This window comes from Dyella sp. (assembly GCF_035508675.1).
GTDB lineage: Bacteria > Pseudomonadota > Gammaproteobacteria > Xanthomonadales > Rhodanobacteraceae > Dyella_B.
In genome coordinates this window covers 1-41,952 of the sequence record NZ_DATJMN010000032.1, presented here as the reverse complement: position 1 = coordinate 41,952, position 41,952 = coordinate 1, and the positions used below count along the sequence as shown (strand labels likewise).

Genomic DNA, 41,952 nt, shown 5'->3' with positions numbered 1-41,952 from the left:
TAGCCCTTGAACTCACCGCCAAAACGATCCGCACCAACCTTCGTCAGCGCCGCCGTCAGCGTCGTCTTGCCGTGGTCCACGTGACCGATCGTGCCCACGTTCACGTGCGGCTTGGTGCGTTCGAATTTACCCTTTGCCATGAGCGCTACATCCCAATGGAGTCTGAGTGATAAGGAAATCTAACCGGGCTATCAGGCGATACCGCTTGCAGCCAGCAATGCGTGGTGCTCATGACTGGAATCGAACCAGCGACCTCTTCCTTACCAAGGAAGTGCTCTACCGACTGAGCTACATGAGCACAAAAAACTCAAGTGACGAGATCAATGGAGCGGGAGACGGGAATCGAACCCGCACCATCAGCTTGGAAGGCTGAGGTTCTACCATTGAACTACTCCCGCCCTGTGCGGAACTCGTCTGTCGAACCGCATCAGCACAGACAAGCGCTTTTGCGATCTACTTTCCAGTCCCGTTGCGGTTACCCACAAATCGACTGGTGGAGGGAGGTGGATTCGAACCACCGAAGGCGTAAGCCAGCAGATTTACAGTCTGCCCCCGTTGGCCGCTTGGGTATCCCTCCAACAAAGAACGGCTATTGTGTGGATCGGGGCCTGATGTGTCAACACCTTGGCGAGCGAAACAGCCGGTTTTACGCACCTTCCCGCGCGAACTCAAATCGTGTTTCAGTCGTTTCCTGCACCGCGCGTATCCACCAACTGCGCCATGTTCTTGGAAATCTCCAGCAAATGCCGCGCCTGCTCCTGCAAACGGCGTTCATTGTCGTCGCGTGGTGTCCACTGCGGCACCGGGGTAGGTTTGCCTTCTGGCTTGTCCAATGCCACGAATACCATCACGCAACTGGTAGCCAGGCGCTCATCGCCGCTGCGCAGATCGCGGGCCAGCACATCCACCGCCATCTGCATGCTGGACGTGCCGGTGTAGATCAACTTGGCCCGTACGCTGACCAGGTCGCCAATCAAGATCGGCTTGACGAACTGGATGCCGCTGACCGCCGCCGTCACGCAATACGCCCCGCTCCAGCCCACGGCGCAGGCGTAGCCTGCCTGGTCGATCCATTTCATCACCATGCCGCCATGCACCTTGCCGCCGAAGTTGACGTCGGTGGGCTGGGCGAGGAAACGGAAGGTCACTTCGTGTTGCTGGCCTGACATGCAGTCTCCGGCGGGTACGTCAAACGTGAAGGCGGCATTATGCCCGCTTGGCCACCTTCGCCGGCAGTCGCAGGGTCATCGGCGTACTGAGGACGCCGTTGGGCGAAGGCCGTTCCGGGCCATCCGCGCGAAAGCCCAGGCGAAGATAAACGGGCACCGCGCAACGCGTGGCGTTGAGGGTGAAGCGGCGGGTATCCGCGCGGCGAATGGCATCCCGGCAAGCGTGTTGCCAAAGACGGCGGGCGACGCCTCGCCCCTGATAGCGCGTGCCCACGAAAAAATGCACGAGATGACGGTCATCGCGCATGCTCGCGATCCCCACCAGCACCTCACCCAGAAAAGCCAGATGAAACCGCTGGCCTTCCATGATCTTCTGCCGGATTGCCCTGGCCGTGAGACGCATGAGCAATGCCTGCCCTGCTTTGCGCGGCTGATCCGGCAGTATCCATTGCCGCACTACGCGGCGACTCAGGGCGCCGATGGCTCGCGCGTCATCGGATTGCGCGAGCCGTATGAGCAAGCGACCGGGAGATCCTGCGGACATGGCTCAATTCTACCGAGCCGCGCGGACGGGCAGAACGAAGCCGCATGATTTCGCCCTTATTGCATGAATGACGAACCAGCTCAGACGTTGAACAAGAAGTGCAACACATCGCCATCCTTGACGATGTACTCCTTGCCTTCCTTGCGCAGCCTGCCGGCCGCGGCGGCGCCGGCTTCGCCCTTGTACTGGATGAAGTCGTCGTAGGACACCGTTTCGACGCGGATGAAACCGCGCTCGAAATCGGTGTGGATCACGCCCGCCGCCTGCGGTGCGGTGGCACCGCGCTTGACAGTCCACGCGCGCACTTCTTTGACGCCGGCGGTGAAGTAAGTCTGCAGGTTGAGCAGCTTGTAGCCGGCGCGAATGACACGATTGAGGCCAGGTTCTTCCAGGCCGAGGTCCTTGAGGAATTCATCGCGATCGGCGTCGTCGAGCTGGGCCAGCTCTTCTTCGATGGCGGCGCAAACCGGCACTACTTCGGCGCCCTCGCCCGCCGCACGCTGCCGCACGGCATCGAGGTGCGGATTGTTTTCGAAACCATCCTCGCGCACGTTGGCGATATACATCAGCGGCTTCAGGGTGAGCAGGAACAAATCGCGCACCAGCGCCTTTTCCTCCTCATCCAGGCCGATGCTGCGCGCCGACTTGCCTTCGTTGAGCGCGGCCGCGAGTTTTTGCAATACCGGCCTCTTGGCAAGCGCCTCCTTGTCGTTGGCCTTGGCGGCGCGCTCGGCGCGATTGAGCGCCTTTTCGACCGAATCCAGATCCGCCAGCGCCAGCTCGGTATCGATGGTTTCGATGTCCGCGATGGGGTCGACCTTGCCGGCCACGTGCACGATGTCCGTATGCTCGAAACAGCGCACTACATGTGCAATCGCGTCGACCTCGCGAATATGTGACAGGAACTTGTTCCCCAGGCCCTCACCCTTCGAAGCACCCGCCACTAGGCCCGCGATATCGACGAACTCCACTGCCGTGGGCACCACTTTCTGCGGCTTGACGATACCGGCCAGTTCGTTGAGGCGCAGATCAGGCACCGGCACCACGCCCACGTTCGGCTCGATCGTGCAGAACGGGAAGTTGGCTGCGGCAATGCCCGCCTTGGTCAGCGCGTTGAACAAGGTGGATTTGCCGACGTTAGGCAAGCCGACGATGCCGCATTTGATGCCCATGGTTTCTTGATCCGGGAATTAGGAAGTGAAAAACGAAATAGTAAACGGCGACGGGCCGTTCAAGGCTTCGCAGGCGTGTGCAGCTGCTGCATGGCCTTGTCGAACTGCCCCTCAACCGCCAGCGGCAGCACATTCAGTGCACGGGCGACGCCGTCGAGCATGGCGTCCTCGTCCTTGGCCGAAGGCCGACCCAGCACCCATGGCGTGACCTGATCCTTGTGCCCGGGATGACCGATGCCCAGACGCAGTCGATGGAACTTGCCATGCCCCAGATGGGCCATGATGTCACGCAAGCCATTCTGGCCGCCGTGGCCGCCATCAAACTTGAGGCGCACGGTGCCGGCGGGCAGATCCAGGTCGTCGTGCGCGACCAGGCATGCTTCCGGCTCGATCTTGTAGTAGCGCAACGCGGCGGCCACGGCGAGGCCGCTCTTGTTCATGAATGTGGCCGGCTTCAACACCCACACCGGTTCGCCGCCGATACGCAGCTTGCAGGTTTCGCCATGCAGCTTGCCGTCGAAACCGAAACGCTCGTTCTGGCCCGATGCCAGGGCGTCAACAAACCAGAACCCGGCGTTGTGCCGGGTTCTGAGGTATTCGGTACCGGGATTGCCCAGTCCGACGATGAGTCGTAGGCCTGCCATGGATCAGTGGGAATTGGCCGCAGGATTGGCCCCTCACCCGAGCCCTCTCCCCGGAGGGAGAGGGGGCGGAAGCCTGAAGCGGATTACTTCTTGGTTTCCTTGGGAGCCTCGGCGGCGGCCTGGCCTTCGGCACCTTCGGCAGCCGGTGCTTCGTCGACTTCCTCCTGCACGGTCACGGCGGTGACCACGGCCACGTCGTGATCGACGCCCAGGTGCAGCTCCGGAATCTCCACGTTCGTCGGCAGTTTGAGCTGCGACAAGTGGATGATGTCGCCGGGCTTCAGGTCGGCCAGGTCGAGTTCGATGAACTCCGGCAGATCCTTCGGCAAGCAGGAAATGGCCACTTCGTTGAGGTTGTGCGAGATAACCACGCCAGCGGTCTTGCCAGCCGGGGACTTTTCCTGGTTCAGGAAGTGCAGCGGCACGTTGACACGGATCGCCTCGTTCTCATTGATACGCTGGAAGTCCATGTGCAGCATCTGCTGCTTGAACGGATGCTTTTGCCAGTCGCGCACCAGCACCTTCTGCACCTTGCCATCGATGTTCAGATCCAGCACCGAGGAGAAGAACCACTCGTGCCTGGCGGCAAGCAGGATGGTGTTGTGTTCGATCTGGATGCTCTGTGCGGGCTGATTCGCACCGTAAACCACTGCGGGCACGAAGGACGCGCGACGCAGGCGGCGGCTCGCACCTTTCCCCTCGTCGTTGCGGGCCTGTGCCGCGATTTCATGAGTCTTGGCCATATGGGTATTGCCTTGGAGTTGAAAGCCGCCTCACGGCGACCGGACTGACTCCCCCGCGACCAGGAGAGCCGGAATACCCGCGGATGCGGGTGGAAAAGCGTGCAAGTATACAGAAAAAGCGCGGTAGCCGCCCATTTGGCCGGCTACCAGCACGAAACAGCGGGGATCTGCGGCCTTTCCGACGAAAGCCGCCAGCGCCGGCTCTCACCGGCGCCACGCAGATGGCTTAATCGATGTACAGCGAGCTGACCGACTCGCCGAACGCGATACGGCGAATGGTCTCAGCCAGCAGCTCCGCCACTGAAAGTTGGCGGATCTTGGCGCAATTCTTGGCATCGTCGCGCAACGGCAAGGTATTGGTGACTACCAGCTGGTCGAGCTGGGAGCCCTCCAGATTGCGGATCGCCGCGCCGGACAGCACCGGGTGCACGCAGTAAGCCACCACTTTGCGAGCCCCGCGTTCCTTCAGGGCGGCAGCGGCAGCGCATAGGGTGCCGGCAGTGTCGACGATATCGTCCACCATCACGCAGGTCTTGCCTTCCACGTCGCCGATGATGTTCATCACCGTGGCCACGTTGGCCTTGGGACGGCGCTTGTCGATGATGGCCAGATCCGCGTCGTCCAGGCGCTTGGCGATGGCGCGTGCACGCACCACGCCGCCCACGTCCGGGCTGACCACGATCAGGTCGTCCATGCTGTAGCTGCGCCAGATGTCCGCCAGCAGGATCGGCGAGGCATAGACGTTATCCACCGGCACATCGAAGAAGCCCTGGATCTGGTCCGCATGCAGGTCGACCGTAAGCACGCGATCCACGCCGGCGGTGCCGATCAGGCGCGCGACCAGCTTGGCGGTGATCGGCACGCGCGCCGAGCGCGGACGGCGATCCTGGCGGGCGTAGCCAAAGTAAGGAATCACCGCCGTGACACTGGCCGCCGAGGCGCGCTTGAGCGCGTCGACCAGGGTCAGCAATTCGAACAGGTTCTCCGCACTCGGCGCACCGGTGGGCTGCAGCACGAACACTTCCTGGCGGCGGACGTTCTCTTCGATCTCGATCTGCACTTCGCCATCGCTGAACTTGCCGACCAGGGCCTTGCCCAGCGGGATTCCCAGACGATGGGCGATATCTTCGGCCAGGGCACGGTGCGCATTGCCGGTAAACAGCATCGGGCTGGACGTATCCACGGTTGTTTCCTCAGAACCAGGCCATTGAGTCAGCGTACGGTTGAAGGCGCAATCCCGGCTCCCTCCAACCGCTCCTCCGGTACACATCCGAATGGAGCTTGAAAAACATCGAGCACACAAGTGCCCGAGGTGAGGCAATCCATCCTTATGACTGCACAAACAGGGGGTCGAACGACCCCCCGGTGAAAAATGGCTGGGGCGGCAGGATTCGAACCTGCGCATGCGGGAATCAAAATCCCGTGCCTTAACCAGCTTGGCGACGCCCCAGTATGTGTTGGCATTTTGCCCCTGGCTCAGCCTAGCGACCGGGGAACAAAGAAAGAAAATTGTGGCCGGTGAACGCCATGCGTGTCAATTCAAATTGCTGACGCACGTGTGCGCTCAGGCCGCTAGCGTGCGCGACATGAACACGCGCAGTTCGTCCGGAAACCCGTTTTCGTGGTCGCGTTCGCGTGCATAGGCGTAGGCGGGGTCGTTCTTGTCCGCCACCACAAAGCCATGCCTGGCGTAGAACGGCGCATTCCACGGCACGTCGGGCAGCGTGCCCAGGTCGATCCGGCGATAGCCTTTTTCCTGCGCCCACGCGCATGCATGCTCAAGCAGCGCCGAGCCGATACCGCGTCGATGGAATGCGGGCAGCACGTCGATCTCGGCGACGCCGACGACATCGCCATGCAGCGCCACGTCGAGCCAGACGAAACCCACCACGTCGCCGCTCGCTTCGTCTACCGCCACCCAGACGAAGCCACGTCGGATTTCTTCGGCCAGCAAATCTTTCGGAATGGACAGGCGGGCATAGAACCGCCAGGCCGGATGATCGCGGAACAACTGCACCGCCTCGCGCTCGATCTCGCAGATGACGTCAATATGCGCGGCGGTGGCGCGTTGAACATGAAATGACACCGGTGCACTCCCTGAATCTGCCTGTTGCGAAGCGTTCACTGCAAACTCCACGATTCGACCGCCAACCTCACCTTGTACGGCGCTTTTTCCGCAAACACCTTCGACGGCAACGGCGGCTGCCGGGTCGTGTCCCAGGCGGGATAGCTCACGGTCCAGCCATCCTGCACCAGTACCGAGGGCAGGCGATCATTGCCGAAACTCAGGTCAGCCTGAGCACCTTGCGCGCGCAAACCAAGCACCCAGGCACGCAGTTCGTCGAGCGGAACCTCCCAATGCAACGCTCGGCGCATCAGGCTCTCGGCATCCGGCCCGTATTGCGGGCCACCTTCGGCGCCATCCAGTTCCGCCCCGTCCGGGCCGCCGGTCAGTCGGTAGCTCTTGCCGGAAATAGGCAAGCGGAAAACGAACTCGTAGTGATTGCCGTCTTGCGTCCAGGTAAATGGGCCGCTGACGCCATCCTGAGCGTTGTAAATGCCCAGCTTGCCCTGAAGCACCCAATGATCGGCATTCGCCAAGGCCTTCTCGCGCGCCTCCTGCTGTGCGATGGCCGCCGCATCGCCCTTGTTGCGCACCAACGACGGCGTGGTTGCGCACGCCGCCAGCAGCAGCGGCGCGAGCGCTGCAAAAACACGAAGGGAAAATTTCATGGCTCCAGCCGCTTCAAGGTTTGTTGCAGGGTGACGTTATGCGGGTCCATCTGGCGCACCTGATCAAACACTCGCTGCGCCTGGTCGTGATGGCCCTGTTTCCACAACACCTCGCCGAGATGGACACCGACGTCGGCATCCTTGCCGGTCTGCCACGCGCTGCGCAGCACGCTTACGGCTTGATCCAGATGACCGAGCCGGTACTGCAGCCAACCCCACGAATCGGCAATCGACGGGTCATTCGGTTTGGCCGCGCGTGCCGCGGCGATCAGCTGCTCCGCTTCCGATAGATCACGATCCGCGTCGGCAAGCGTGAAGCCCAGCGCATTGCTGGCGTCGATGTCGCCAGGCTTTAGTTCCAGCAGCCTACGGAAGTCCGCCACGGCAGGGTCGATCTTGCCGATCTCCGCATACGCCAGACCGCGTCCGTACAACAGGTCAGGATCATCCGGCGCCACCTGCAACGCGTGGGTGAAGGAATCGATCGCTTCGCTGTAACGCTTTTCGCGCAGGTAAAGATCGGCATCCACTTCATACGCGCGACGCAACTGCGCAGGCTGGTCGAGGTAATCGGTCTGCATTTCGGCCAGTTGCTGATGCGCTTCGGCGCTTCGCCCCAGATCCTGCAGCAGGATGGCACTGCGCAAATCCGCATCAAAGGCATGCTCGTCATCATCCGGCACTTGGTCGTACCACTTCAGCGCTTCTTCCTTGCGCCCGAGCACTTCGGCGAGCTGGCCGAGCAGGTAGGCGCTGGCGTTGCGTACGTCGTCGGGCGCTTGTGACAGCTGCGTATAGACCTGCCCCAGTGCCTTGTTGTCCTTGGCGTTGGCGGCCAGGGCGGCACGCAACGCATAGGTCTGCGCGTTCTGCGGGCCTTTTTCGAGCAGGTGCGTAGCCTGGGCGTACTGGCCGCTCTGTCCAAGCAGAGATGCATAAGTAAGCCGCAGGCCGATATTGTTCGGATCCTTCACCTGCGCCTGGCGCAGCAGGTTGAGACCGCCGCTGCGATCGCCATTGTTAAGCTTCAGCTGCGCGGCCCACGCGTACGTCTCGGCGGTACCGAAGCGCTTCAGCGCGCCGTCGGCGATCTGCTGCGCGTACGCATGGCGGTTCAATTGTTCGCCCAGTTCACTCATCGCCAGCCAGGCCTTGGGATCGGCCGGCAGACGGTCGGGCGTGGCCAGGGACTCGAGCAGGGTCCCGGCCAGCGCGGGATCACGGCTACCGATCAGCACACGGCCGAACATGCGCCAGGCATCCTTGTCGCCGCTGGCGATCAGCAACGCCAGCTGGCGGCGCGCTTCCTCCGTCTGCCCCTGCTCCACCGCCAGCTGAGCCCGCGCCTGCGCCAGCTGCGCGGGCGTCGCGCCCAGCTTCTGCCAGCGATCGATGGCGCGTTGCGCTGCATCCGGGTCGTGGATGGCGATACCCAAGGCGGCAGCTTTGCTGGCTACCTCGGGATCGCTGGAAATCATCATCGCCTTGTCATAAGCCTGCGAGGCGGCCTTGAGATCGGCGCTCGACAACGCCAATTCACCAGCCAGCAGCTGCGCCAGCAAGTCGTGATCCATATCCGGCGTCGCCACCACCATCCGCGCCAGCGGCTGCGCAAACGCGTTCGAAGGGGCGCCCGACCGCTGAGGTACTGCCGCACATCCGGCCAGCCCAAGCACGACCAATCCTCCAGCTACAATCCGCCGCACTTGCTTGAACTCGACCGTTCCGCTCAGCACACTATTCCTCCAACCCTATCTATCCGGTCCGGCCGTTGCCGGGCATACACTAGTCTACGCTGGCCAACGCCCGTCGCCCCCAACTCGCATCACGTCATGAAGCTGATCGCCCTCGGGCTCAACCACCTCACCGCGCCGGTCAGCCTGCGCGAACAGGTGGCGTTTGACGAGGATGCGACCAGCGCCGCCTTGCGCGAACTTGCACGCGAGCCCGGCGTCGACGAAGCGCTGATCCTGTCCACCTGCAACCGTACCGAACTTTACGTCAGCGTCGCCGCAGGCGCAGAAAGCGTTCCGCAAGAGTGGCTTGGCCGCCATCACCGTCTGACTCCCGGCAAGCTTGACGAGTTCCTGTATCGCCATGATGACGAAGCGGCCGTGAGACATATGTTTCGAGTCGCCACCGGGCTGGATTCCATGGTGCTGGGCGAGCCGCAAATTCTTGGTCAGGTCAAGGATGCCTATCAGCAGGCGCGCGACGCCCGCGCGCTGAAGACTCCGATGGATCGCCTGCTGCAGCACACGTTCGCCGTAGCCAAGCGCGTACGCACCGATACACGCATCGGTGCACACACCGTGTCGGTGGCCTTCACGGCGGTGCGGCTGGCCGAACGTGTTTTTACGGATCTGCACCAGGCTTGCGTACTGTTGATCGGCGCAGGCGACACCATCGAGTTGGCCGTACGCCATCTGGCCGAAAAACAAGTCCGCCGCTTGATCGTGGCCAACCGTACGCTGGAGAACGCGCAGGAACTGGCCAGCCGCCACGGCGGTTACGCCATCGCTTTGCACGATCTGCCGCAACATCTGGCCGAAGCAGACATCGTGATCGCTTCCACCGCCGCACGACAGCCCGTGCTGACGCGCGCCATGGTTGAAAAGGCCATCGCCACACGCCGCCGCAAACCGATGTTCATGGTCGACATTGCCGTACCGCGCGATATCGAACCCGCGGTCGGTGAGCTGACGGACGTCTATCTTTACGGCATTGACGACCTGCGCCAGGTCATCGATGACAACCGCCGCTCGCGCGAAACCGCCGCTCGCGAAGCCGATGCGATCATCGATCTGCAAGTCGAACGCTACATGGCTTGGCGCCGTGCGCTGACCGTGCGCAATCCTGCCGTGGACCTGCGTGCGCATGCCGAAATCTATCGCGACCAGGTGCTGGAAAAAGCGCGCACGATGCTCGCGCGCGGCAAATCACCGGATGAAGCCTTGGCGTTCCTCGCCAACACCTTGACCAACAAATTGCTGCACCATCCCAGCGCGCGGCTGCGCGAAGCCACCCTGAGCGGCGACCACGATCTGCTGCATGCCGCCGGCCGGCTGTACGGCCTGGGCGAAGACGAAAAAGCAGACACGAGCGACGAGTAGCGAGAGCGGCTGGCTGCCGCGCTACGCAAGTTTTCGCACATTCCGCTCACCCTTCACGACGTCGCTTCGCTTAAACGCGTCATTCCCGCCAAACGGGAGTCCACCCTCGTTTTTCGCCAGGCGCAACGTGGACTTTCGCGTGCGCGGGCATGACGCCAAGGAAAACCATGACACCTTCCATTCGCAGCAAACTCGAAGCCACCGTCGAACGCCACGAGGAGCTAGCCCTGCTGCTCGGCCAGCCCGACGTGCTGGCCGACAACACGCGCTTTCGCGAACTGTCGCGCGAGTACGCGCAACTGCAGCCGGTCGCCGACGCCATGCGCGAACTGGCGAACACCGAGCGCGAACTCGCCGACGCGCGCGCCATGCTGGACGATCCCGAACTGCGCGACATGGCCGCTGAAGACATCGCGCGCCTGGAAGCGCGCCTCGTCCAGCTCGACGACGAACTGCAAAAGTTGCTGATCCCCAAGGATCCTCGCGACGAAGCCAACCTGTTCCTGGAAGTACGCGCGGGTACCGGCGGCGACGAAGCGGCCATCTTTGCCGGCGACCTGTTCCGCATGTACACCCGCTACGCCGAACGCCAGCGTTGGCAGGTGGACGTGCTCAGCGAAAATCCCGGTGAGCACGGTGGCTACAAGGAAATCATCGCGCGCATCGAAGGCAAGGGCGCCTATTCCCGGCTCAAGTTCGAATCAGGCGTGCACTGCGTCAAGCGTGTGCCGCTGACCGAATCGCAGGGCCGCGTGCACACCTCCACCGCTACCGTGGCCGTGCTGCCGGAACTGGATGAAATCGAAGACATCGCCATTGCGCCGGCCGACCTGAAGATCGACACCTTCCGTGCTTCCGGCGCGGGCGGCCAGCACGTCAACAAGACCGATTCGGCCATCCGCATCACCCACCTGCCCAGCGGCATCGTGGTGGAATGCCAGGACGAACGCAGCCAGCACAAAAACCGCGCGCGCGCGATGAGCCTGCTCAAGGCGCGCCTGCTCGACGAGGCGCAATCCAAGCAGACCGCCGAACAGGCACAGTCGCGGCGGTTGCAGGTCGGCACCGGCGATCGCAGCCAGCGCATCCGCACCTACCGCTACAAGGACAACCTGATCACCGACCACCGCATCGGACTGGACCTGCACAACCTGCCCGATGTGATGCAGGGCCACCTGGACGAGCTATTCGGCGCGCTGACCCGGGAGCATCAGGCCGACGAGCTGAAATCGCTCGCCGGACCGGCGGCATAACCCGGCACGTCAATCGATTTCCGGGAGCTTGGTTGGGTTACCCTGCGCTAACCCAATCTAGAATGGGTCAACAGGGGCCCTGTCGTACCAGCTCATCATGCCGGCGCTGATGGCAGCCTTCTTTACATCCTGCTTCACTGCTGCCAGCCAATGACCGACGCCCCGCTCTCCGATATCGCCTTGACCTTGCAGAAACTCGAGGAGTTGCTGCGGCGCGATGCCAACGAGGATGCGGCACACTTCGCGGCCATGGCGCGGCGGCACTTTCCGGTATCGGCCGAGCTGATTCGTTTGCATGGCGTCGCCCTGCTGCGCCTTGGCCGCCGCCGCGAGGCGCAGACGGCGCTGAATCGCGCGGCGGAACTCGCGCCGAACGATGTCGAATTGCAGTGCAACCTCGCCAGCCTCGCCATGGCCGACGGCCGTGTCGGCGCCGCCATCGAGCGCTTGCAGAAGGCGCTGGCGAAAACACCGGGGCATCCGGCCTTGCTGCAGACGCTGGGCACGGCGTACATGTCTACCGGCCAGCACGGCCAGGCGCGCGATGCGTTTGCGCAGGCCGTACAGCGCACGCCGCAGCATCCTGCCTTGCGTCTCAATCTTGCCGCGGCGGAAATGGAACTGGGGCGTTTTGCCGACGCCGAAGCGTTGACGCGCCAGGTGCTGCAGCAAGCGCCACAGGCGGAGGTTGCACACGCCATGCTCGGCCACTTGCTACACCTGCAACGCCGGCCCAAAGAAGGCGCCGCTTCGCTGCTGCAGGCCGGCAAGCTGGCGCCAACCCATGTGCAGCATGTGTTCCAGGCCGCCCTGATGCTGGACGAAGCCGGCGATCTCAGCGCCGCGCACGATGCTTTCACCGAAGCGCTGGCACGCGCGCCCGATTCGGTCCCGATCATGGGGCAATTGCTGTTCGTGCGCCGGCGCCTGTGCCGCTGGCAGGACATCGATGCGCTCAGTGAGCGCGTGATCCATGCCGTCTCCGAAGACAGGCCGGGCATCCACCCCTTCGCTTTTCTTTGCGAGGATGTCGATGCAGCGTTGCAGTTGCGCTGCGCGAAAACCTATGCAGCGGCGATCGAAAATCAGGCATCCGCGTTCCGCCAGCAATTGAATCTGCGCCACGCGCTGCCGATGCCGGACACGCCGATCCGCGTCGGCATGCTGATGGAAGGCCCCAACGAATCCGCTTTCAGCCAGCACCTTGTTGCCATCCTGGAAGCCTTGTCCGATAGCGATCTGGACATCCATCTGTTTGCCACCACGCCGGACGACGGCAGTACCGTACGCCGCCGTCTTTCCACCGTCGCGACGCTGCACGACGTTTCGGCATTGAACCGGGTCCAGGTCGCCCAACGCATTCACGGCACCGCGATTGAAGTGCTGTTCGACCTCAACGGTTATCGCAGCCGCGGCAACGCCGAGCTGATGGCCTTGTGTCCGGCACCCATCCAGGCGGCTTGGCTGGGCTACCCAGGCAGCTCCGGCGCGCCATGGGTGGATTACCTGCTTACCGACGCGATCACACTACCACGTGAACTGCGCGAACACGTCAGCGAAAAGGTGGTCCGCCTTCCGCGCTGCCACCAACCGAACGATCCGAATCGCACCGCGGCCGAGGTTCCCACGCGAGCAGCATGCGGCCTGCCGGAAAACGGCATCGTGTTCGCCTGCTTCAATGAGACGCATACGATCAATCCGGCCGTGTTTGCGCGCTGCATGCTGATCTTGCAGCACGTGCCCGGCAGCGTACTGTGGCTGATGAGCGGACCGGCGAATACGGACGACCATCTGCGCAAGGCCGCGCTCGCGCTCGACGTGGACCCCGAGCGCCTCATCTTCATGCCGCAACTGTCTTACCCCGAATATCTGGCACGCTACACGCACGTGGATCTGTACCTGGATACGCTGCCCGTCAACGCACGCGCGGCGGCTTCAGATGCGCTGTGGGCCGGCTGCCCGGTGCTCACCCGCACCGGCGAAACCATGGCATCCCGCACGGTGACCAGCCTGCTGCATTACCTGGGGCTGCCCGAACTGATCATGGGCGACAACACCTCGTTCATCGGCATGGCCACCGCCCTGGGCAACGATCCGCAAGCGTTGGCGACCTTGCGTCGGCACATTACGCAGCAGCGCGGCGCACATGCGCTGTTCGACGTGCAAGGCTTCGCCGCAGATTTTCGCCGTGCCGTGCTGGCGATCAGCGCGCGGTATCGCATCGGCCGTCCGCCCAGCGACATCGATCTTTAGGATGCTCTGATTTAATCCACCGCAGGCCGCTGCGGCCTACGCTGAATAATCAGAGCATCCTTAGGCGGGCGGGCATAAGCCGCTAGAAAACAAAAAAGCCCTGCTGCACCTCGCCCTCGTGCGCGGTGCGAACGACTTCTACCACTTGCGCAGCCGGTGGCCCCTGCCACAGCCACTGTTCCAGTTCACGCAGGGCCTCATCGCCGCCATGGGCGATCACCTCGACCCGGCCATCGGTGAGATTGCGTGCGTGTCCATGCAAGCCCAGACGCCGTGCCTCGTTGCGCGTGCTGGCGCGGAAAAATACGCCCTGCACCTTGCCACTGACCACGAAACGCACGCTGCGCATACGCTTATTGCCCGATGACGGCGCTCAGCGAAGCCGGCGTTACCGGCCCCATGAAATGCTTGGCCACCTTGCCGTCCGGCCCGATCAGGTAGGTGGTCGGCAAGCCCAGCGGCTCGTCGAAGTCCTTCAACGGCTTGTCCATGGTGACCTGCGCCACCGGAAAGCTTACCGGGTGCTTGCCCAGGAAGGCGCGAATGTCAGCGGGATCGGTATCGTCGTAAGCGATGCCGATCGCGCGTACATTCGGGTGCGTCTTCACGTATTGCGAAATCTCCGGCAGTTCCTTGATGCACGGCACGCACCAGGTCGCCCAGAAGTTCACGATCACCCAGTGGCCCCGCTCGGCCGTCATGTCATACGGCTTGCCATCCAGCGTCGTCACCTTGAGTGAAGGCTGCGCCGGCATGGCGGCGTAAACGGGGGCAGCCAACAGGCATGCCGCCAGCAACAGGGACGATGCAAACCACTTCATGTTTCCGATTCCTGCGTGTGTGACACCGGCCGCGTCGGCGTCGGCGGAGTGCGGACAGGATAAACCTTGTCCAGGCGGGTACCCAGGGTGGTATCCAGCGTATGTGCCAGACGGGTGAGCAACGACAGCAGCTCCGGCGGCAAGTTGAGGCCGGATGCGGCGATCTGCTCGGCCGGATTCAAGGGCAAGCGATAGCCGCTGTGCTGGTAGATGTGCAGCAGGTCGGTGCTGTCCAGGCTGCGCACCAGCGACCAGCCGCCGGTTTCGCTGCGGTGGATCAGGCCTGCGCGAATCAGGTCGTCGAAGTACGTGGCGATCGCCTCGCTGCGCAGGCAAGGTTCTGCCTCGCGGATGGCCAGCTGATCCACGCAACGTCCGGCGCGCTGCGCATCCACCAGATGGCGCAATACCACCAGCAAGCCGAGGAACTCCGAACCTTCCGGCATCGCATCGCACGGCTTTTGATATTCGAATGCGGACAGCGAGGCCGACAGCGACGCGCACAGGATCACGATCACCCACGACAGGTAGATCCACAACAGCAGCAGTGGAATGATCGCCAGCGCACCGTATATTTCCTGATAGTTGTGCGCGCTCTGCACATAGTTCGTGAACACCCAGCGGGCGATTTCGAACAGCACCGCACCCAACGCGGCGCCGATCGCGGTGTGCCTTTTGCTGACGCGCCGATTCGGGATGGTGGTGTACATCAGCCACAGCGTGAGAAAGGTCACCAGCAAGGGCAGCGCCTTCAATAGCTCCTGCCCGATGCCCAGCTGTTCGCCGGCATCGCGCAGCATCGGTACAGCCGCCACATAGGAAGTCACCGCAATACCGCCGACCACCAGCACCGGCCCCAGCGTGAGCGCGGCCCAATACAGCAGCAGGCGCGGCCCCCAGGGGCGGTGATTGGGCACCTGCCAGATGCGATTGAGGCGATCTTCGATGCTGATCATCATCGACACCGCACTGAACAGCATCACCAGGATGCTGATGCCGGTGAGCTTGCGCGCATTGGACGCAAATTCGAGCAGGGTGCTCTGCACCGTCTCGCCCGCCGCCGGCACGAAGTTGTTGAAGACGAAATTGATCAGCGTATCGCGCTCTTCCTTGAACATCGGAAACGCCGCAAACATCGTCAGCACAGCCACCGTAAGCGGCACCAGCGAGACCAGCGTGGTATAGGAAAGCGCACCGGCCGTCTCGAAACATTTGTCGTCGAGAAAGCGCCGCCACAAGAAACGGCCCAAGCTCATGGTGCGGTCGCGGTCGATACGCAGGTTCATACGTCTATGTGGCCAACATCCCTGATCTGCCCCGTACACTACCCCATCCCGGACGAATGCCCCAAACGATGAGCGACATCCTGATCCTGTACTACAGCCGCACCGGCCATACCGCCCAGTTGGCGCGCCTGATCGCCCGCGGCGTGGAGGAAATCCCGGGAATGCGCGCCCGCCTGCGCCAGGTACCGCCGGTAGCTCCGGTGACCGAAGTGGCGCAGCCGCCGGAACCCGACGAAGGCGCGCCCTACGTCACGCGGCAGGATCTGCAGGAATGCGCCGGACTGGCGCTGGGCAGCCCGACTCGCTTCGGCAACATGGCCGCGCCCTTGAAGCATTTCCTGGATAGCACCGGCGCCGAATGGGCCAGCGGCGCGCTGGTCGGCAAGCCCGCCGCCGTCTTCACCGTCACCAGCACCATGCATGGCGGTCAGGAATCGACCTTGCTGAGCATGGCGCTGCCCTTGCTCCACCACGGCATGCTGCTATTGGGCATTCCGTATACGGAACCTGCGCTCAGCCACACATCGAGCGGCGGCACGCCGTACGGTGCCAGCCACGTGGCTGGCACCAAGGGCGAGAACGCCATCAGCGAGCATGAGCGCGAACTGGCGCGCGCGCTCGGCCGGCGGCTGGCGGATACCGCGCACAAGCTGGCGGCCGGCGCATGAGCATGACCCATCGCATCGGCATGGCCGCATGGATCGCGCTGATCCTGCTGCAATGCGCGTGGTATGCATGGCTGTTTCCGCCGCAGCGCGTGCCGATCTGGCTCGCGCTGGGGCTGTCGGTGATTCCCTTGCTGCTTCCATTCCTGGCGATCGGCAAGGCACCCCGCGCCTTGCTGTGGGCCGGCATGCTCAGCCTGTTCTACTTTTGCCACGGCGTCGCCGAAAGCTGGAGTTCAGCACAGGAACGTGTTCCCGCGCTGCTGGAGGTAGGATTCGCCCTGGTATTGATCACTGCGTTGGGTGCTGGCGTGAAAGCCAAGCGCGCCTGAGTCTTGTATCCAACTGACGTGTTTGCCGAGGTGAACGCCATGGGATTCCTGCAAGACGCCCCGCAGCTTGCCCATCCGTACCGCAGCGATCGCTTGCTGACCGCCCTGCTCGATCGCGTGCTACCGAAAGAACGACGCCCCGCGCTGGACGCCGATCTCGATGCGCTGGGCGACTACGCCCTGATGGCGTTTGAACGCAGCCGCCGCAGCACGCGCCGCAAACCGGTGCTCACGCAATGGGACGCCTGGGGCCACCGCGTCGATCGCATCGAACTGACACACGCCTGGCTTGAAGGTCCGGAACTGACCACCCGCCACGCCGTGCTTGCGTCAGGGCACGAAGCGCACGAATTCGCACGGCTGGAAGAATTCGCGCGCGCCTACGTCTATCACGTCGCCAGCGAGTTCTACACCTGCCCGCTGGCGATGACCGACGGCGCCGCCACCGCCTTGAAGGCCTCCGGCAACCAGGCGCTGATCGATCGCGCCTTACCGCATTTCCTGAGCCGCGACGCGAGCCAGTTCTGGCTGTCCGGACAATGGATGACGGAGAACACCGGCGGCTCTGACGTCAGCAACACCGAAACCGTGGCCAGGCAGGATGCCGAGGGCCAATGGCGCCTGTATGGCCGCAAGTGGTTCAGTTCTGCGGTGGTGGGCGAAGCGGCCTTGGCGCTCGCCCGGCCTGAAGGCGCCGACGGTGGCGCTGCCGCACTGGCGCTGTTCTATGTGGAAACGATGAACGGCCAGGAACGCAAGCCGGAACTGGTCATCGACCGCCTGAAGGACAAGCTCGGCACGCACGAGCTGCCGACCGCGGAAATCCATCTGCAGGGTTTGCCCGCCTGGCCGCTGGGCGAACTCGCGCATGGCGTGCGCCAGGTCGCGCCGATGCTCAACATCACGCGCACCTGGAACGCGATCGGGGCCGTCGCCAGCATGGCTCGTGCGATCGGCCTTGCGCGCGACTATGCACGGCGGCGCCAGGCGTTTGGACGTCCATTGCTGGAGCAGCCCTTGCATGCGCAAACGCTTGCCGACATGCAGGCCGAATTCGAAGGCGCCTTCGCGCTCGTGTTCGAAGTGGCGCAGTTGCTTGGGCGTGTCGAGCAAGGTGTCGCCTCGCCGCAGGAAACCGATTCGCTGCGCCTGCTCACGCCGCTGGCGAAACTGTGGACCGGCAAGATGGCGGTGAACCTTTGCTCGGAAGCGCTGGAATGTTTCGGCGGCGCCGGCTACATCGAAGACACTGGCCTGCCGTGCCTGCTGCGCGACGCCCAGGTGTACGCCATCTGGGAAGGCACCACCAATGTCCTGTCGCTCGATAGCCTGCGCGCCTTGGGCAGCCACAACAGCTTCGCCGCCCTGCGCAAGCTGATCGGTCAATGGTTGCGATCGGCGCACAATACGCAGGCTTCGTTCACCGTGAACGCGGCTCTGGAGGCTGCCGCGATGCACCTGGATGGCAAGCGGATCGATCGCTCGGCGCTGGAGGCCGGCGCACGCGGCGTGGCCATCACGCTGGCACGTTGCGCGGCAGCGGCACTGCTGGCGCGCCAGGATGCCTGGTCGTCCGCCCACGGCGACAAGCGCCCGGCGGCAGCACTGCGCCGATTCCTTGGCCATGGCCTGCTGCGGCTTTCCGACATCGACAAAGAAGACACCCGCCTGCTGCTGGAATGATCCCCTGCAGCGGCTAGAATGCGCAGCTACTCCTTTCGCGGCCCCTCGCTATGCAGCACCTGACCATCGTCACCACCGGCGGCACCATCGACAAGATCTACTTCGACGATAAGTCGGACTACAAGATCGGCGCACCGCAGATCGGCGACATCCTCAACCAGCTCGGCGTGGCGTTTCAGTTCGACGTGATTCCGATCCTGCGCAAGGACAGCCTGCACATCACCGCGGAAGATCGTGCGCTGATCCGCTCCACTATCGAAGCACAACCGGCCCGCCACGTACTGGTCACGCACGGTACCGACACCATGGTGGAAACCGCGCGGGAACTGGCATCGATCAAAGGCAAGGTGATCGTGCTTACCGGCGCGTTGAATCCGGCGCGCTTCCAGGGCTCGGACGCGGTGTTCAATATCGGCTGCGCAGTGGCCGCGGTGCAGACGCTGCCCGACGGCGTTTACATCGCCATGAACGGCCGCGTGTGGGACCCGGCCAAGGTGCGCAAGAATCGCGATGCGAACCGGTTCGAGGAAGTGCAAGGCTGAGCGCATCGCTTGCACGCTACCGATCGCCAGGACTTCATGACCAAGCATCAGACCTCTGTCGTCATCACGCCTGCGGTGAAAGACAGCGCCCTTTCCAAAGCGCAGCAAACCTTCAACCAGCTGATCAAGCAGATCGAACAGCGCCGCGCCAAGCTGCGCGATTGGGAAGCGGTGACGCCCGGCATCCAGGATAAAGTCGTCGACGAGCTGATCCCGCTGACGAAAAAGCTGGAGGCCATGCTCAGCCGTTTCGTGCATGCGCTGGACCGCGCCCACTCCGAGAAGGGCCTGACCAAGACCGAGCGCGCGCTGATCTCGGACATCATTGCCGAAATAGCGGGCGACCTGGCCGAAAAACTCGACGACGCAGCGCTCAAGGCCATCTACAACCGCCACGCCGACAGCGACCTGGACAGTGAAATGGCGACTGAGCGCGACATGATGAAGCAAGCCATGGAAGACGTCTTCGGTGTCGAAATGCCCGATGACGTCATCTCGTTGGAGGACATCTCCGAGCACTTCCGCGAAAAGATCGAACAACAGCAGAAGGAGTGGGAAGCCGCCAAGGAGCATCACCGGTCCAAGCGCAAGAAGACGCCAAAACAAGCCGCGGCCGAAGAAAAAGCCCGCGCTGCGCAAGAGCAAACCAACCTGTCACTGCGCGAGGTGTACCGCAAGCTGGCCAGCTCCCTGCACCCCGATCGCGAAACCGACACGGCTGAGCGCGAGCGCAAGACGGCATTGATGCAGCGCGTGAATCAAGCGTATGAAAAGAAGGACCTGTTGAAACTGCTGGAGCTGCAGCTGGAGCTGGAGCACATCGACCAGGCGGCGATCAACAATCTCGGCGAAAGCCGCCTGCGGCATTACAACAATATCCTGAAAGAACAGGTCGGCGAACTGGATCAGGAGTTGCTGCACGTCCAGGAAAGATTTTGCGACCAATTCAATCTGCCGCCCTTTTCGGTTCGTACGCCCAAGGAGGCCGCGCGCTCGCTTTCCGAGGAAATCGCCAAGCTCAAACGATTCCTGCGCCTGGTCGAAGCCGATACCTTGCTGTGCAACGACATCAAGAAAGTGAAGGCGAACGTGCGCCGCTGGCACCAGCAAATCATCCCGCCCGATTTCGAAGACATGCTGGCGGATATACGGTTCTGAGCCCGATAGATCTCTACGCTTTTCTTAGAGCATGCCAGTTTCGAGCTTCGCCGCATCCGACATCATCGAATGATTCCACGGCGGATCGAACACCAGGTCGACGTCCGCTTCCTTGATCGTCGGGATCAATTCCAGCTTGGTGCGCGCATCGTCGATCAGCACATCGCCCATGCCGCAGCCCGGCGCGGTGAGCGTCATTTTCACGTACACCTTGCGCTGCTCGGGTGCGTTGGTCTCCAGACTCACGTCGTAGACCAGCCCCAATTCCACCACGTTGATCGGAATCTCCGGATCGAACACGGTACGTAATTGCTGCCACACCAGCGCTTCCACGTCGGCGTCCGTCGCATCATCGGGGAGCTGTAGCGGCGGCGGCGGTTCCTTGCCCAGCGCATCGGCGTCGTTGCCGGCGATTCGGAACAGATTGCCTTCCACGTACACCGTGAAACTGCCGCCAAGCGCCTGCGTGATGTAGCCCACCTGGCCGGCCGGCAGCACCACATTTTCGCCCTGGGGCACCATCACTGCGCTGCAATCCCGTTCCAGGGTGAAGGGCTCGCTGCTAAGACTGAAACCGCTCATGTCGTTTCTTGAAAAATCGTGGAGGCAGGGCCGACCGGCGGCGCTCCGGCCCTCTATTATGCCGGCCGCGGGTAGGAACTGTCCTTCACATCAGGCTTGATCGGCCGAAACTCAAGAGCGGAACGGCGTGTTGATGGCCCGGTAACGCTAAAATGACCGCTTTGCTTTGCTGCAGGAACCCGCGTGACTGTGCTCCCCGCCATCCATAGTGACCGTCCATGACCGTGCGCCAGATCGTCGGCGAATGCGTCGCCCTGTGCTGCGCGATCATGCTGGGCTTGGCAGCCGGCGCCGTCTGGCTGTTGCCTACCGTGTATTTGCACCGGCCGCTGCCGTGGCTGGCCATACCCGCAGGCTGGCTGCTCGGCATCGCGATCAGGCAGTGGGTGCACGGCAAGAAATGGAATGCCGCGTTGCTGGCCGCCTTCGCCACCGCGGTAGCCAGCGTGTATATCCGCGTGCTGATCACCACGGTCACGATTGCCGCGATGACGGATTACGGCCTGCTCGCCGCCGCGCGCACTGCAGGCTGGTCGATGCTGCTGGATTTCACGCGCCTCGCCCTCAGCAAGCTTGATGTCGCCTGGAGCCTGGCGGGCATCGTGGTGGCGGCGGTGACCGCCACACGACGCAGAAGCTAGGGTCAACCGTCCAGCGCTTTCAGCTGCGCTACCAGCTGCCCGGCGGCAGCCTGGCCGTCACCGTATAGCATTCGCGCGTTGTCGGCATAGAACAAGGCGTTCTCGATGCCCGCAAAGCCGGTCCCTTTGCCGCGCTTGACCACGATCACCTGTTTCGCCTCGGCCACGTCGAGAATCGGCATACCGTAGATCGGCGACGACGGATCGGTCTTCGCCACCGGATTGACCACGTCGTTGGCGCCGATCACCAGCGCCACGTCGGTGACAGGGAATTCCGGATTGATGTCTTCCATGTCCGCGATCAGGTCGTACGGCACGCCGGCCTCGGCAAGCAGCACGTTCATATGCCCCGGCATGCGGCCCGCCACCGGGTGGATCGCGAACTTCACTTTCACCCCGCGCGCGATCAACAACTGCGCAAATTCCCACACCTTGTGCTGGGCCTGGGCGACAGCCATGCCGTAGCCGGGCACGATCACCACGCGTTCGGCGTAAGCCATCATCACGGCGGCATCGGCCGCTTCGATCGGCTTCTGGCTGCCGCTGATGGCCTGCGCTGTACCGCCACTTGCGGCCGCACCGAAACTGCCGAACAGCACGTTGCCGATCGAGCGGTTCATCGCCTTCGCCATCAGCTGCGTGAGCAAGGTGCCGGCGGCGCCGACCACCATGCCGGCAATGATCATGGCCTCGTTCTGCAGCACGTAGCCTTCGAACGCCACTGCCAGGCCGGTGAATGCGTTGTAGAGCGAAATGACCACCGGCATGTCCGCGCCGCCGATCGGCAGCGTCATCAGCACGCCGAACAACAGCGCCAGCGCGAAGAACGCAGCGACCAGGCCAAGGGTGAGGTGGCCCGTCGCCAGCACGATGCCGATCCCCACCGCGCCCGCGAGCACCAGCAGGTTTACGACTTGCTGGCCGGGAAAGACGAAACGCTTGTCCAGCCAGCCCTGCAGCTTGGCGAAGGCAATCAGCGAACCGGAAAAGCTCACCGAGCCGATCAGCGCGCCAAGCACCCCCAGCGCCAGCGCCACCGGACTCAGCAGCGCCACGGCGGTGGCGCCATGCAGCGGCGACCAGCTTTCAGGCATCAGCGGAAAGGTGTTTGGCGCCACCGCGCGAACGGCAAGGTCCTGCGCATGGCTGACCAGTTCCGAAGCGCCGATCGCCGCGGCCGCCCCACCGCCCATGCCGTTGTAGAGCGCCACCATCTGCGGCATGGCGGTCATCGCCACGCGCCGGCCCGACCACCAGGCCGCCGACACGCCGATCAGCACAGCGGCAATGATCAGGCCGCGGTTCTGCATGTCCGGCAGCAGCAAGGTAGCCACCACCGCCAGCAGCATGCCAAAGCCGGCCCAGACGATGCCGCCACGCGCGGTGCGCGGCGAGCTCATGCGCTTCAGACCAAGAATGAACAGCAGGGCTGCGATGAAATAACAAGAATCTATCAACGTCTGCGGCCAGGCCATCACTTGGCCTCCCCGCGGGCCGGCCCGGGCTTGCTGGTCTTGAACATCTCCAGCATCCGCTCCGTCACCACGTAACCGCCGGCCGCGTTGCCGGCACCCAGCAGTACACCGATGAAACCTATCGCAAGTTCAAACGAAGTATGCGCATGACCTAGCGCAATCATGGCCCCAACCAGCACAATGCCGTGGATGAAATTGGAGCCAGACATCAGCGGCGTATGCAGGATCACCGGCACCCGCGCGATGATTTCGTAGCCCGTGAACGCAGCCAGCATGAAGACATAAAGCGCCAGGAACCCGTCCAGCATGTGCTTCCCCCGCCAATCGGTCACATTCACCGCATCATACGGTGAGCGGGACGCTGCGATCCATGGCATTCCGCCGCATGCACGGGCCGGCGGGGGCCTTGCCACCTTGGAACCCGCCCCTCGCCTGCGCGCGACGCGTGCCGAACCGGCACTAAAGTCAACGCGCAGAGGCGCTGCGCGTTGATGGCGAGAGTCGAACAGATGGAGCCCCAGGATGCTCGCCCGGACGATCCGGAGAATGGCGCCGTGAACAGCGTCTCGGCCGTTTTCGAAGCGGAACTTCTTGCGCAGGATGGCCGGACCGCCCCTGCCACGCTGGATGCATTCCTGGCCGGCATGGAGCGGCGCGCCTTCCGCATGGCGGAACTGCACCTGGGCAACCGCGAAGACGCGCTGGATGCGGTGCAGGACGCGATGCTCCGCCTGGTCAAGCATTACCGCAGCAAGCCTGCCGGGGAATGGGCGCCACTGTTCTGGGGCATCCTGCGCCGGCGCATCGTGGATCTGCAGCGCCGCCGCAAGGTGCGCTCCATCGTGGTCGGCTGGCTGGGTGGCGGCCACGACGACGATGGCGACGAGCTGCCGGCCTGGGAACCGGCCGATACCGGTCCGGACCCGTTGGAGAAACTGCATGGCGAACAATCCTATGCAGACATGGCTGCCGCGGTGAAGCGGCTTCCGCAGCGTCAGCGCGAAGCCTTCATCCTGCGGGTGCTCGAAGGATTGGATGTGGCGGAGACCGCCATGGCGATGGGCTGCTCGGAAGGCAGCGTGAAAACTCACCTTTCGCGGGCCATGCAACACCTGCGCGAGCAATTGGAGGAGTGGCGATGAACTCGTCCGACAAACAATTTGAACAACGCGTCCGCGCGCACTACCAGGAAGCCATCCAGAATATCGATCCGGTTACCGCCGGACGCCTGCGCGCCGCACGCCGCACCGCCCTCGAGGCCGCTTCCGCGCATGCTTCGCCACGTCATCGCGCGCGCGTGCTGGTGCCGGTCGGTGCGTTGGCAGCCATGGCGTTGGCGGTATTGATGATCTGGCAGCCGTCGCCGCAACCGCAGCCTGCCAGCAAACAAGCCGCCGCCACCGAGCAGGACAATGAATACCTGCCCCCTGGTGCCGATACGGCTGATCCCGGCCTTTACCAGAACCTCGATTTCTACAGCTGGCTCGCTGCCAACGACAGCAGCCAGGCCAAACGCTGATCCATGCTGCTACGAAAAGTACGTCTGCCAACGCTGCTGGTCTTTCTGCTCGGTCTGGCGATCGCGGTGCCCTCGTACGCACAGGGTTCTCGTCCGTGGAGCAGCTTGAATCCGCAGCAACAATATCTGCTTGGTCCGCTGCAATCGCAGTGGAACACGTTGCCGCCGCAACGGCAGGAACACATGATCCAGCGTACGCAGGAGTGGATGAAGCTCCCGCCCGAGCGCCAGCAGGAAATCCGCGAGCGCATCCAGCGCTGGCAGCAGATGACCCCCGCGCAGCGCGAACAAGCGCGTCAGAACCAGCATCTGTATGACACCTTGCCGCCTGAGAAACAGCAGCAGTTGCACGAAGCATTCAAACGCTTCCAGCAGCTTCCGCCCAATCAGCGCGAAGCGCTGCGCCAGCGGTGGCTGCAGCAGTCACCCGAGCAGAAGCGGCAGTGGCTGCAACACATGGGGCCTGGCTCAACCTTGCCCGCGGGGCGCGCCTTCGGCATGCCGCGTGGCAGGCATTGATGACAGTGCCTTCGCCGTCAGCCTGCACACTACGCGGTGAACAAAATCTCGCCTTGGCGCGTCACGCAGCTCTTGGCCACCAGTTCGTCATCGAAGTCCGGCTGTAGCGCGCCGTCGCGGACCAGCAGTTCGGCAAAATTGTAGATATTACGCGCGTACATCTCCGAGGCATGCAAGGGCGCGCCGGCCGCAAGATTGAGCGGCCCCAGGATGGTCACGCCGCCGTGCTCCACGCGCTCGCCGGGATGCGTCAGTTCGCAATTGCCACCGCTCTCTGCAGCAAGGTCCACGATCAGCGCACCCGGCTTCATGCCTTCGACCATGGCCAGCGTGAGGATCTTCGGTGCCGCACGTCCCGGCACCGCGGCAGTGGTCACCACCACGTCGAATACTTTCAGGTGGTCGGCCAAGGCTTGCTGTTGTGCTGCGCGTTCTTCGGCGGTCAGTTCGCGCGCATAGCCGCCGCTGCCGGCGGCGCTTACACCCAGGTCCAGAAACTTCGCACCCAGCGATTCCACTTGCTCGCGTGTTTCCGGGCGCACATCGTAGCCCTCGATCTGCGCCCCCAGGCGTCGCGCCGTGGCGATCGCCTGCAGACCCGCCACGCCCGCGCCGATCACCAGCACGCGCGAGGGGCGGATCGTACCCGCCGCCGTAGTCAGCATCGGGAAGAATTTCGGCGCGCTCTCGGCGGCGATCAACATGGCGCGGTAACCGGCTACGGCGGCCTGCGAACTCAGTACATCCATGGCCTGCGCACGCGTGGTCCGCGGCAGCAGTTCCAGTGCGAAGGCGGTCAGCTTCTTTTGCGCAAGCGATGCGATGCGCGCTGCCGCGCCATGCGGTCGCAGTTGCCCCACCACCACGGCACCTTCGCGCAAACGGCCCAGTACATCGTCTTCAGGTGGCAACACGCAGGCCAACAGGTCGGCCTGCGCGAGCACGTGTGCCGCATCGGCAAATTCGACGTCCGCATACGCCGCATCAGGGAAACCTGCCGTGGCGCCCGCACCGTGTTCAAGCAGCACGCGCAGCCCCTTGCCGCGCAATTTCTTCGCCACTTCCGGCGTGATCGCGACGCGCCGCTCGCCGGCGGCGGTTTCGCGCAGTGCGGACACGGTGATCGACATCGGCCATCTCCATGCGGGTGAGGCTTTACATCCTAGCTGATGGGCGGGTTAGACTGGCTAGCCCGAGGGGCTACGAGGACACCCGATGCTCGAGCAGATCGCCGGCACCACGCTGTTGGACCTGGCGCGCCGCGCGCGTGAACTGGCGTATGCGCCCTATTCCCGTTTTCAAGTCGGCGCCGCGCTGCAGGCGAAGGATGGCCGCGTGTTTTCCGGCTGCAACGTTGAAAACGCCGCCTACGGCTTGTGCAATTGCGCCGAACGCACGGCACTTTTCAGCGCCATCGCCGCCGGCTGCAAGCCCGGTGACTTCAGCGCCATCGCCGTCATTGCAGACACGCCCGATCCCGTCACGCCCTGCGGTTCCTGCCGGCAGGTGCTGGCCGAATTGTGCGCAGCCGACATGCCGGTACTGCTGGGAAACACGCAAGGCGCCGAGCGACACACCACGGTGGCAGCGCTGCTGCCTGACGGATTCGGCCTGGCGATGGCCAAGGGATAAATAGCCTGCATCGTGATGCACACGCAGACGGTTGTAGCATAAGCGTTTTCCCCACCCGGCCTCCGCATGCTCGACGCACTCTCCCTGCTGCAGCAACGCCATTCCGCACCCTCCCGCCAGCTCGGCGAACCCGCGCCCGATGCCGCCACCTTGCGCAGCTTGCTGGAAGCGGCGATTCGCGTACCTGATCACGGCAAGCTGGTGCCGTTCCGTCTGATCGCCCTGCGCGGCGAAGCCAAGCTGACGTTCGGCGCACTACTGGCTGAGCGCGCCATCCGGCGCGATCCGGATCTGCCCGAATCCAAGCGCGAGAAAGAACGCCAGCGCTACACCTTCGCACCACTGGTGATCGCGGTGGTGGCGCGCATCGACCACGACGCCGGCATTCTGGAAATCGAACAGAAGCTATGCGCCGGCAATGTCGCCTACAACATCCTGCTGGGCGCTTATGCGCTGGGTTTCGGTGCGCAATGGCTCACCGGCTGGGCGGCATACGACGCCGAAGTGGCCAGCCTGCTCGGCCTGTCCGAGCAGGAATGCGTGATCGGCTTCGTGCACATCGGCACGCCACAGGCCGAGATTCCCGATCGCGATCGCCCCAGGCTGGATGATCTCTTCAGCGAGTGGAGAGGCTGATCGTGGCGTTGCCCACCGCGCATCTCATCGACGGCAGCCTGTACGTGTTCCGTGCCTGGCATTCGATGCCGGATGAATTTCACGATATCGATGGCCATCCGGTCAACGCGGTGCATGGTTACACACGCTTCCTGTGCGAATTGCTGGAACGCGAAGATCCTTCGCATCTGGCGGTGGCGTTCGATGCTTCGCTCACCACGTCGTTTCGCAATGCGATCTATCCAGCCTACAAGGCGAACCGTGAACTGCCGCCGCCGGACCTGGAACGGCAGTTCGTGCAATGCCGCGCGGTCACCGAAGCGCTCGGCATTCGCGTGCTGATCGATCACAGCTTCGAGGCGGACGATCTGATCGGCAGCACGTTGTGGAGCTTGCGCGCACACGGCTTTCGCAGCGTGATTGTGTCGGCAGACAAAGATTTCGGCCAGTTGCTCGGCGAACACGATGAGCAATGGGATTTCGCACGTAACCTGCGCTGGGGGCCGGCCGGCGTGTTCGAGCGGCTGGGCGTGCATCCGCACCAAGTGGCGGATTTCCTGGCGCTATGCGGCGACGCCGTCGACAACATTCCCGGCGTGCCCGGCGTCGGCGCGAAAACAGCCGCCGCGTTGCTCGCACATTTCGGCAGCCTGGATGAACTGCTCGATCGCGTCGATGAAGTCGCGTTCCTGCGCTTGCGTGGTGCCGCCAGTTGCGCCGCAAAATTGCGCCAACACGCCGACGCGGCGCGACTGTACCGCCGGCTGACGCGCATCGCGCTGGACGCTCCCATCGAAAGCGGCTTCGATGGACTGGTGCGCCAACGCGGCATCGGCACGCTCGACGCTTTGTGCGAACAGCTTCGCTTCGGCCCGCTCACGCGTAGCCGGCTGCGCGCGCTCACCAGCCTCTGATTTCAAGCAGACATTCGCATGAACGACATCAACCGCAAACCCGAAGACGCCAACGCTCCCGAGGAAACGCTTTACCAGGGCCGCTGGCTACGCCTGCGCCGCCGCGGGCGGTGGGAATATGCCGAACGCAGCAATCCCGGCGGCGCGGTGATCATTCTGGCGGTAACGCCGGAAGACAAGCTGCTGTTCGTGGAGCAGTACCGCGTGGCCGTGCAGCAGTTCACCATCGAGATGCCGGCTGGCCTGGTCGGCGACCTGGCCGACCAGGAACACGAAGGCGCGCTGGTCGCCGCGCAACGCGAACTGGAAGAAGAAACCGGCTACCGCTGCAGCCACGTCACCTTCGTGCACGAGGGGCCATCGTCGTCCGGCATGAGCAACGAGATCATCGCATTCGTGCGCGCACACGACCTGGTCAAAGTAAGCGATGGCGGCGGCGACATCACCGAGAACATCATCGTGCACGAGGTGCCACGGCAAGAAGCCGGCGCATGGCTGGTGGCGCGCGCCAAGGACGGCTACTCGGTCGATCCGAAACTATTCGCCGGGTTATGGTTGATCGAGCATGCGGAGTTGTTCGGTTGAATCTCCTTCCTCCCCTGTTGCCAGGGGAGGATTGCCGCACAAGTCTTCAATCGTCATTCGTTTTGTACATCGCAGGATGCAGGCGGGGAGTTCATCCCAGCACGCTGCCCCTGGCGCCATCGTCGACCTGCTGTACGGTGCAAGCGCACTCATCGCGTTCGGACAAGCGCAGCGTTTGCAGATTCCTTTTCAACACGAGCGCCCAGGATTTGAGATCCTGTACGGCCAACGCGCTTTCCTGCTGCAGCAGCTTGCCCTCTTCGTCCTCGTCATACGTTTCGGCAGTGTCCAGGTGCTGGGAAACCGCTTGATTCGGCTTGCCCATGAAGGCGGTAACCTCGGCGGCCTGAATCACCGAATCGATGATCTGGAGCATTTGCAGGCCTGCCTGCTCCATCACCATGATGCCCTGGCGAATGCGATCCACGCTGTCGGCGATGATGGTGTCGATGTGCTTGCAGGTGGCCGAGCCGCGCTGGGCGTGCTTCAAAACCTGGCTGGCCAGCAGTGAAAAATGCTGCGCGTCCTGATGATCCGCCGCGTGCGACGGAAACAGCTTTGAGGTGGTCTGCTCTACGGCGTCGATCAGCTTGACCACGTCGTGCGACAGCGCGCTGAACACCCGCGCGTTATCGACCAACTCGTGGCCGATGCTGCGGCCCCGACATGGCGGGAGCGCGCCGGGTAATTTGTCGCCACGGATGCAGGTATACCTTCTTGCTGCACCTTCCTCCTCGTGCGGGCACGCGGTGTGGGTCTGAAAAGCGGCATTCCGGCATCGATGACTCGGAGCGCCGCCATCTTCCGCTGCGCGCGTGCGCTTGAGCGATACCTTCCACTTCCTTACCAGCTTGAAACATTTGGTATTGCGCATTTGAGGTGCCCCCAAAATGCAGGTCGATCATCAGGCTCTTTCGAGCACCGACTGAGAAACAGGGAAGTCAGGAAGGCCTCGCTCTATCACCCAGTACCACGGGTCCGATTCATGAGTCCGGGCCACCCTCGATGGCCTGGAATCCGTGCACCCATCTGTGAGTGCCCTTTTCAGCTCCCCGCGATGCCGTTTCCGCTCCTTGCGACATCGCCGCCATGTTCATTAGCAAAACGTATGTTCATATACGTTTTAGTCCAAACCTGACCGCGGCGCAAGGGGGTGAAAGCGGCCTTTTTCGCCGGGCGCAAAGCGCCATCGCGCAGGGACAGTGCGGCCCCATGATTCAAAGGCAAATTCTGGCCAGCGGCGGGGGGCTGGGAGGTCGTCGGCAGGCACCGGCTTGTTGCCGTCCACCTTCGCCACGACGGTGGCGGTTTGCATCTCTTGCTGAACTACCGAGAAATCCCCAGTAGCTGACGCTTGCGCCAATGCCCCGCAGACAGAAGTGCTTTGAAGGTGCACACCGACATGGCGCACTTGCATGCTCTGACCACGTGCGAGGAGGCCTTGGCATACCGCGGCATCGTGCCCCAGAACCATACTTTGCAAGCCCCCCTACATGTCTAACAGAAGGGAAGTTTTCATGAACTCCAGCGCAAGACATATCACAAGATCGGTAGCTGCTTTGCTGATCGCCATGCCGTTGACCCTGTCGACCGCATGGGCACAGAACAATGCGGGCGATTCCAGCTTGACGCCATCGATTGAATTCAGTCGGCCAGCGGTAAGCGGTTACGACACTTACCAATGGACGGTGCAGGTCCAAGAGCTAGGTTCCAACCCAAGGCCTTACTGGTACTGGGCACAGCAGTCGTCTTTCAATCAGACAGGTAGTTTCTATTTCGGCCTGCAGCCGAATGGCGCGCTGCCGAATGGTCAGATTGGACAGATGGCATTGTTCAGTTTCTTCGGCAACGGCACCAGCAGTTCATACTCTTCCTGTGTTACAGGTGCGGATGGCGGCGCTGGAACCAGCTGCCACATCCCTTATGCCTGGGTGATCGGTCGCAACTACACCTTCAGCGCGCAGCAGACTGCGACCAACCCGCTAGCCCAGACCGAAACCTGGACCGGCACCGTCACGGACGGCACGACGGGGGCGACAACCGTCATCGGCGTGGTCACCGTCCCCAGTTCTTGGGGCTTGATCGCGCCGGGTAATGTCGCCTGGGCCGAGTGGTACAACGGCAATATCAGTTGCGCCAGCCGTACCTATATCAGCGTCCTATATAACGCGCCGATCGGTTACTACCAGGGCAGGCCTTATCAGGAAACCGTCACCGGAACCAACCCAGGAACCTGCGCCACTTATTCGATCAACGCGTCGGCCACCCAAGTGCTGCTAAAAGCCGGGGGAAGCAAGTAGTACTTGCGAAGGCTTGTGCTGCGATAAGAACCATCAAAGCGACTGGCTTCTCCACACGTAGGGGTGGCACCAAGCCAGTCGCTTTTGATGGTTATCGTTGAAAACAGACCCCGCCAATGGCTACCCCGAAGTCATCATCGGTCTGACGAATGACCCGACTGGATCGCCAACGGTGGCCCGGAGGTAGTGGAATTTTCAGCAACTCCGGCCTACACCCGCGAATACAGCCTTTTTGCTGGACGCAACTGCATGTCTTCAACAGGAAGAACGCGGCGCGCCCCAATCGCCTCCGCTCCAACCCAAACCGGGGCTAGCTAACCGCCTTCAGCGCTCGCACCCGCCAGAACGCCAGGGCCGCGCCAACCACCGCCAAGCCAAACCAGACGGCTGCAGTCGCGTTGTCGTTGCCCAGCCACAACACCGCATCGACGGCGCCAATCACCAACACGGCAATAGCCGGCGCGAGCATGGGATCGACACGCCGATAGTGCCAGCGCAACAGCAGGCTGGCCCCCAGCCCCGCGAGCAATACCGCCAACACACGGCGGAACCACGGATACTCCGGCGGCAGCGGCGTATCGGGATAAATCACCGAGAGCGGCACGTCGCCAGACTGCACCGCATAGCCGATGCCATCCGTCGCATCGTCGGCAGGCACCAGCTTGTTGCCGTCCACCTTCGCCACGATGGTGACGGTTTGCACCGGCACGGCTTCCCATGTCACGCGCAGGTCGCCCACTTGCGGATGGGACGGCTCGGGGCTGGTGACCAGGCCACCGTCATAGAGGCTGAAACTCGCAGCAAGATTGCTCGGCAACCGTCGCAGATCCGGCGCAACTGGCTGGCTGCCGGTCAAGGCATGCACCAATGCCGGGGTGAGCACGAAGTTGTTCACGCGCACCAGGCCCGCCTCGAACTGCGCGCCCTCAAGGGCAAATTTGCCTGGGTTGGTATGCCCTTCCGGATGCAGGAAGTGGCTGGAATCGATGGGATGGTCCTGCCAATCCATCTCATAGGTTGGCTCGCCGCCGTAGCGCAGCTCGCGCCATTGGAACATCTGCACGTGGCGGATCAGCACCGGCTGGTCGGTCTGCTGGTTGAACTGCTGATCGAGGGGCGCCTCCACCACCTGCAAGGGGCCGACCACGCGCACCATGAAACCCTGCATGCCGGCGTCGGGGAGGCCACGGGTGCCCAGGTCCAGCACGTCGCCGCCATGGCGTTTCATCTGCGCGCTGTAGTCGAGCAAGCCTCGTTCGACCACCGCCCCAACTCCTGCACCGAGCAGCAATAGCACTGCACCCAATGCAGGCAATAGCAGTTCACGGATGGAGAGTGGCTTGCGCTCGCCGCTCATCGAACCTCCGGCTTGGGTCAATAGATGGCTTAAACGATGCCGCTCAGTTCGGGCTGCTCGTCGGTCGTACCATACCGCCCACGCTCGTCGCGTGTCACGCGTGCGATGGCGCAAGCGTGATCATGCGTAAAGAACAGTCGCACGTTGCGCGCCAACTTGTCTTCAAGAAACGCCCGCTTTTCATCGATGAGTGCTTCCGGATAGCGGTCGTAACCCATGGTGATCGGCAGGTGCACCCAGGAGCGCCCGGGAATCAGGTCCGCGCAAAAAACCACGCCAGCCACTTCGGACAGCATCAGGCCCGGCGTGTGGCCATCGGAGAAGTAGAAGCGCACCGTCCGCCCCAGCGTCTGCGAGTATTCACCCGCGACCAGTTCCAGCCGACCGCAGTCCTGCAACAGTTGCTGCAATTCGGGGATGAAAGAAGCGCGATCGCGCGGATGCGGCTTCAACGCACGCTGCCAATGCTGGGCGCCCACCAGGAACCGCGCGTGCGGGAACAACAACCGCGCTGACTGCCCCTCTTCCCACGCTGCAAGCAAGCCGCCAGCATGGTCGAAGTGCAGATGCGACAGCACCACTACGTCGATGTCTTCGTGCGACAAGCCCAGGGCCGCCAACGACTCAAGCAGCACGTGCCGGCTTTCCACCACGCCGTAGCGTTCGCGCAGCCCCGGTTCAAAGAATGCGCCGATACCGGTTTCGAACAGCACATTGCGGCCTTCCAGGTCCTTGGCCAGCAGGCAGCGGCAGGCGAGCGGAATGCGGTTGGACTCGTCCGGCTCGATCCAGCGCGACCACATGGCCTTCGGCGCATTGCCGAACATGGCGCCGCCATCGAGCTTTTGGGTGTTGCCGTTGAGGGACCACAGTTGCATGACGAATTCCGGAAAACCGCATTCGGGTCGCATAGGCCGGGACGAAGCGCAGCCGAATCCCAGCGGGTGGAGGTTGGCGGTGCCGGGATTCGCATTTGCTCATCCCAGTCTGCTTCGCCATCTTGGTTTCGAAAGGACAGCGCTTACTGCACCTTGCCCAAGCCATCATCCCTGCGCGGATCGCTCGCTGCATCGAGCTTGTTGGTGCGCCGATCCCAGATCACCACGTTCATGAAGCCCCATGGGTTGCGCTCCTTGAAGGTATAGCCCATCTGCGTCAGCGCATTGGTGGTCGCCGCATCGAAGGCGCCAGGCTCGACCATGACGACATCCGGCATGAACTGATGATGGAAACGTTTCTTCGCCACCACCTGGTGCGCATCGCCTCCATCAATGAAGGCGAGGATGCCTTCCAGCACCTGGGTGATGATGGTGGAACCGCCGGGCGAACCGATCACCGCCGTGCGATCCGGGCCGATCACGATGCTCGGCGACATTGACGACAGCATGCGCTTGCCCGGCTCGGGCGCATTCGCCTTGCTGCCCAGTAAGCCATACACGTTCGGCTTGTTCGGCACCAGCGCGAAATCGTCCATCTCGTCGTTGAGCAGCACGCCGGTGCCCTTGGCAACGAACGTGGAACCCAGCAGGTAGTTCACGGTGGAGGTGATCGCGACCATGTTGCCGTCGGCATCGATGATCGAGAAATGCGTGGTATGCATGCCGGGATCTTCGCCATTGGTCGGCGCCAGCATCGAGGAAGGCGTGGCCTTGTCCGGCAGGATGCTCTGGCGCAGGCCGTCGGCGTAATACGGCGACAGCAGCATGTCCAGCGGCATCTTCACGAAATCCGGGTCACCCAGGTAATCGTTGTGATCGCGGTATGCACGGCGCATCGCTTCGATCACCAGATGCACGCGGTGCGCTTCATCCAGCTTGGCCAGATCGAAGCCGGACAGAATATTGAGAATCTCGGCGATGGCCACGCCACCGGACGACGGCGGCGGTGCGGTGATGATCTTGTAGCCGCGATAGTCGATGGTGATCGGCGTGCGCTCTTTCACGCGATAGGAAGCCAGGTCCTTCAGCGTCCAGTTGCCGCCCGCTTCGTGCACGGCGTCGATCAGCTTCTGCGCGGTTTCGCCGCTGTAGAAACCGGCATCGCCATCGTTCGCCAGCAGCTCCAGCGTCTGTGCCTGGCCCGGATCGCGCCAGATCTCACCGGCTGCCGGCGGCTTACCGCCGGGCAGGAATTTCTCGGCAGAAGCAGGCCAGCGCTCGAGGTTTTTCTGTTCTTCCCTGATGGCGCCGAGCAAGCGGTCGTCCGGCTTGAAACCATCGCGCGCGATACGGATGGCCGGCGCCAACGACGCGGAGAGCGGCAGTTTTCCGTAGTGCTTGGCCAGCCACACCAGGCCCGCGGGCTCGCCGGGAATGCCGGCCGACAGCGGCCCCTTCAGCGCGGCATCACGATTGGGCGAGCCATCCGGATTGAGGTAGTCCTTCGGATTGACCGCCGCGGGCGCCATTTCGCGTGCATCGATAAACACATTGCGCTTGCCGGCAGCGACATACATCGTTGCCATGAAGCCGCCACCGAGACCGGAGCTTTCCGGCTCCACTACCGACAGCGTGGACGCCACGGCGATCGCCGCATCGAACGCATTGCCACCCTTGGCGAGCACTTCAAAGCCGGCTTCGGTCGCAAGCTTGTTGGCGCTGGCGATGCCGGCATGGCCGGGACGCTGCGCCAGCTGTACCGCATGAATGGATCCGGTGGGCTGGTCGGCGACGCATAGACCGCTCGTCCCCAGTAGAAAACCCACCAGCAGTACACGCCAACGCAACGCAAGCTTCATCCCTTGGCCTCCATCAGATGTTTGTATTTGTCTTCGAGCTGCCCGCGCGTTTCGGTGCGCGCGGGATCGATGATGATGCATTCCACCGGACACACGACCACGCATTGCGGCTCATCGTGATGGCCGACACACTCGGTGCACAACGCGGGATCGATGACGTAGTACTCCTCGCCGAGCGAAATCGCCTTGTTCGGGCAGACGGGTTCGCAGACGTCGCAGTTGACGCAGGTATCGAGGATCTTGAGAGACATGCCCGGATAGTCTACATGGGCCGGCTGGATGGTTGTGCAGAGCAGCAACCTTGAAGGTAGGCTGGGACGAGGCGTGGCCGAATCCCGGCATGGGCGTGCATGGCGATGCTGGGATGGTCATCCCGGCCTGCGCCGCCCTCTCCCTCGGATGCGGGAGAGAGGGCGCTTGATGTTGCCTTACATCTCTACGTAGCGGATCGTCGCGTCGGTCGGCTTGAGCACGTCTTCCACGCTCTGCTCATCAGCCTTGTCGCCGATCACGACCACGATCACGCCCTTGAAGGAACCGGCCTTGGCCCCCTTGAAGGCGGTGGTGACCACCTCAGCCGTCTTGCTCGAATCCGGCCCGCCGATGGCGAGCAGGTTGCCCGGCAACACGCCGCGGGCCACGATGTCCTGGATGTTGCTGAGCTGGCGGTCGCGCGCGTCCTTCGCGTCGTCGGTGTCGCCGGCCGGCACCAGGTAGGCATACGGCTGCGGGGCGGTCATGCCCTGCATGTTCTTCTGCACGATCTGGCCGAGGTAGGCGCCCCAAGCCTTGGTGTCGTTCGGATCGGTGGGCTTGCTCAGCTGTTGTGGCTGCTCCTGCGCCTGCTGCTTGTCGTTGTCCTGCTGGTTGTTGCAGGCAGACAAAGCCAGGCAGCCGGTCAACGCAAGGGCGGTGGCGACGAGAGTGAGTTTACGCATAGTTGTCCCCTTCGGTTTCGGGTTGCTTTTTTTGCCAGCGCTGCCGCATGGCCTGTTGGACCGCGGGATGCACGAAACCGGAGATATCGCCGCCGAGGCGGCCGATTTCGCGAACCAGCGAGGAAGAAATAAAGCTGTACTGCTCGGCCGGCGTCAAGAATAGCGTCTCGGCCTGCGGAATAAGATGACGATTCATGCTCGCCAGCTGAAATTCGTATTCGAAATCCGATACCGCGCGCAGGCCGCGGATGATCACCCCGGCGCCGAGCTCACTGACCAATTGGGCCAGCAGGCAGTCGAAACCGCATACTTCCACGTTGGGCAGATCGGCCAGCGCCAAGCGCGCCAGCGTGATGCGTTCCTGCAGGGAGAACCCCGGCCCCTTGCCCTTGTTTGGGCTGTCGGCCACGGCAACGATAATCCGTTCGAACAATGGCGCTGCGCGCGCAACGAGATCCGCATGGCCATTGGTGATCGGGTCGAAGGTGCCCGGATAGACGGCGAGGCGTTGATTGACCGGCGGCTGATTCACTTAGAAGGCAGGGCGGGCGGGAAACCACTAGCTTAGCGGAACGGTCTGCAAGCGGCGATAGAGCGCATAGCGCACCTCGCCGGCATGTCCCTCGCGGTGCAACATCCAGTTCGACGGCAATGCGAAGGCGGCGTCGCGCGGCGCTTCCACATAAACCTGCGCGCCATCGGCCAGCCAGCCGCTCTGCTCCAGTTGCTGCGCCAGCGGCGTCCAAAGCTGCAAGGCAAACGGCGGATCGAGAAACACCAGCCCAAACGGCCGCGGTGTGCCGCGCAGAAAATGCATGGCGTCCACCATCGCCACGTCCGCGCCTTGCGCTTTCAGGCGCGCAAGATTCTCGCGCAGCGCATCCGCCGCGGCTCGCTCCGGCTCCACGAACTGCAAGGCCGCCGCGCCGCGCGACAGCGCCTCGATGCCCAGCGCGCCGGTACCGGCACACAGGTCCAGCGCCCGCACACCGGCGATGGTCGGTGCCAGCCAGTTGAACAGGGTTTCGCGCACGCGCTCGGGCGTGGGCCGCAAGCCAGGAAGATCGCGCACGTTCAAGCGCGAATTGCGCAGATGGCCGCCGATGATGCGGATTCGACCGGGCGCCGCCTTCATGCACGGGCGCCCTCAGCGGACGGTACGGGTCGGGGTGTTAGCATTCCTCTATTGTCGCCTATTGTCTTTGAAGCACGCCCCTCATGCTCAAGTTCTGGAAAAAGAAGCCCGCCGACCAGGGCGCCGGGGAAACCGAGGAAGTGACCACCCAAGCGCCCGCCGAAGCAGAGCAGGCGCCCGAGCCGGAAGCATCCTTGGTAGAAGCGCTTGCCCCCGTCGAACCCGCGGCCGACGCAACATCAGCCAAGCGCAGCTGGCGCGAGCGCCTGTCGGGCAGCGGCTTTGCGCGCGGCTTGTCCTCGCTGTTCTCCCGCCATCCCAAGCTGGACGACAGCCTGCTGGACGAACTGGAAACCACGCTGATCACCGCCGACGTCGGCATCGAAGCCAGCACCGCGCTGGTGGAAAACCTGCGCAAGCGCATGCACAAGCGCGAGTTCGCCGACGCCAATGCCCTGCTGCAAGCGCTGCGGCAGGAGCTGGTGGCGCTGCTCAAGCCGGTGCAAAAACCACTGAGCATCGATGGCCACAAGCCCTTCGTGGTGCTCACCGTCGGCATCAACGGCGTCGGCAAGACCACCACCATCGGCAAGCTGGCGCGGCGCTGGCGCGACGAAAAACGCCAAGTGCTGCTGGCCGCCGGCGACACTTTCCGCGCCGCGGCGGTGGAACAGCTCAAGACCTGGGGTGAGCGCAACCAGGTGCCGGTGATTTCACAAGGCCAGGATGCGGACGCCGCCAGCGTGATCTTCGATGCGCTGCAGGCGGCGCGTTCGCGCAACGCCGACGTGCTGATCGCCGACACCGCCGGCCGGCTGCACACGCAAAGCGGCCTGATGGATGAACTGGGCAAGATCGCCCGCGTACTCAAGAAACTCGACCAGGAAGCGCCCCACGAAGTGCTGATGGTGATCGACGGCACCACCGGCCAGAATGCGGTGAGCCAGGTGCGCCAGTTCCGGCAGATCGTCGGCGTTACCGGCCTGGTGGTCACCAAGCTCGATGGCACCGCCAAGGGCGGCGTGGTGTTCGCACTGGCGCGCGAGTTCGGTTTGCCGATCCGTTTCGTCGGCCTGGGTGAAACCGCCACGGACCTGCGCGTGTTCGATGCCGATGCCTATGTGGACGGTTTGCTGCCCGCCGATTTCACGCGAGCCTGATGACGATCCCGCGCCCACTGCGATTACTGCTGATCACCCTCGCCAGCATCGCCGGCGCCATCGCGCTGGTGTTAGTGGTGGCGCTGTACCTGCTGCTGCAGCCCGATCGCTTTACCGCCATGTTAAAAAAACAGGCCGATCAAGCCGGCCTGCAGCTCACGCTCTCCAGCCCTGCCAGCCCTACGCTGTTTCCGCGCCCCGCCCTGCAACTGGAAGGCATCACGCTCACCGCGAGCCACGCCGGCCCCAACGCCCTGCCGATTCTGCTGGCCGCCAACGGCCGGCTGGTGCTGCCATGGCGCACGCTGCTCGGACGCCAGGTGGAGATTTCGCGCATGCAGATCAATTCGCCGCGCGTGGATCTGGGCGCGCTGCAAGCCTGGCTGATGGACCTGCCGCCGCAATCGACGATGGTGCCGGAAGAAATTCCACGCATCGTCACCGGCGTGCGCATCCGCAATGGCAGCGTGGTGCAGGACAACAGCGAATGGTTGAGCGATGTGTCGCTCGACACCGGACGCCTCGCGCCAGGCCAAGCCTTCTGGGTGAACCTGTCCGCCAAGGAAACCGACGGCACGCCGCTGCAATGGAAACTCTCCAGCGTGCCGAACATTGCCGATGGCGCATTGAAACTCGATGCCATCGACATCCACGTGACCGACAGCAGCGCCACCCGTTTGCACCTGACCGGCCACGCGCGCTGGGCGGGCTTGGCGAATGCATCGATGCAATTGCACGGCAACTTCCATCTCGCCGATGAAGGCGACTACGATGCCACCGTGCTGCTTATGCCCCCTGCGCAAGGCAAGCCCTTGCTGCTGCATCTGAAACTGCTCGGCGCCGACAACCACATCGATCTGCAACTGCCGCCGCTCGCGCTGGTGCAGTGGTGGAACCAGCTCACCAGTCCACAAGGACCCAAGCTGTCCACACCGCCCGGCAATGGGCAGATCGACATGGCCAAGCTTGACGTCGGCAAGGTCCACATCGAGGGCCTGAGCGTGCAGACCGGCGATGCCGTGCCCGCCGCATCGGAAAGCACCGCAACTCCCCCCAAACCTGTCGAACCGAATCCGCAGTGACTCCTTTCGCTTCCGCCCTGCTTACCTGGTTCGACCGCCACGGCCGCCACGATCTGCCATGGAAACATCCACGCGACGCTTATCGCGTGTGGCTGTCCGAGATCATGCTGCAGCAGACACAGGTGGCCACGGTCATTCCCTATTTCCAGCGCTTCGTGACGCAACTGCCCACGTTGCGCGACCTGGCCGCGGCCGATGAAGACACCGTGCTCGCATTGTGGTCCGGCCTGGGCTACTACCGCCGCGCGCGCTTTCTGCATCGCGCCGCGCAGGTGTGCGTGGAACAGCACAACGGCGAACTGCCGCGCGAATTCGATGCATTGGCAGCGCTGCCCGGCATCGGCCGCTCCACCGCGGGCGCGATTCTGGCGCAAGCCTACGAGCTGCGCTTTCCCATCCTCGACGGCAACGTCAAGCGCGTGCTGACGCGCTATCACGGCATTGCTGGCCATCCGGGCGAGCGGGGAATCGAAAAACAACTCTGGCTGCACGCCGATGCGCATACGCCGGCCAAGCGCACGGCCGACTACACCCAAGCCGTCATGGATCTCGGCGCAACGGTATGCGTGCGCACACGCCCCTTGTGCGCCATGTGCCCGATGCAAGGCGATTGCATCGCGCATCGCGACCATCTCACCGCGCAACTGCCCACACCCAAGGCCGGCAAGGCGATTCCCACGCGCAGCACCATCATGCTGATCCTGCGCAACGCCGAAGGCCGCGTGCTGCTGCAGCGGCGCGGCCCGCAAGGCGTGTGGTCGGGTCTGTGGAGCCTGCCGGAAGCCGAAGATACCGACGGCGCATGGCGCGAAGCGCAACGCCATGCGCGCATCGACGATGCGCAGCCGCTTGCGTCTTTCGTGCACGTGTTCAGCCACTATCGCCTGCAGATCCAGCCGCTGCTGTTCGACAGCGCAGCACCGGCACACGCAATCGCCGATAATCCCGACTTGCGCTGGTGCGCCATCCCCGACCTGCCCGCGCTGGGCCTGCCCGCGCCGGTGCGCTCGTTGTTGATGGCGCTGCCCGAACCCGCTGCGTCCAACTGACCCCAAGAGATAGCCCGATGAGCCGTACCATTCACTGCGCCAAGCTCGGCATCGAAGCCGAAGGCCTGGATTTCGCCCCCTGGCCCGGCCCGCTGGGCCAACGCATTTTTGCGGAAATCTCCAAGCCCGCATGGCAACAATGGCTGGCCCACCAGACCATGCTGATCAACGAATACCGCATCAACCCGCTCGACCCCAAGGCACGCCAATTCCTGGGTGGTGAAATGGAAAAATTCCTGTTCGGCGGCGAGGTGAAAACGCCCGAAGGCTACAAACCTCCCGAAGCGGAGTCTTGACGCAATCACCGTCATCCGATTTGATAATCGGCTCCATGCAACGCATGGCAATCTTTTGGCCAGGTAGCTCAGTCGGTGGAGCAGAGGATGAAAGAACTCCCCTCGGTCTTGAAGCAACGTGTGAAAAGCGCATGGCGGGTGGCGAAAGCTGCTTCCGCCTGGTGCTGACGCCGCCGCTGCGGATCGAACCGGCGGCGTAGCCTGGGGCTCTTTGCGGTATTCCACCAATTCGGGTGCCTGACACCGGCAACCCCGAATGGGACAAGCCGGCAGTCAGGCTGTCATGGGGATATTTTCGTCAACGCGGCTGGCGATAGGCATCTTTCAGCGCCGAATGGAATTCATTAAAGGCCCCCCGCTGTTCTCGGGAGGCATCTGCAACCGCTTGACTTGAAGAATGCACCGCTTTTTCAGCGTCCTTGTATTTCAGCTCCCAATAACGCTTGCTCGCGCTCGCTCGCCTCACGTCTGCTTGGAAACTTTCGCGTTGCCGAGGATCGGATTGCTGATCACGCAATGCTTGCGCTTGCTCGTACTTCACCGCTCTCTCTCTAAACCCTTCTCCAGCCTCATGAGAACGCGAGGCAGCGTAGTCGGCTCGAACAGCTGAGCTCCTGTGCTTGGCAACGGCAGCTTCCCAATTACTCTTTGCCTGCAACGCCCTACCCCATGGTTGGTCATCCATGCCACCTTTAAGCTCCGCCTTGGGCAACGGCTCTGCGCCGCCGTTGCCATCGAGCTTCACGGTCATGCTTTGGGTGGGGTCATGGGGCCGACTCGGATCGTACGCCAGCCATCCCTGCAGCTGCTTGTCGTACCTCACCGGGTGGTAGCCGTCGCCGCTGCGCACATAGCTATTGCCATCCTGACCGGGGAAAGTACCGTCTTCTTTCAGCGGTCCCAGTTGGGCAGGATCGATCTTGGCCGGCGGCGGTAAGACAGGGGTGGAAACGTTCCTTGAGGCGCCCTGCTTGGCGCCTTGTGCGTCACTAAGTTCCCAGCCGCCATGTCCATCGGATACCACATATTTCCCCGTAGGCATGGGCGCATCCGTATCCGGATCACGCTGGTAAAGTTCCTGGAGCCCATGCTCATCAGGCGCACCCTTGATCGTGTAATGACCCGGTTGATTCCGCACCGTGATGTCCTGCATCCCGGACTTCATCGGTGTACTGCTGGATGGAAGTCCTGAGGCCGAGGCGGAGGAGAACGGGTCGTGCCCAGACGTAACAACGGGCGAGGATGGTTTATCGCTGCCGCCGCTTGCCTTCGACTCCGAGGCATGAAACGGTTCAGTGGGATGAA

47 protein-coding genes and 4 tRNA genes are annotated in these 41,952 nt (G+C 63.2%); 21 read left to right on the top strand and 30 right to left on the bottom strand.

Annotated elements, in window-relative coordinates; genetic code table 11:
- From VMA74_RS02015 to VMA74_RS01950, 14 genes are all read right to left on the bottom strand, one after another.
- The coding region (locus VMA74_RS02015) for a GTP-binding protein (RefSeq protein WP_324947786.1) at positions 1-140 on the bottom strand (140 nt) is incomplete at its 3' end.
- A gap of 82 nt (positions 141-222) precedes the next feature.
- Positions 223-298, bottom strand: a tRNA-Thr gene (locus tag VMA74_RS02010).
- A gap of 26 nt (positions 299-324) precedes the next feature.
- Positions 325-398, bottom strand: a tRNA-Gly gene (locus tag VMA74_RS02005).
- Between the two features lie 93 nt (positions 399-491).
- Positions 492-577 (bottom strand) — tRNA-Tyr (locus tag VMA74_RS02000).
- Between the two features lie 103 nt (positions 578-680).
- Positions 681-1,169, bottom strand: a complete 489-nt coding sequence (locus VMA74_RS01995; RefSeq protein ID WP_325364289.1) for an acyl-CoA thioesterase — start codon at positions 1,167-1,169, stop codon at positions 681-683.
- A 37-nt stretch (positions 1,170-1,206) separates the two neighbouring features.
- Positions 1,207-1,713 carry a GNAT family N-acetyltransferase gene (locus tag VMA74_RS01990; protein WP_325364287.1) on the bottom strand — a complete coding sequence of 169 codons (507 nt, stop codon included), beginning with the start codon at positions 1,711-1,713 and terminating at the stop codon, positions 1,207-1,209.
- A gap of 80 nt (positions 1,714-1,793) precedes the next feature.
- Positions 1,794-2,885, bottom strand: coding sequence for a redox-regulated ATPase YchF (gene ychF, locus VMA74_RS01985; protein ID WP_325364285.1), 1,092 nt, complete (start codon positions 2,883-2,885; stop codon positions 1,794-1,796).
- Between the two features lie 59 nt (positions 2,886-2,944).
- Positions 2,945-3,529 carry an aminoacyl-tRNA hydrolase gene (pth, locus tag VMA74_RS01980; RefSeq protein ID WP_325364284.1) on the bottom strand — a complete coding sequence of 195 codons (585 nt, stop codon included), beginning with the start codon at positions 3,527-3,529 and terminating at the stop codon, positions 2,945-2,947.
- Between the two features lie 83 nt (positions 3,530-3,612).
- Positions 3,613-4,272 carry a 50S ribosomal protein L25/general stress protein Ctc gene (locus tag VMA74_RS01975; protein WP_325364283.1) on the bottom strand — a complete coding sequence of 220 codons (660 nt, stop codon included), beginning with the start codon at positions 4,270-4,272 and terminating at the stop codon, positions 3,613-3,615.
- Between the two features lie 226 nt (positions 4,273-4,498).
- Positions 4,499-5,437: a ribose-phosphate diphosphokinase gene (locus VMA74_RS01970; RefSeq protein WP_325364295.1), complete on the bottom strand. Its 939-nt coding sequence runs from the start codon at positions 5,435-5,437 to the stop codon at positions 4,499-4,501.
- Positions 5,438-5,645: 208 nt separating this feature from the next.
- Positions 5,646-5,722 (bottom strand) — tRNA-Gln (locus tag VMA74_RS01965).
- A gap of 114 nt (positions 5,723-5,836) precedes the next feature.
- Positions 5,837-6,358 carry a GNAT family N-acetyltransferase gene (locus VMA74_RS01960; protein ID WP_325364282.1) on the bottom strand — a complete coding sequence of 174 codons (522 nt, stop codon included), beginning with the start codon at positions 6,356-6,358 and terminating at the stop codon, positions 5,837-5,839.
- A 35-nt stretch (positions 6,359-6,393) separates the two neighbouring features.
- Complete coding sequence (gene lolB / locus VMA74_RS01955; protein ID WP_325364281.1) at positions 6,394-7,005, bottom strand: lipoprotein insertase outer membrane protein LolB; 612 nt, start codon at positions 7,003-7,005, stop codon at positions 6,394-6,396.
- The gene (locus VMA74_RS01950; RefSeq protein ID WP_325364280.1) at positions 7,002-8,741 is read right to left on the bottom strand and encodes a tetratricopeptide repeat protein; all 1,740 of its coding nucleotides are present in this window, start codon (positions 8,739-8,741) and stop codon (positions 7,002-7,004) included. Before VMA74_RS01950 ends, lolB begins: the two co-directional genes overlap by 4 nt.
- Positions 8,742-8,837: 96 nt before the next feature.
- Between VMA74_RS01950 and hemA the strand changes: the two genes are divergently transcribed.
- From hemA to VMA74_RS01935, 3 genes are all read left to right on the top strand, one after another.
- A complete protein-coding gene (hemA, locus tag VMA74_RS01945; protein ID WP_325364279.1) occupies positions 8,838-10,118 on the top strand; it encodes a glutamyl-tRNA reductase in 1,281 nt (426 codons plus the stop codon).
- Between the two features lie 167 nt (positions 10,119-10,285).
- The gene (gene prfA, locus VMA74_RS01940; protein ID WP_325364278.1) at positions 10,286-11,371 is read left to right on the top strand and encodes a peptide chain release factor 1; all 1,086 of its coding nucleotides are present in this window, start codon (positions 10,286-10,288) and stop codon (positions 11,369-11,371) included.
- A 150-nt stretch (positions 11,372-11,521) separates the two neighbouring features.
- Positions 11,522-13,624, top strand: a complete 2,103-nt coding sequence (locus VMA74_RS01935; protein WP_325364277.1) for a tetratricopeptide repeat protein — start codon at positions 11,522-11,524, stop codon at positions 13,622-13,624.
- A gap of 82 nt (positions 13,625-13,706) precedes the next feature.
- Here the strand turns inward: VMA74_RS01935 and VMA74_RS01930 are convergent, their stop codons facing one another.
- Genes VMA74_RS01930 through VMA74_RS01920 form a run of 3 tightly spaced genes read right to left on the bottom strand, consistent with a single transcriptional unit; the run spans position 13,707 to position 15,731 of the window.
- Positions 13,707-13,973, bottom strand: coding sequence for an acylphosphatase (locus VMA74_RS01930; protein ID WP_325364276.1), 267 nt, complete (start codon positions 13,971-13,973; stop codon positions 13,707-13,709).
- A 4-nt stretch (positions 13,974-13,977) separates the two neighbouring features.
- On the bottom strand, positions 13,978-14,445 hold the full coding sequence (locus tag VMA74_RS01925) for a TlpA disulfide reductase family protein (RefSeq protein ID WP_325364275.1): 468 nt from the start codon (positions 14,443-14,445) through the stop codon (positions 13,978-13,980).
- The gene (locus VMA74_RS01920; protein WP_325364274.1) at positions 14,442-15,731 is read right to left on the bottom strand and encodes a YihY family inner membrane protein; all 1,290 of its coding nucleotides are present in this window, start codon (positions 15,729-15,731) and stop codon (positions 14,442-14,444) included. Before VMA74_RS01920 ends, VMA74_RS01925 begins: the two co-directional genes overlap by 4 nt.
- Positions 15,732-15,787: 56 nt before the next feature.
- Between VMA74_RS01920 and wrbA the strand changes: the two genes are divergently transcribed.
- From wrbA to VMA74_RS01895, 5 genes are read left to right on the top strand one after another with little or no spacing between them, the layout of a single operon-like run.
- A complete protein-coding gene (wrbA, locus tag VMA74_RS01915) occupies positions 15,788-16,399 on the top strand; it encodes an NAD(P)H:quinone oxidoreductase (RefSeq protein WP_414649539.1) in 612 nt (203 codons plus the stop codon).
- A complete protein-coding gene (locus VMA74_RS01910; protein WP_325364271.1) occupies positions 16,396-16,728 on the top strand; it encodes a DUF2069 domain-containing protein in 333 nt (110 codons plus the stop codon). The genes wrbA and VMA74_RS01910 overlap by 4 nt, the downstream gene beginning before the upstream one ends.
- A gap of 39 nt (positions 16,729-16,767) precedes the next feature.
- Positions 16,768-18,411 carry an acyl-CoA dehydrogenase family protein gene (locus VMA74_RS01905; protein WP_325364269.1) on the top strand — a complete coding sequence of 548 codons (1,644 nt, stop codon included), beginning with the start codon at positions 16,768-16,770 and terminating at the stop codon, positions 18,409-18,411.
- 50 nt (positions 18,412-18,461) lie between these two features.
- Positions 18,462-18,953, top strand: coding sequence for an asparaginase domain-containing protein (locus VMA74_RS01900; RefSeq protein WP_325364267.1), 492 nt, complete (start codon positions 18,462-18,464; stop codon positions 18,951-18,953).
- A 9-nt stretch (positions 18,954-18,962) separates the two neighbouring features.
- Positions 18,963-20,111, top strand: coding sequence for a J domain-containing protein (locus VMA74_RS01895; protein ID WP_325364265.1), 1,149 nt, complete (start codon positions 18,963-18,965; stop codon positions 20,109-20,111).
- Between the two features lie 24 nt (positions 20,112-20,135).
- On the opposite strand, the gene sufT is transcribed toward VMA74_RS01895, so the two are convergent.
- Positions 20,136-20,693, bottom strand: coding sequence for a putative Fe-S cluster assembly protein SufT (gene sufT / locus VMA74_RS01890; RefSeq protein WP_325364264.1), 558 nt, complete (start codon positions 20,691-20,693; stop codon positions 20,136-20,138).
- A gap of 218 nt (positions 20,694-20,911) precedes the next feature.
- Between sufT and VMA74_RS01885 the strand changes: the two genes are divergently transcribed.
- Positions 20,912-21,334, top strand: a complete 423-nt coding sequence (locus tag VMA74_RS01885) for a hypothetical protein (RefSeq protein ID WP_325364263.1) — start codon at positions 20,912-20,914, stop codon at positions 21,332-21,334.
- Between the two features lie 2 nt (positions 21,335-21,336).
- Here the strand turns inward: VMA74_RS01885 and VMA74_RS01880 are convergent, their stop codons facing one another.
- Positions 21,337-22,809: an NAD(P)(+) transhydrogenase (Re/Si-specific) subunit beta gene (locus tag VMA74_RS01880; RefSeq protein WP_325364262.1), complete on the bottom strand. Its 1,473-nt coding sequence runs from the start codon at positions 22,807-22,809 to the stop codon at positions 21,337-21,339.
- Entirely contained in the window at positions 22,809-23,117 is a 309-nt protein-coding gene (locus VMA74_RS01875) for an NAD(P) transhydrogenase subunit alpha (RefSeq protein WP_325364261.1), read from the bottom strand. Before VMA74_RS01875 ends, VMA74_RS01880 begins: the two co-directional genes overlap by 1 nt.
- Before the next feature lie 201 nt (positions 23,118-23,318).
- Between VMA74_RS01875 and VMA74_RS01870 the strand changes: the two genes are divergently transcribed.
- The 3 genes from VMA74_RS01870 to VMA74_RS01860 are packed head-to-tail and all read left to right on the top strand — an operon-like array spanning position 23,319 to position 24,847.
- Entirely contained in the window at positions 23,319-23,951 is a 633-nt protein-coding gene (locus tag VMA74_RS01870) for an RNA polymerase sigma factor (protein ID WP_325364293.1), read from the top strand.
- Entirely contained in the window at positions 23,948-24,328 is a 381-nt protein-coding gene (locus VMA74_RS01865) for a DUF3619 family protein (protein WP_325364259.1), read from the top strand. Before VMA74_RS01870 ends, VMA74_RS01865 begins: the two co-directional genes overlap by 4 nt.
- Positions 24,329-24,331: 3 nt before the next feature.
- Complete coding sequence (locus VMA74_RS01860; RefSeq protein WP_325364258.1) at positions 24,332-24,847, top strand: DUF3106 domain-containing protein; 516 nt, start codon at positions 24,332-24,334, stop codon at positions 24,845-24,847.
- Positions 24,848-24,876: 29 nt separating this feature from the next.
- Here the strand turns inward: VMA74_RS01860 and VMA74_RS01855 are convergent, their stop codons facing one another.
- Positions 24,877-25,977: an NAD(P) transhydrogenase subunit alpha gene (locus VMA74_RS01855; RefSeq protein WP_325364256.1), complete on the bottom strand. Its 1,101-nt coding sequence runs from the start codon at positions 25,975-25,977 to the stop codon at positions 24,877-24,879.
- An 85-nt stretch (positions 25,978-26,062) separates the two neighbouring features.
- On the opposite strand from VMA74_RS01855, the gene cdd reads away from it, so the two are divergent.
- The 4 genes from cdd (at position 26,063) to VMA74_RS01835 (ending at position 28,593) form a co-directional block, all read left to right on the top strand.
- Complete coding sequence (gene cdd, locus VMA74_RS01850) at positions 26,063-26,479, top strand: cytidine deaminase (protein ID WP_325364254.1); 417 nt, start codon at positions 26,063-26,065, stop codon at positions 26,477-26,479.
- Positions 26,480-26,545: 66 nt separating this feature from the next.
- On the top strand, positions 26,546-27,115 hold the full coding sequence (locus tag VMA74_RS01845) for a nitroreductase (protein WP_325364252.1): 570 nt from the start codon (positions 26,546-26,548) through the stop codon (positions 27,113-27,115).
- A gap of 2 nt (positions 27,116-27,117) precedes the next feature.
- Entirely contained in the window at positions 27,118-28,008 is an 891-nt protein-coding gene (locus VMA74_RS01840; RefSeq protein WP_414649538.1) for a 5'-3' exonuclease, read from the top strand.
- 18 nt (positions 28,009-28,026) lie between these two features.
- Complete coding sequence (locus tag VMA74_RS01835; protein ID WP_325364250.1) at positions 28,027-28,593, top strand: NUDIX hydrolase; 567 nt, start codon at positions 28,027-28,029, stop codon at positions 28,591-28,593.
- Positions 28,594-28,684: 91 nt separating this feature from the next.
- Here VMA74_RS01835 and VMA74_RS01830 read toward each other — a convergent pair whose 3' ends face one another.
- Positions 28,685-29,215 carry a hypothetical protein gene (locus tag VMA74_RS01830; RefSeq protein WP_325364248.1) on the bottom strand — a complete coding sequence of 177 codons (531 nt, stop codon included), beginning with the start codon at positions 29,213-29,215 and terminating at the stop codon, positions 28,685-28,687.
- A gap of 895 nt (positions 29,216-30,110) precedes the next feature.
- Here VMA74_RS01830 and VMA74_RS01825 point away from each other — a divergent pair.
- Positions 30,111-30,893, top strand: coding sequence for a hypothetical protein (locus VMA74_RS01825; RefSeq protein WP_325364246.1), 783 nt, complete (start codon positions 30,111-30,113; stop codon positions 30,891-30,893).
- 310 nt (positions 30,894-31,203) lie between these two features.
- On the opposite strand, the gene VMA74_RS01820 is transcribed toward VMA74_RS01825, so the two are convergent.
- The 7 genes from VMA74_RS01820 to rsmD form a co-directional block, all read right to left on the bottom strand.
- Positions 31,204-32,250 carry a TMEM43 family protein gene (locus VMA74_RS01820; protein ID WP_325364244.1) on the bottom strand — a complete coding sequence of 349 codons (1,047 nt, stop codon included), beginning with the start codon at positions 32,248-32,250 and terminating at the stop codon, positions 31,204-31,206.
- Between the two features lie 29 nt (positions 32,251-32,279).
- The gene (locus VMA74_RS01815) at positions 32,280-33,128 is read right to left on the bottom strand and encodes an MBL fold metallo-hydrolase (protein WP_325364242.1); all 849 of its coding nucleotides are present in this window, start codon (positions 33,126-33,128) and stop codon (positions 32,280-32,282) included.
- A 143-nt stretch (positions 33,129-33,271) separates the two neighbouring features.
- Positions 33,272-34,987, bottom strand: coding sequence for a gamma-glutamyltransferase (gene ggt / locus VMA74_RS01810; protein ID WP_325364240.1), 1,716 nt, complete (start codon positions 34,985-34,987; stop codon positions 33,272-33,274).
- A complete protein-coding gene (locus VMA74_RS01805) occupies positions 34,984-35,238 on the bottom strand; it encodes a YfhL family 4Fe-4S dicluster ferredoxin (protein WP_325364238.1) in 255 nt (84 codons plus the stop codon). Before VMA74_RS01805 ends, ggt begins: the two co-directional genes overlap by 4 nt.
- 177 nt (positions 35,239-35,415) lie before the next feature.
- The gene (locus VMA74_RS01800; protein ID WP_325364236.1) at positions 35,416-35,925 is read right to left on the bottom strand and encodes a hypothetical protein; all 510 of its coding nucleotides are present in this window, start codon (positions 35,923-35,925) and stop codon (positions 35,416-35,418) included.
- Positions 35,918-36,457: a pantetheine-phosphate adenylyltransferase gene (gene coaD, locus VMA74_RS01795; protein WP_325364234.1), complete on the bottom strand. Its 540-nt coding sequence runs from the start codon at positions 36,455-36,457 to the stop codon at positions 35,918-35,920. Before coaD ends, VMA74_RS01800 begins: the two co-directional genes overlap by 8 nt.
- A gap of 27 nt (positions 36,458-36,484) precedes the next feature.
- A complete protein-coding gene (gene rsmD, locus VMA74_RS01790; protein WP_325364232.1) occupies positions 36,485-37,060 on the bottom strand; it encodes a 16S rRNA (guanine(966)-N(2))-methyltransferase RsmD in 576 nt (191 codons plus the stop codon).
- A gap of 83 nt (positions 37,061-37,143) precedes the next feature.
- Here rsmD and ftsY point away from each other — a divergent pair, with 83 nt between their 5' ends.
- The 4 genes from ftsY to VMA74_RS01770 are packed head-to-tail and all read left to right on the top strand — an operon-like array spanning position 37,144 to position 40,647.
- On the top strand, positions 37,144-38,220 hold the full coding sequence (gene ftsY, locus VMA74_RS01785; RefSeq protein WP_325364230.1) for a signal recognition particle-docking protein FtsY: 1,077 nt from the start codon (positions 37,144-37,146) through the stop codon (positions 38,218-38,220).
- A complete protein-coding gene (locus VMA74_RS01780; protein WP_325364228.1) occupies positions 38,220-39,302 on the top strand; it encodes an AsmA family protein in 1,083 nt (360 codons plus the stop codon). Before ftsY ends, VMA74_RS01780 begins: the two co-directional genes overlap by 1 nt.
- Positions 39,299-40,351, top strand: coding sequence for an A/G-specific adenine glycosylase (gene mutY, locus VMA74_RS01775; protein WP_325364226.1), 1,053 nt, complete (start codon positions 39,299-39,301; stop codon positions 40,349-40,351). The genes VMA74_RS01780 and mutY overlap by 4 nt, the downstream gene beginning before the upstream one ends.
- A 17-nt stretch (positions 40,352-40,368) precedes the next feature.
- Complete coding sequence (locus tag VMA74_RS01770; RefSeq protein WP_325364224.1) at positions 40,369-40,647, top strand: oxidative damage protection protein; 279 nt, start codon at positions 40,369-40,371, stop codon at positions 40,645-40,647.
- A 298-nt stretch (positions 40,648-40,945) separates the two neighbouring features.
- Here the strand turns inward: VMA74_RS01770 and VMA74_RS01765 are convergent.
- Positions 40,946-41,952: hypothetical protein (locus tag VMA74_RS01765; RefSeq protein WP_325364222.1), on the bottom strand; the 1,007-nt coding region annotated here is incomplete at its 5' end.

Coding starts and splice junctions, on each gene's coding strand:
- VMA74_RS01995 (WP_325364289.1), bottom strand. CDS start 1,169: ATGTCAGGCCAGCAACACGAAGTGACCTTCCGTTTCCTCGCCCAGCCC.
- VMA74_RS01990 (WP_325364287.1), bottom strand. CDS start 1,713: ATGTCCGCAGGATCTCCCGGTCGCTTGCTCATACGGCTCGCGCAATCC.
- ychF (WP_325364285.1), bottom strand. CDS start 2,885: ATGGGCATCAAATGCGGCATCGTCGGCTTGCCTAACGTCGGCAAATCC.
- pth (WP_325364284.1), bottom strand. CDS start 3,529: ATGGCAGGCCTACGACTCATCGTCGGACTGGGCAATCCCGGTACCGAA.
- VMA74_RS01975 (WP_325364283.1), bottom strand. CDS start 4,272: ATGGCCAAGACTCATGAAATCGCGGCACAGGCCCGCAACGACGAGGGG.
- VMA74_RS01970 (WP_325364295.1), bottom strand. CDS start 5,437: ATGCTGTTTACCGGCAATGCGCACCGTGCCCTGGCCGAAGATATCGCC.
- lolB (WP_325364281.1), bottom strand. CDS start 7,005: ATGAAATTTTCCCTTCGTGTTTTTGCAGCGCTCGCGCCGCTGCTGCTG.
- hemA (WP_325364279.1), top strand. CDS start 8,838: ATGAAGCTGATCGCCCTCGGGCTCAACCACCTCACCGCGCCGGTCAGC.
- prfA (WP_325364278.1), top strand. CDS start 10,286: ATGACACCTTCCATTCGCAGCAAACTCGAAGCCACCGTCGAACGCCAC.
- VMA74_RS01935 (WP_325364277.1), top strand. CDS start 11,522: ATGACCGACGCCCCGCTCTCCGATATCGCCTTGACCTTGCAGAAACTC.
- VMA74_RS01930 (WP_325364276.1), bottom strand. CDS start 13,973: ATGCGCAGCGTGCGTTTCGTGGTCAGTGGCAAGGTGCAGGGCGTATTT.
- VMA74_RS01925 (WP_325364275.1), bottom strand. CDS start 14,445: ATGAAGTGGTTTGCATCGTCCCTGTTGCTGGCGGCATGCCTGTTGGCT.
- VMA74_RS01920 (WP_325364274.1), bottom strand. CDS start 15,731: ATGAACCTGCGTATCGACCGCGACCGCACCATGAGCTTGGGCCGTTTC.
- wrbA (WP_414649539.1), top strand. CDS start 15,788: ATGCCCCAAACGATGAGCGACATCCTGATCCTGTACTACAGCCGCACC.
- VMA74_RS01910 (WP_325364271.1), top strand. CDS start 16,396: ATGAGCATGACCCATCGCATCGGCATGGCCGCATGGATCGCGCTGATC.
- VMA74_RS01905 (WP_325364269.1), top strand. CDS start 16,768: ATGGGATTCCTGCAAGACGCCCCGCAGCTTGCCCATCCGTACCGCAGC.
- VMA74_RS01900 (WP_325364267.1), top strand. CDS start 18,462: ATGCAGCACCTGACCATCGTCACCACCGGCGGCACCATCGACAAGATC.
- sufT (WP_325364264.1), bottom strand. CDS start 20,693: ATGAGCGGTTTCAGTCTTAGCAGCGAGCCCTTCACCCTGGAACGGGAT.
- VMA74_RS01885 (WP_325364263.1), top strand. CDS start 20,912: ATGACCGTGCGCCAGATCGTCGGCGAATGCGTCGCCCTGTGCTGCGCG.
- VMA74_RS01880 (WP_325364262.1), bottom strand. CDS start 22,809: ATGGCCTGGCCGCAGACGTTGATAGATTCTTGTTATTTCATCGCAGCC.
- VMA74_RS01875 (WP_325364261.1), bottom strand. CDS start 23,117: ATGCTGGACGGGTTCCTGGCGCTTTATGTCTTCATGCTGGCTGCGTTC.
- VMA74_RS01870 (WP_325364293.1), top strand. CDS start 23,319: ATGGAGCCCCAGGATGCTCGCCCGGACGATCCGGAGAATGGCGCCGTG.
- VMA74_RS01865 (WP_325364259.1), top strand. CDS start 23,948: ATGAACTCGTCCGACAAACAATTTGAACAACGCGTCCGCGCGCACTAC.
- VMA74_RS01860 (WP_325364258.1), top strand. CDS start 24,332: ATGCTGCTACGAAAAGTACGTCTGCCAACGCTGCTGGTCTTTCTGCTC.
- VMA74_RS01855 (WP_325364256.1), bottom strand. CDS start 25,977: ATGTCGATCACCGTGTCCGCACTGCGCGAAACCGCCGCCGGCGAGCGG.
- cdd (WP_325364254.1), top strand. CDS start 26,063: ATGCTCGAGCAGATCGCCGGCACCACGCTGTTGGACCTGGCGCGCCGC.
- VMA74_RS01845 (WP_325364252.1), top strand. CDS start 26,546: ATGCTCGACGCACTCTCCCTGCTGCAGCAACGCCATTCCGCACCCTCC.
- VMA74_RS01835 (WP_325364250.1), top strand. CDS start 28,027: ATGAACGACATCAACCGCAAACCCGAAGACGCCAACGCTCCCGAGGAA.
- VMA74_RS01825 (WP_325364246.1), top strand. CDS start 30,111: ATGAACTCCAGCGCAAGACATATCACAAGATCGGTAGCTGCTTTGCTG.
- VMA74_RS01820 (WP_325364244.1), bottom strand. CDS start 32,250: ATGAGCGGCGAGCGCAAGCCACTCTCCATCCGTGAACTGCTATTGCCT.
- VMA74_RS01815 (WP_325364242.1), bottom strand. CDS start 33,128: ATGCAACTGTGGTCCCTCAACGGCAACACCCAAAAGCTCGATGGCGGC.
- ggt (WP_325364240.1), bottom strand. CDS start 34,987: ATGAAGCTTGCGTTGCGTTGGCGTGTACTGCTGGTGGGTTTTCTACTG.
- VMA74_RS01805 (WP_325364238.1), bottom strand. CDS start 35,238: ATGTCTCTCAAGATCCTCGATACCTGCGTCAACTGCGACGTCTGCGAA.
- VMA74_RS01800 (WP_325364236.1), bottom strand. CDS start 35,925: ATGCGTAAACTCACTCTCGTCGCCACCGCCCTTGCGTTGACCGGCTGC.
- rsmD (WP_325364232.1), bottom strand. CDS start 37,060: ATGAAGGCGGCGCCCGGTCGAATCCGCATCATCGGCGGCCATCTGCGC.
- ftsY (WP_325364230.1), top strand. CDS start 37,144: ATGCTCAAGTTCTGGAAAAAGAAGCCCGCCGACCAGGGCGCCGGGGAA.
- VMA74_RS01780 (WP_325364228.1), top strand. CDS start 38,220: ATGACGATCCCGCGCCCACTGCGATTACTGCTGATCACCCTCGCCAGC.
- VMA74_RS01770 (WP_325364224.1), top strand. CDS start 40,369: ATGAGCCGTACCATTCACTGCGCCAAGCTCGGCATCGAAGCCGAAGGC.